Origin of the sequence: Mesorhizobium sp. LSHC412B00 (assembly GCF_000503035.1) — a bacterium.
Lineage (GTDB): Bacteria > Pseudomonadota > Alphaproteobacteria > Rhizobiales > Rhizobiaceae > Mesorhizobium.
In genome coordinates, this window is the sequence record NZ_AYWB01000029.1 from 1 (window position 1) to 42214 (window position 42214).

Genomic DNA, 42214 nt, shown 5'->3' on the forward strand with positions numbered 1-42214 from the left:
CCCTCTGGCCTGCCGGCCATCTCCCCCACAAGGGGGGAGATCAGCCAATCGTCAGGCGAGCGCACCTTCGCTTCGCCGCTGGCTCGTCGCATCGCCAAGGATGCCGGCGTCGATGTGTCCGCTGTGAGTGGCACCGGCCCGCATGGCCGTGTCGTCAAGGCCGATGTCGAGGCGGCGATTGCCGGCGGTGGCGCCAAGGCTGCACCGGCCGCGAAAGCCGCACCTGCCGGCGCTCCGGCACCTGCGGCTCCGGCTGCGGCACCCAAGGCGATGTCGGACGAACAGGTGCTGAAGCTGTTTGCCGAAGGGTCCTATGAGCTCGTCCCGCACGACAATATGCGCAAGACCATTGCGCGCCGCCTGGTCGAGGCCAAGACAACCATCCCGCATTTCTACCTGACGCTCGACTGCGAGCTCGATGCGCTGCTGGCGCTGCGCACACAGATCAATGCGGCGGCTCCGATGAAGAAGACCGACAAGGGCGAAGTGCCCGTCTACAAGCTGTCGGTCAACGACATGGTGATCAAGGCGATGGCGATGGCGCTGATGGCGGTGCCGGATGCCAATGCGTCGTGGACCGAAAGCGCCATGGTCAAGCACAAGCACGCCGATGTCGGCGTTGCCGTGTCGATCCCCGGCGGCCTGATCACGCCGATCATCCGCCACGCCGACGAAAAGACACTGTCCACTATCTCCAACGAGATGAAGGATCTGGCGAGCCGTGCCCGCAGCCGCAAGCTGAAGCCTGAGGAATATCAGGGCGGCACGACGGCTGTCTCCAATCTCGGCATGTTCGGCATCAAGGACTTTGCCGCCGTCATCAACCCGCCGCATGCGACGATCCTGGCGGTGGGTGCCGGCGAGCAGCGGCCGGTGGTCAAGAATGGCGAGATCAGAATCGCCAATATCATGTCGGTGACGCTGTCGACCGATCACCGCGCCGTCGACGGTGCGCTCGGCGCCGAACTTCTGGTCGCCTTCAAGCGCATGATCGAAAATCCGATGGGCATGCTGGTCTAGGAAGGAAAAAGGCTGTGCGGAAATTCGTCACCAGCCTTTTCGCCCTGATCCTTTCCGGCCTGGCCGGCGGGCTGGTGGCGCTGTGGCTGGCAATCGTCACCAATGCGAATTCCGAATACATCCTGGTCTTCATGGTTTCGGCGCTGGTCACCATCGTTGCGACGGTGGCGTTTTTCATCGCGCAGTTCGTGCCAAACCCGCAAAGGGCGATAAACCTGACGGGGCTTGTTGGGGTTTCGTTGTTCGTGCTGGCCGGAATCGGGCTGATTGCCTGGACCTTCTCGCAGCCGCCTGGCAAAGCCCAGTGGTCGGGCGATCTCCCCGTTGTCGCCGGTCTGTTTTTGCCAAGCATCGCCACGGTTATCGTGCAGTGGCTGTTCGTGGGATGGCGCGTGCGGCGCGGGCTTAGGGCGGAGGCGGGTGCGGGTGCATGAAGACGATCCTCTGCTACGGCGATTCCCTGACCTGGGGCTATGACGCGGCGAGCCTCGGGCGTCATGCGCTGGAAGATCGCTGGCCGAGCGTGCTCAAGGCGGCGTTGGGCGACGATGATATCGAAGTCATTGCCGAAGGTCTGAACGGCCGCACCACGGCTTTCGACGATCACCTGGCTGGTGCCGACCGCAATGGCGCCAAGGTGCTGCCGACGATCCTGACCAGCCATGCGCCGCTCGACCTGATCATCATCATGCTCGGCGCCAACGACATGAAGCCCTGGATCCACGGCAATCCGGTCGCGGCCAAGCAGGGCGTGCAGCGGCTGATCGACATCGTGCGCGGCCACGATTATCCGTTCGACTGGGCCGCGCCGCAAATCCTGATCGTCGCGCCACCAGCGGTCAGCCGCACCGACAATGCCGAATTCAAGGAAATGTTTGCCGGCGGCGACGAGGCCTCGAAGCGGCTGGCGCCGCAATATTCCGCGCTCGCCGACGAGGCCGGCTGCGGCTTTTTCGATGCCGGCACGGTGGCCGAGACCACACCGATCGACGGGGTCCATCTCGATGCCGAAAACACGCGCAATATAGGTGACGCATTGGCGCCATTGGTGCGTGTGATGCTGGAACTCTAGAGAAAATCAGGGAGAAACCCCGTGGCTGAATCCTACGACGTCATAATCATCGGCTCAGGCCCCGGCGGCTATGTCACGGCGGTGCGCTCCGCCCAGCTCGGCTTCAAGACGGCGATCGTCGAGCGCGAGCATCTCGGCGGAATCTGCCTCAACTGGGGCTGCATCCCGACCAAGGCGCTGCTGCGCTCGGCCGAGATCATGCACTATTCCGATCATCTGAAGGACTACGGCCTGAAGCTCGAAGGCGGCAAGGTCAGCGCCGACACGGCCGCTGTCGTCGACCGCTCGCGCAAAGTGTCGTTGAGGCTCAATGGCGGCGTCGCCTTCCTGATGAAGAAGAACAAGGTCGACGTCATCTGGGGCGAGGCGAAGCTCTCCAAGCCCGGTGAGATCGTCGTTTCCAAGACGGCCAAGAAACCGATGGAGCCGCAGCCGCCGGTGCCCAAGGGCGTCAAGGGCGAGGGGACCTACACCGCCAAGCACATCATTCTCGCCACCGGCGCCCGGCCGCGCGCGCTGCCCGGCATCGAGCCGGACGGCAAACTGATCTGGACCTATTTTGAAGCGATGGTGCCGAAGGAGATGCCGAAATCGCTGCTGGTCATGGGTTCGGGCGCCATTGGCATCGAGTTCGCCTCCTTCTATCGCACCATGGGCGCCGAGGTGACGGTGGTCGAGCTTTTGCCGGCGGTGATGCCGGTCGAGGATGCCGAGGTCTCGAAATTCGCGCAGAAGCAGTTCGAGAAGCAGGGCATGAAAATCATCCTCGAGGCCAAGGTGACCAAGGTCGAGAAGGGTGCCAACTCGATCACCGCCCATGTCGAGATGAAGGACGGCAAGGTCGAGAAGATCACCGCCGACCGCATGATCTCGGCCGTCGGCGTGCAGGGCAACATCGATAATCTCGGCCTCGAGACGCTCGGCGTGAAGACCGATCGCGGCTGCGTCGTCATTGACGGCTATGGCAAGACCAACGTTCCCGGCATCTACGCTATCGGCGATGTAGCCGGACCGCCTATGCTTGCCCACAAGGCCGAGCATGAAGGCGTGGTGTGTATCGAAAAGATCGCCAATTTCCCCGGCGTGCATGCGACAGACAAGCTGAAGATCCCGGGCTGCACCTATTGCAACCCCCAGGTCGCATCGGTCGGGCTCACCGAAGCCAAGGCCAAGGCCGAAGGCAAGGACATTCGTGTCGGCCGCTTCCAGTTCGGCGCCAACGGCAAGGCGATCGCGCTTGGCGAGGACCAGGGCTTCATCAAGACCGTCTTCGACAAGAAGACCGGCCAGCTGCTCGGCGCGCATATGGTCGGCGCCGAGGTGACGGAGCTGATCCAGGGCTTTGTCGTGGCGATGAACCTGGAGACCACCGAGGAAGAACTGATGCACACCATCTTCCCGCATCCGACGCTGTCGGAGATGATGAAGGAAAGCGTGCTTGATGCCTATGGCCGTGCGCTCAACGCGTGATAAATTGCTGCCGCGAGACTCAGACGCATGCGCCGGAGGAACCTTACGGCAAGACAGTTCGTTTCCGGATGCATTTTCACCTGACACTGGAGGAGTTGGCATATGGACGTGAATGGCGTGGGCTGGATTGCGGCCATCATCATCGGCGGTTTGGCCGGGTGGCTGGCCGAGATGGTCATGAAGAGCAATACCGGCGTCTTGATGAACATCATTATGGGCATTGTCGGCGCGGTGGTGCTGAACGCAATTCTCAGGGCGCTCAACATCGAACCCTTCGGTGTCGGCTGGCTCGCCTACCTGATCACCGGCTTCATCGGCGCCTGCCTGCTGATCTTTGCCGGGCGGCTGATACGCCGCTAGACTACCGCTATGCGAAAAAGGCTGTGGCGGCATGCGCCGCCGCGGCCTTTTTCTTTGCACCGAAAAGTCCTAGATGACGTCAGAAGGGCGAATGCCGACGGGCAGACGCCAACAAGTCAGGTTTGAGATGGTCACCGTCCTCGACACGATCGCCAACGCGCCGCGCCTGCGGCACCCCGAGAAGGCGCACAAGCCTGATCAGGACGTGCTGCGCAAACCCGACTGGATCCGCGTCAAGGCGCCGATGTCCAAGGGCTATGCCGAAACCCGCGAGATCGTGAAGTCGCACAAGCTGGTCACGGTGTGCGAAGAGGCCGGCTGCCCCAATATCGGCGAGTGCTGGGAAAAGAAGCACGCCACCTTCATGATCATGGGCGAGATCTGCACGCGCGCCTGCGCGTTCTGCAATGTTGCCACCGGCATTCCGACCGCGCTCGATGCCGATGAGCCGGCGCGTGTCGCGCATGCCGTAAAGCAGATGGGGCTGACCCATGTCGTCATCACCTCGGTCGACCGCGACGATCTCGCCGATGGCGGCGCGCAGCATTTCGCCGAGGTTATCCGGGCGATCCGGGCAGCGACACCTCTGACCACGATCGAAATCCTGACGCCCGATTTCCTGCGCAAGGAAGGCGCGCTGGAGATCGTCGTGGCGGCCAAGCCCGATGTCTTCAACCACAATCTCGAAACCGTGCCGTCGAACTACCTGACGGTGCGGCCGGGTGCCCGCTATTTCCACTCGATCCGGCTGTTGCAGCGGGTCAAGGAGCTCGATCCGTCGATCTTCACCAAGTCCGGCATCATGGTCGGCCTCGGCGAAGAGCGCAACGAGATCCTGCAGCTGATGGATGACCTGCGCTCGGCCAATGTCGACTTCATGACCATTGGCCAGTATCTGCAGCCGTCGAAGAAGCACCACCCGGTGATCCGCTTCGTCACGCCGGAGGAATTCAGCTCCTTCGCGACGATCGGCAAGACCAAGGGTTTCCTGCTGGTGGCGTCGAGCCCGCTGACGCGCTCCTCGCATCATGCCGGTGACGATTTCGCCAGGCTGCGGGCGGCGCGTGAGGCGCAGCTCAAAAAAGCCAGTTAAATCCTGCTTCAATGCCGAAATTCGAAGCCACACGCCGCGTTGCCCACACGCCGGAGCAGATGTTTGCGCTGGTCGCCGATATCGAGACCTATCCGCAATTTCTGCCGCTGTGCGAGGCGCTGACGGTGCGCTCTCGCAAGGAGCGTGATCGCCGCACCATTCTCCTCGCCGATATGAGCATCGGCTACAAGGCGATCCGCGAGACCTTTACGACGCAGGTGCTGCTGAAGCCGGACGAGAACACAATCGACGTCAAATACATCGATGGGCCGTTCAAATATCTCAGCAATATCTGGCGCTTCGAGCCGGCCGACGGCGGCGGCTGCAACGTTCGCTTCTTCATCGACTACGAGTTCAAGAGCCGTATCCTCGGCGTGTTGATGGGCACCATGTTCGATCGCGCCTTCCGCATGTTTTCCGAAGCCTTCGAAAAACGTGCGGACGTCATCTACGGAACGACGCCCATCTCATGAGTGTCGCCGAGCGCGCACAGGCCGATCTCCAGCGCATGCTTGACCGTCTCGCGGCGGATGAAGTCGCGGCCATTGTCGGCAAACATATTGAGCTCGGCAGCCACCGGCCCACCTCTTAGGGCAACTCCGAACCAGACGAGGCCGACCGGTTTTTCCGGCGAGCCGCCGCCTGGGCCGGCAATGCCGGTGACGGCAAGCGCAAGCCCGGCGCGCGAGCGGGCCAGAGCGCCCTCCGCCATCTCCAGAACCGTTTCGCGCGAGACGGCGCCATGCGCCTCGAGTGTGGCGGGCGAGACGCCGAGCATCTCCATCTTTGCTTCATCGGAATAGGTGATGAGGCCGCGATCGACGACAGCGGACGAGCCGGCAATGTCGGTCAGTGCCGAGATGATCATGCCGCCGGTGCAGCTCTCGGCCGTCGCCAGCATGATGCCGCGTTGCTGGCAGACCTGGAGCAGGGCGTTGGCAAGATCGCTGTTGTTCATGCGGGAACCTCCCCGGGGAAGACGACACTGGCGGTGGCGATGGCGGCGATGCCTTCCTCGCGGCCGACAAAGCCGAGTTTCTCGTTCGTCGTCGCCTTGATCGAGATGCGATCGCTGGAAATGCCCAGCATCGCCGACAGCGCATTGGTCATGGCCCCGCGATGCGGGCCGACGCGCGGCGCCTCGCAGATCAGCGTGATGTCGGCATTGGCGATGCGGCCGCCGCGTTCGCGCACCAACCTGGCCGCATGCTCGACGAAGATCTTTGACGCCGCGCCCTTCCATTGCGGATCGGAAGGCGGGAAATGCGTGCCGATGTCGCCGGCGCCGCAAGTGGCGAGCAGCGCATCGGTCAGCGCGTGCAGGCCGACATCGGCATCCGAATGGCCGGAAAGCTTCTTGCCGTGCGGAATGGCGACGCCGCACAGGGTGACATGGTCGCCGGCCTCGAAGGCGTGCACGTCATAGCCATTGCCGGTGCGAATGTCTGGAAAACGCTCGCCAGTAAGCCGTTGATCCGCCATCGCGATATCCCTTGCCCAGGTCAATTTGACATTGTCCGGCGACCCCTCGACGATTTTTACCGGAATATGCGCCCATTCGGCGATCGCGGCATCGTCGGTGAAATCCGTCTTGCCGAGATGATGGGCTTTTTCGTGCGCGGCGAGCAACGGCCAGAACGGAAAGCCTTGCGGCGTCTGCGCGGCATGAAGGCCGGCCCTTGGCACCGTCTCCTCGATCATGCCGGTGGCCGACTCGCGCTTCAGCGTATCGGCGACGGGCAAAGCGGGCAGCGCGCCCTGGCGCTCGCCAATGGCGGCGATGATACGGTCGATCAGGGCCGTGTCGACAAACGGCCGCACCGCGTCATGGACAAGGACACGGCCGGGCGTACGTTCCCTCAGCGCCAGCAGGCCGAGCCGGACCGAGGCCTGGCGCGACTCGCCACCGACCACGGCGGTAACCCGCTCGGCATACACGCCGGCTGCCTTGTCGAAAAGCGCGCGGTCATCGGCATGGATGGCGACGACGACGGGGCCAATTTTGGGATGCGCCAGGAACGTCTCCAGCGTGCGCGCGATGACGGCACGGCCACCGATGCGTTGATATTGCTTCGGCCCGTCGGCCTGTCCGGCACGCGCGCCGCGGCCGGCTGCAACGATGACCACGCCGACCTTGTCGGTCGTCGCCTCGGCCGGTTTTTCGCTTGCGTCTGTCATGCCGAGAGGCTTAGTCGCGGCTTATGGCGAAGGCCAGCATTTTCCCAAATGCGCCGCAATGTGACGTCATTGCGCGTTGCAGAATGCCTTTCTTATGGCTAGAGAATGTGCAGCAATCCGATATGCTTGGTTTTTGTGCATGCTTGAAGTGACAAAATTGGCTTCGCCGCTCGACGTTGGCGGCGTGACAATCCGCAACCGCGTCTTCCTCGCGCCCATGTCGGGAATAACGGACGAGCCGTTCCGGCAGCGCGCCGACGCGCATGGCGCGGGCCTGGTCGTGTCGGAAATGGTGGCGAGCGGCGAGCTTGCCAAGGGCAGGGCCGGATGCGACCTGCGCATCCGTCATTCCGGGCTGCCCGTCCATATGGTTCAGCTTGCCGGCCGCGAGGCCGAGCACATGGCCGAGGGCGCGCGCATCGCTGCCGGCGAGGGCGCCGACATCATCGACATCAATATGGGCTGCCCGGCCAAGAAGGTGACCGGCGGCTATGCCGGCTCGGCGCTGATGCGCGATCTCGACCATGCGCTGTCGCTGATCGAAGCGGTGATCGGCGCGGTCCAGGTGCCGGTCACGGTCAAGATGCGGCTCGGCTGGGACGACAATGCGCTCAATGCACCCGTTTTGGCGCGCCGCGCCGAAGAGGCCGGTGTTAAAATGGTGACCGTGCATGGGCGCACGCGCTGCCAGTTTTATCAAGGCAAGGCCGATTGGGGCGCCATCGCCCGCATCAAGGACGCCGTCTCGATCCCGGTCGTCGCCAACGGCGATGTGGGCTCGCCCGCGGAGGCCGCCGAAATCCTTGAACAGTCGGGCGCCGACGCGGTGATGATCGGTCGTGCCCATTATGGCGCGCCATGGACGGCGGGCCGCATTGCGGCGAAGGCTGCGGGCGACGCGCTCTCCGGCGTGCCGGAAAGCCCGCAAGCCATGGCCGACTACATCGTTTCCCACTACGAGGACATGCTGACGCTTTACGGCGTCGAAAGCGGCTTGCGCCAGGCGCGCAAGCATCTCGGCTGGTATCTCGACCGCCACTCTGCTGGCGTTTCCGATGAGCGGCGGAAAGCCATCCTCACCTCTTTCGAACCCGCCCGCGTCATTGCCTTGCTGCATGAGGTGTTTTCCGGCGAAGCCACGCCCTTGCGGAGCGCCGCATGAACGCCACCGTCACACCGAGCTCCGACATGGCGGATGCCGCCAGTATCGTGCTGAACACCATCCGCCGTCCGGTCATCATGGTCGATCCGGACGGGTTCATCACCTACGCCAATGCCGATGCGGAAGACTTCTTCCGTTCAAGTGCCAACATGCTTGCCCGCAACACACTGTCCAAGCTGATCCCGTTCGGCAGCCCGTTGCTGCAGCTGGTCGATCAGGTGCGCGAGCGCCGTGCGCCGGTCAACGAATACCGTGTCGACGTGTCGTCGCCGCGTCTCGGCATCGAGAAGGTCGTCGATCTCTATGTCGCGCCGGTGCCGGAATTCCCAGGCTCGATCGTGGTGATGTTCCAGGAACGCTCGATGGCCGACAAGATCGACCGGCAGATGACACACAGGGGTGCCGCGCGTTCGGTCACCGGCCTTGCCGCCATGCTGGCGCATGAGATCAAGAACCCGCTGTCCGGCATTCGTGGCGCCGCACAGCTGCTCGAACTCTCGGCGTCCGACGAGGATCGCGCCCTGACCCGCCTCATCACTGACGAGACTGATCGCATAGTCTCCCTGGTCGACCGCATGGAGGTGTTTTCCGACGAGCGGCCGATTGACCGCTATCCCGTCAACATCCATGTCGTGCTGGACCATGTGAAGGCAATCGCGAAGAACGGTTTTGCCAAGAGGATCAGGATAATGGAGGACTATGATCCATCATTGCCTCCGGTTTTCGCCAACCGCGACCAACTGATCCAGGTGTTCCTCAACCTGGTCAAGAACGCCGCCGAGGCCATCGGCGGCGACCCACAGGGGGAGATCGTGCTGTCGACCGCGTTCAGGCCGGGCATCCGCGTTTCCGTTCCCGGAACCCAGGACCGCGTGTCGCTGCCGCTTGAATTCTGCGTGCGCGACAATGGTTCGGGCGTTTCGGAAGACATTCTGCCGATCCTGTTCGATCCGTTCATCACCACCAAGCCGAACGGGTCGGGGCTCGGCCTGGCGCTGGTGGCGAAAATCGTCGGCGAGCATGGCGGCATCATCGAATGCGATTCGACGCCGCGCGGCACCACCTTCCGAATCCTGATGCCGGCCTGGAAAGAAACACCCATCGACACTGCCGATGATGAAGGCGAAGGAGACCGCAAATGACGGTTCGCGGCAATATTCTCGTCGCCGACGACGATGCGGCCATCCGCACCGTGCTCAATCAGGCGCTGTCGCGCGTCGGCCATGAGGTGCGCGTGACCTCCAACGCCTCGACGCTGTGGCGCTGGGTGGCGGCGGGCGAGGGCGATCTGGTGATCACCGACGTTGTCATGCCGGACGAGAACGCCTTCGACATGCTGCCCCGCATCAAGAAGGCCCGGCCGGAGCTGCCGGTCATCGTGATGAGCGCGCAAAACACTTTCATGACGGCGATTCGTGCTTCCGAAACAGGTGCTTATGAATATCTGCCGAAGCCGTTCGACCTGACCGAGCTGCTCAACATCGTCAATCGTGCGCTGTCAGAGCCGCGCCGACCGAAGATCGATACGCGACCGGAAGAACAGCCTGACGCCATGCCGCTGGTCGGCCGCTCGGCCGCCATGCAGGACATCTACCGCATGCTGGCGCGCATGATGCAGACCGATCTGACGGTGATGATCTCGGGCGAGTCCGGCACCGGCAAGGAATTGGTGGCGCGCGCGCTGCACGAATATGGCCGCCGCCGAGGCGGTCCGTTCGTCGCCATCAACATGGCGGCAATCCCGCGCGACCTCATCGAATCGGAACTGTTCGGTCATGAGAAGGGTGCCTTCACCGGCGCACAGAACCGCTCGACAGGCCGCTTCGAGCAGGCCGAGGGCGGCACGCTGTTCCTCGACGAGATCGGCGACATGCCGATGGAGGCGCAGACGCGGCTGCTGCGCGTGCTGCAGCAGGGCGAATACACCACGGTCGGCGGGCGCACGCCGATCAAGACCGATGTGCGCATCGTCGCCGCCACCAACAAGGATCTGCGCACGCTGATCAACCAGGGGCTTTTCCGCGAGGATCTGTTCTATCGCCTGAACGTCGTGCCGCTTCGGCTGCCGGGTTTGCGTGAGAGGTCGGAAGACATTCCCGATCTGGTGCGGCATTTCTTCAAGATCGGCGCCAGCGAAGGCTTGCAGACCAAGCGCATTTCGACCGGCGGTATCGAATTGATGAAGCGCTATCCGTGGCCGGGAAACGTGCGCGAGCTGGAAAACCTGGTGCGCCGGCTTGCGGCGCTCTATTCGCAGGACGAAATATCAGCCGAAATCATCGAAGCCGAACTGAAGACAGGCGAAAGGCCGGTCGTTCCCGGCGGCGGCAATTTGATCCCGGACGATCTGTCCATCGGCCAGGCGGTGGAGCACTTCCTGCAGCGCTATTTCGCCTCTTTCGCCGGTGATTTGCCGCCGGCAGGTCTCTATCAACGCATCTTGTCGGAGGTCGAATATCCGCTGGTGCTCGCTTCCATGACGGCAACGCGCGGCAACCAGATCAAGGCGGCCGAATTGCTCGGCTTGAATCGCAACACGTTGCGCAAGAAGATTCGCGAGCTGGGCGTCAACGTCTACAAATCGTCGAGACCATGAGCGCCTGCTGCCCGAAGTGACGCGAGGTCATCCCCTTTTCAGGGGATCGGCGGCCGAAAGATTTCCGTCACGGCCACACTTGTTGCATAATCGCCACAATGCGTTGCATACATCCAACGCAATCACTGGCTCTTAGACGGCGACATGGCTTCGCAAGCTCTGACATCAAACGAACCGCTTTTCAGCAGATCCGGCCAGAGGGATGGACGGCGGCTGCTTGCGTTGCCTGGCGTTGTGGCAATTGCCGGCGCGCTGGTTACGGCGGCAATCTCGTTTGCGATTCTTGTCGGCGCCACGCCGATCACGCCAGACGCAAACACAACGCTGACGCTGATTGCGGCCAATGCCTTATTTGTGCTGGCGCTGATTGCCCTCGTCGGCCGCGAGGTGCATCGCATCACCATGGCGCGCCGGCACGGCAAGGCGGCGTCGCGGCTGCATGTGCGCATCGTGACGATGTTTGCGCTGGTCGCGGCCATCCCCGCCATCATGGTGGCCATCATCGCCTCGATCACGCTCGATATCGGCCTCGACCGCTGGTTCGAGATCCGCACCAAGGCGATCGTCAACTCGTCGCTGTCGATCGCCGACGCCTATGTGCAGGAAAACGCTCGCAATCTTCAGGGCACGACGCTGTCGATGGCCTACGATCTCGATGCGTCGCGCACGCTTTACGGCCTCGATCGAACCGGCTTTCTCGACCTGATGAACAAGGAAGCCGTCGGCAGAAGCCTGGTGCATGCGGCGCTGGTCAGGGAAGACGGCTCCTTTGTCGTGAGTGCCCAGACCGATGCGGACTTCGCCATGCCGGCACCGCCTGAGGGCGCGGTGGCAAGTGCGGCCGACGGCAAGCCGGTGCTGATCGAGCCGAAGACGCGCAACATCATGGGCGCCATCATCAAGCTGCGGGAGATCGAAGGCCTCTACCTCTACACCAATCGCCTGGTCGACCCCGAAGTGATCAAGGCGAGGGCGATCGTCCAGTCCAACACCGCCGAATATCGCGGCCTGGAAGACAACAGGCGGACGTCGCAGGTGGCGTTCGCGCTGCCCTATCTGTCGCTGACGCTGATCATCATCCTGTCGGCCATCTGGACCGGCATAGCGGTCGCCGACCGTCTGGTGCGGCCCATCCGTCAGCTCATCGGCGCGGCTGACGAGGTTGCGACCGGCAATCTCGATGTCGCCGTTCCGGTACGGCCTTCCGACGGCGATGTCGCCTCGCTTGGCGATACGTTCAACAAGATGCTGCTGGAGCTTAAATCGCAGCGCAACGAGATCCTGTCGGCCAAGGATTTGATCGACGAACGGCGTCGTTTCTCGGAAGCGGTGCTGGCCGGCGTCACCGCCGGCGTCATCGGCGTCGATCCCTACGGCATCGTCTCCATCGTCAACAAATCGGCCGAAACGATGCTGGCCATATCGGCCACGGCGGCGCTGGGGCAGAACCTGTCCGCCGTGCTGCCGCATGTCGGCCGTGTCTTCGAGATCGGCCGCAAATCCGGCAAGCCGGTCTATCGCGAGCAGGTCACCTTCTATCGCACCGGCGCCGAGCGTACCTTCAACGTGCAGATCACCATCGAGGCCGGCGACGACGGCGAGGAGGAGAAATCCTACGTCGTGACTGTCGACGACATCACCGATCTGGTCCAGGCACAGCGCTCGTCGGCCTGGGCGGATGTGGCGCGGCGTATCGCACATGAAATCAAGAACCCGCTGACGCCGATCCAGCTCTCGGCCGAGCGCATCAAGCGACGCTTCGGCAAGGTCATCACCGAGGACCGCGAGATTTTCGACCAGTGCACCGACACGATCATCCGGCAGGTCGAGGATATCGGCCGCATGGTCGACGAGTTCTCGGCTTTCGCCCGCATGCCCAAGCCCGAGATGAAAGCCATCGATCTGCGTGAATCGCTGCGCGAGGCGTCGTTCCTGGTCGAAGTCAGCCGCGCCGACATTGCTTTCGAACGCGTGTTCGGCAACGAGCCGCTCAAGGGCACGTTCGATAGCCGATTGATGGCGCAGGCTTTCGGCAACGTCATCAAGAACGCGGCCGAGGCGATTGACGGGCTGGAACAAAAGGACGGTTCGCACGGCATAATCCGGATTCAAGCTGCCCGGCAGAATGGCGCGATCAGAATCGACGTCATCGACAATGGCAAAGGCTTGCCGCGCGAGAACCGCCAAAGGCTGCTCGAGCCCTATATGACGACGCGCGAGAAGGGCACCGGGCTTGGTCTCGCCATCGTCAAGAAGATCGTGGAGGACCATGGCGGGCGGCTCGAATTGCACGATGCGCCCGCGGATTTCCACGGTGGACGCGGCGCGATGATCTCGATCATCCTGCCGCCAGCTGCCGCAACCGCGCCGCCACGCGGTCAAGGCGAAACGGAACACGAACGAGAAACTGAAAAGGTCGGTAATGGCGTCTGATATTCTCATCGTCGATGACGAGGAAGACATCCGTGAACTCGTCGCGGGCATATTGAGCGACGAAGGGCATGAAACCCGCACGGCATTCGATGCCGACAGCGCGCTCGCGGCAATCGCCGACCGGGCGCCGCGGCTGATTTTCCTCGACATCTGGTTGCAGGGCTCGCGCCTCGACGGGCTGGCGCTGCTCGACGAGATCAAGACGATGCATCCGAGCCTGCCGGTGGTGATGATCTCCGGCCACGGCAATATCGAGACAGCGGTGTCGGCCATCCGCCGCGGCGCCTATGATTTCATCGAGAAGCCGTTCAAGGCCGACAGGCTGATCCTGATCGCCGAGCGGGCGCTCGAAACCTCGAAATTACGGCGCGAGGTCTCCGACCTCAAGCAGCGCAGCGGCGAAACTTTCGACTTGATCGGCATGTCGTCGGCGATGAGCCAGCTGCGCCAGACCATCGAGCGCGTTGCGCCGACCAACAGCCGCGTCATGATCATCGGTCCGTCCGGTTCGGGCAAGGAGCTCGCCGCGCGCGCCATCCACACGCTGTCGACGCGCAAGGGCGCGCCGTTCGTGACGCTGAGCGCGGCCAACATCACGCCCGAGCGCATGGAGATCGAGCTGTTCGGCACCGAATCGAACGGCACCGAGCGCAAGGTCGGCGCGCTTGAAGAGGCGCACCGCGGCATTCTCTACATCGACGAAGTGGCCGACATGCCGCGCGAGACGCAGAACAAGATTTTGCGCGTGCTGGTCGAACAGCAGTTCGAGCGGGTCGGCGGCACCAAGCGGGTCAAGGTCGACGTCCGCATCATCTCCTCGACCTCGCAGAACCTGGAGGCGATGATCGCCGACGGCCGTTTTCGCGAAGACCTCTATCATCGCCTGGCGGTGGTTCCGGTCATGGTGCCGGGCCTGGCCGAGCGGCGAGAGGACATTCCCTATCTCGTCGACAATTTCATGAAGCAGATCGCTCGCCAGGCCGGCATCAAGCCGCGCCGCATCGGCGACGATGCGCTTGCCGTGCTGCAGGCGCACAACTGGCCGGGCAATGTCCGCCAGCTGCGCAACAATGTCGAACGGCTGATGATCCTGGCGCGTGGCGACGATATCGATGCGCCGATCACCGCCGACCTGTTGCCGTCGGAGATCGGCGATGTCATGCCGCGCACGCCGAACCAGTCCGACCAGCACATCATGGCGCTGCCGCTGCGCGAGGCGCGCGAACAGTTCGAGAAGGACTATCTGATCGCCCAGATCAACCGTTTCGGCGGCAACATCTCGAAGACGGCCGAATTCATCGGCATGGAGCGCTCGGCGCTGCACCGGAAACTGAAGTCGCTGGGGGTCTGACCCCCGTTGTTGTTGGTCCAGCGGGCTGTGGCCCATTCAATTGCCGGTTACGGCAGCGGCGGAATCGCATAGAAAAACCGGGACTTTTCTGAGGGATCACCCATGCCGCGCATTACCTATGTGAACGGGCGCTATGTCGCCCATGCCGACGCTGCCGTGCATATCGAGGATCGCGGCTATCAATTCGCCGACGGCGTCTACGAGGTCTGCGAGGTGGCGCAGGGCTTTATCGTCGACATGCCGCGCCATCTTGCCCGGCTGAGCCGCTCCCTTAGCGAATTGTCGATCGACTGGCCGGTCACCAAGGGTGTGCTGCCGCTTCTTCTGCGCGAAATCGTCCGGCGCAACCACGTCGTCAACGGCCTGGTCTATGTCCAGGTTACGCGCGGTGTTGCCAGCCGCGACTTCGTTTTCCCCGCCGATACACCGTCATCGCTAGTGATTACGGCCAGAAAGGCCGACCCGGCGGCGGCCGCCAAGCGAGCCGAGGCGGGCATCAAGGTCATCACCGTGCCGGAAAACCGTTGGGACCGGGTCGACATCAAGAGCACCGGCCTGCTGCCCAACGTACTGGCCAAGCAGAAGGCCAAGGAGGCCGGCGCCCAGGAGGCCTGGTTCGTCGACACCGATGGCAACGTCAAGGAGGGCGGCTCGTCCAACGCCTGGATCGTTACAAGGGACGGCGTTCTGGTCACCCGGCCGGCGGAGCATGGCATCCTGCGCGGCATCACCCGCACGACCATGTTCGAAGTGGCGGCAAAGCTCGGGTTGACGATCGAGGAGCGCGGTTTTTCAGTCACTGAAGCCAAGGCTGCGCGAGAAGCTTTCATCAGTTCGGCAACGACAATCGCCATGCCGGTCGTGGCAATCGACGGTGCCGCGGTCGCCAATGGGCACCCCGGTTCGATAACACTTTCATTGCGGCAAGCCTTTTTTGACGTTGCGGAAAAAAGTCCAGCCTGATAACCGCACAGACGGACTGCACATCAATATATCTCGTTCTGCTTGTCGTTACTGACGGCAAGGGGGTGTTTGCAAGCTTGACATGTGCCCGCTAATTTGGCGCATTAGCCTGCAAACCGAAGGGGATCGGCGAAAGACAAGAACAATGGCGGAACGATCGCAAAACCTTCAGGACCTGTTCCTGAATTCTGTTCGCAAGAGCAAAAATCCACTCACCATCTTTCTCATCAACGGCGTCAAGCTGACCGGCGTGGTCACTTCCTTCGACAATTTTTGTGTTCTGCTGCGCCGTGACGGCCACTCCCAGCTCGTCTACAAGCATGCCATTTCCACGATCATGCCGAGCCAGCCGGTTCAGATGTTCGATGGCGAGGAAAGCCAGGGCGCCTGATTGGCACGTGAAAAAGACGCGGACCGCGGCGTCCGCGGGAAACCAGCACATAATTCCGGGACGGAAGCCACAGGTCCGACCCGGGCGGTTGTCATTGTGCCGGTGCTTACCCGGCATCAGCGCAACGATGACGAAACGAACCGTCCACGGCTGACGCGTTCGGCGGATGCGCGCCACGACGAAGCGGTCGGCCTTGCCCGCGCCATCAACCTGGATCTGATCCACACGGCGGTGGTCACCGTCAACGATCCACGCCCGGCAACCTTGCTCGGCAGCGGCAAGGTCGCGGAATTCGCCGAGATCGTCAAAGAGGGTCACGCGGAGGTGGTCATCGTCGACCATCCGCTGACGCCGGTGCAGCAGCGCAATCTCGAAAAAGAAATGAATGCCAAGGTGCTCGACCGCACCGGATTGATCCTGGAGATTTTTGGCGAGCGCGCGCGGACCAAGGAGGGCACGCTGCAGGTCGAACTTGCCCATCTCAACTACCAGAAGGGCCGCCTGGTGCGGAGCTGGACCCACCTTGAACGCCAGCGCGGCGGAGCCGGCTTCCTCGGCGGCCCCGGCGAAACCCAGATCGAGTCGGACCGGCGGCAGCTGCAGGAAAAAATCATCAAGCTCAAGCATGAGCTGGAAACGGTGCGCCGCACCCGCGACCTGCACCGCGCCAAGCGCAAGAAGGTGCCGTTCCCGGTGGTGGCGATTGTCGGCTACACCAATGCCGGAAAGTCGACGCTGTTCAACCGGCTGACCGGGGCCGACGTGCTGGCCGAAGACATGCTGTTTGCAACGCTCGACCCGACGCTGCGCCGCGTGCGCCTGCCGCACGGCACGCCGATCATCCTGTCGGACACAGTCGGCTTCATTTCGGACCTGCCGACGCATCTGGTCGCCGCCTTCCGCGCCACGCTGGAAGAGGTCGTCGAGGCCGATCTGGTCATCCACCTGCGCGATATTTCGGATCCGGATACCGCAGCGCAAGCCGAGGACGTCGAGCGCATTCTCGCCGATCTCGGCGTCGATGCCGGCGATGCCAAGCGCGTCGTCGAAGTGTGGAACAAGGTCGACCTTCTCGACGACGGCAACCGGGAGCGCCTGCTCGCCGACGGCACTGACGCCAACAACGCGCCGCCGATCGCCATCTCGGCGGTCACCGGCGAAGGCATCGATGCGCTGAAGGCGCTGATCGAGACCAGGATGTCGGGCGAACTCGAGGAATTGACGGTGACGATCGAACCGCCGCAGTTCGGCCTTGTCGACTGGCTATACCGCAATGGCGACGTCGTTTCGCGGGTAGACAATGAGGATGGCAGCGCAACCATTGCACTCAAGGCCACGCACAGCGCGCGGCATGAGATCGAAAGCCGATTGCACCGCAAAAAGAGGCAGTAAGCCTGATTATTTCGCGCTCTTGGCCTGCTGCCAGAGCGCTTCCATCTCGTCCAGCGTGGCTTTTTCGAGCGTGCTTCCCGATGCATCGATCGCGCGCTCGACATAGTGGAAGCGCGAGCGGAACTTTTCGTTGGTGCCGCTGAGCGCCGCTTCCGAATCGAGGTTGAGGTGACGGCCCAGGTTGACGACGGCAAACAGCATGTCGCCGAATTCGTCCTTGATCTCAGCCGTTTCGCCCTTGGCCAGCGCCTCGCGCAATTCGCCGATCTCTTCCTCGATCTTGTCGAGGATGGGTGCTGCCTCGCTCCAGTCGAAACCGACACGGGCAGCCTTTTCCTGCAGCTTTAGCGCTCGCGTCAAAGCGGGCAGGGCGACGGGCACGCTGTCCAGGAACCCCTTGCCATGGTCTTCGGGGTCGAGGCCGCGGGCGAGGCGCGCACTTCGCTTTTCGGCTTTTTCCTCAGCCTTGATCTTTTCCCACATGCCCTTTGCCATGCCGGCGCTGCGCGCCTTCTCGTCGCCGAAGACATGCGGATGGCGCCGGATCATCTTGGTGGTGATGGCCTCGACCACATCACCGAAGGCAAAATCGCCGGCTTCCTCAGCCATCTGCGCGTGGTAGACGACCTGCAGCAGGAGATCGCCGAGTTCGTCGCGCAGATCGTCGAGATCGCCGCGCGCAATGGCGTCGGCCACCTCATAGGCTTCCTCGATCGTATAGGGCGCGATGGTCGAGAAATCCTGCTCGATGTCCCAGGGACAACCGGTCTTCGGCGCCCTGAGCGCCGCCATGATCTCGATCAGCCGGGAAATGTCGCGCGAAGGTTTCATGCGGCGAATGCTATCCCGCTGCCTGTCGTGCGGCCAACGGCGTCAGCCGGAGAGGGGAGATTGTCCACAGCGAGCTTCAGCCGAGTACCGACACAACCGCCTTGGCGAGGTCATCCATGCCGTCCTCGGGCAGGCCGGCGACGTTGATGCGGCTGTCGCCGACCATGTAGACGCCATACTCGGCACGCAGCCGCTCGACTTGCGCCTCGGTCAGGCCAAGCCTGGAAAACATGCCGCGATGGCTGGCGATGAAGTCGAAGCGGTCGGAGTTGGACTGCCGGCGCAGCGCGTCGGCGAACTGGACGCGCAGCCTCAGCATGCGCAGCCGCATCTCCTCCAGCTCCGCCTCCCAGTCGGCGCGAAGGCCATCATCTTCCAGCACCATGCGCACGGCGGCGGCGCCATGGTCCGGCGGCATCGAATACATGGCGCGCGCCGCCGCCAGCATCTGGCTCATCGCCACATCGGCTTGCGCACCATCCTTCGCCAGGATCATCGCCGCGCCGACGCGGTCGCGGTAGACGGCAAAGTTCTTCGAGCAGCTCGAGGCAACGACCATTTCAGGCACCTTGCCCGCGAGAAGGCGCAAGCCGGCCGCATCGGCGTCCAGGCCTTCGCCAAAGCCCTGATAGGCAATGTCGACAAAGGGCAACAGCCCGCGCTCGACGACAAGATCGGCGACGCTGGCCCATTGCGCGATATCGAGATTGGCGCCGGTCGGGTTATGGCAGCAGCCATGCAGCAGCACGATATCGCCGGGCTCGGCTGCGCCAAGCGTTGCCAGCATCTCGTCGAAGCGCACCGCGCCGGAAACGGCATCGAAATAGGGATAATCGCGCACCTTGAGGCCGGCCCCGCGCATCACCGGCGGGTGGTTCGGCCATGTCGGGTCCGACAGCCAGACGGTTGCGTCGGGGCGGGTCCGCTTCAACAGCTCCGCCACCAGCCGCAGCGCGCCGGAACCGCCAGGCGCTTGCGCGGCGCGGATGCGCGTCATGTCGGCAGCGGGGCCGAAGGCCAGCTTGACCATCGCCGTGTTGAAGCCGGTGTCGCCGGCAAGGCCGAGATAGGTCTTGGTGTCCTGGTCCTGCAGCAACCGCTTCTCGGCCTCGCGCAGGGCACGCATGACCGGCGTCCTGCCGTCGCGGTCCTTGTAGACGCCGACGCCGAGATCGATCTTGCCGGGGCGCGGATCGGCGCGATAGAGGCCGATCAAGGCGATGATCTTGTCAGCCGGGGCAGGTTGCAGGGTCTCGAACATCATACGGCTCCAATGGCGGCGGAGTAATACGCAAAGCGGCCGCGTTTCGCCAGTGCTTCCATCTGCGCCAGTCCGCTAGCGTACTGGACCGTTACGCCAAGCTTTGTCTGTACGGCAGGGGTCGGCGGCTATGGCGACGGGTTCATTCCAATCCGCCGGATAAGCACCCGTCCAATCACGGCGAGACCGATGCCGGTCAGCAGGGAGAAACCGCCGAGCATGCCGGCCAGCCCGGCAAGGAACCAGCGTCCGGCGAAGCTGTCGACGGAGGCATTTTGCGGATTGGTTGGGTCGTAAGCGACAGGGACGCTGTCGCCATCACCCCAGAACGAGCTGTGGACGGCATTGTTGAAGCGGATGACGGTGCCGTCGGCGGTCGAGAACTCGATGCGGGGATTGTATTCGGCGGCGACAATCCTGCCTGTCGCCGAAGCGGTACGAGGGCCGTACATCTCGACGATGGCCAGCACGCCGGAAGCGATCAGTCCGACAATGCCAAAGATGATGAACACCCTGCCGACGATCGGCAACGCTGCAAAACCCGTTACACGACTACCATTGGCCATCTTTTGCTCCTGGGACAGACGGATAAGGCTAGACTTCATCCATAAAGCAAACATCTGCCGCACGGGAGATGGGTAAGTGCGCAGCGGACTTCTGATTGCATGATGCCTATTGTGGCGACGCAAAAAAGTTTTGGTGGCGATGGATTAAGATCCCCGCCTGTTTCGTAAACGGGGCATGAAACGGTCGATGCCACGCTTCGATATTGTCGGACAGCTGGGTTCGCTCAGGCGCTACGCACGCTCGCTGACGCGCGACGGCACTGACGCCGAGGATCTGGTGCACGATGCGCTGGTGCGCGCCTACGAGCGGCGCGACACATTCCGCTCGGGCGGCAATCTGCGGGCATGGTTGCTGTCGATCGTCCACAACGCTTTCATCGACAAGATGCGCTCGCGCCGGTCGGAAGCAGCGCGTGTCGAGCAGGCCGGCTATCTCACCGATGCCAGCACGCCGGCGCCTCAGGAACATTCCGTGCGACTGGCGCAGGTGCGCGAGGCCTTTTTCAGTCTGCCGGAGGAGCAGCGTTCGGCGCTGCATCTGGTCGCCATCGAGGGCCTTTCCTACCAGCAGGCCGCCGACGCCAGCGGGGTGCCGCTGGGCACGCTGATGTCGCGCATCGGCAGGGCGCGCGCAGCACTGCGCGAGATGGAAAACGCTGCACCTTCGCCGGCCAAAAGCCATCTGAGGATCGTGGGAGACCCGTCATGACCGACCTGTTGCGGGACCCGGTGACCGATACCGATCTCGATTCTTATGTCGACGACCAGCTGGATGTCGCGCGCCGCATCGAGGTCGAGGCGTTCCTCTCGGTTCGTCCGGAGGCTGCGGCGCGGGTGATGTCCGACTTGAGGACGCGCGACGAACTGCGCCTGGCGCTGGCTGCTTCCACAGGCATGGCGCGGCCGGCGACGACTGAAGTCGCGCGCCGGCTGGGCAGGGGACTGGCCAGTCGCCGCGTCTTCGCCGTTCTGCAGCGGGCGGCCGCGGTCGCCGTCTTTGTCGCTGCCGGCTGGCTGGCGAACGGCCTCTTCGGGCCGCTGCTGGTGACCAAGGTCGTGGCTTCGCCGCCGCCGCCCGCCTATGTCGAAGAAGCGATCCGGGCGCACAAGACGACGCTCATGCGCGAGGCGATGCCCTCGCAGCTGGAGGCGCCCAACTACAATGGCGACGAAATCCGCGCCGCCACCGCAATCGTCATGCCATCGCTGCCCAAGGACTGGAAGGTCCGCGACGTGCAGATCTATCCGTCGCGCTTCGGGCCGAGCGTCGAGGTGGCGCTGGAGACGAAGGATATGGGGCTGGTCTCGCTGTTTGCGATCCGGCCCGGAACCTTCGACGTGGTCAAGCCTGCCATCGCGCCCTCCGGCGACATCTCCTCTGCCTATTTCCAGATCGGCGAGGTCGCGTACGCGGTCGTCGCGCGCAGCGATGTCCACGACCTCGACCGCGCCGCCGAGACGCTTGCCAAGACACTTTACTGATCCAGACGCTTTACTGAGACCACATAAGGAGAACCCGCATGAATACCCCTGACCTCGGATACCGCATGGGCACTGGCGCGCGCGCCGGCACCGTCTATGACGAGGGCCTGCGCAGCCACATGCTGCGTGTCTATAACTATATGGGCATCGGCCTCGTCGTCACCGGCATCGTCGCCATGGTGGTCGCTTCGACGCCGGCCCTCTACGTGCCGATCTTTTCCAGCCCGCTGAAATGGGTGGTAATGCTGGCGCCGCTCGCCTTCGTGCTGCTGTTCTCGTTCAAGATGCAGACGATGTCGGCGGCGAGTGCCCAGGCGATGTTCTGGGCCTTCTGCGCGGTGATGGGCCTGTCGCTGGCTTCGGTGTTCCTGGTCTTTACCGGCACCAGCATCGCGCGCACCTTCTTCATCACCGCCACCATGTTCGGCGCCACCAGCCTCTACGGCTACACGACCAAGCGCGACCTGACCCAGTTCTCGTCCTTCCTGATCATGGGCCTGATCGGCGTGGTGATCGCCAGCGTCGTCAACATCTTCCTTGGCTCGACCGCGCTGCAGTTCGCCATCTCGGTGATCGGCATTGCCGTCTTTGTCGGCCTGACCGCCTGGGACACGCAGACGATCAAGGAACAGTATGCGGAGAATTTCGACGCGGAATCGCAGCAGAAGCTCGCCGTCTTCGGCGCGCTGTCGCTGTACCTGAACTTCGTCAACATCTTCCAGCTGTTGCTGAATTTCACCGGCGAGCGCGAATAGTCGAACCGTAGCAGGACAACAATCTCGATCTCGCAGTGGCCGGAGGAGAATCTCCGGCCACTGTCGTTTTGCCGTGGAGACATCGCTCCGCTATCAGCGCGATGTCGCTGCGCCCTTGAGTCCATGCGGGCTTTTGCTAACCTGCCGCTCGCACGCAGCTTTCCGCGAGAACGCATGGAACAAGTGACGCTTCACGGCGACGGCATCTCGGCAACCATTGTCGGGCAGGGGGCCGAGCTCGTCTCCTTGCGCAATGCCGAGGGTCTGGAGTTTTTGTGGCAGGCCGGGCCGGAATGGCGGCGGCATTCGCCGGTGCTGTTTCCGATCGTCGGCCGGCTGAAGGGCGACCAGCTCCGCCATGAGGGCCAGGTCTATCCCCTGACGCAGCACGGATTTGCGCGCGACAAGCCATTTGTGTGGGCTGACGCGAGCCCCCGATCCTGCACGCTGGTGTTGACCGACGATGCCGATACACGCACGCGCTATCCGTTCGCCTTTCGCCTTGCCATCACCTATACGCTCGAGCGTCGCGAACTTGGTGTGAGCTTCGAGATTGCCAACACCGGCGACGAGACGCTGCCAGCCTCCATCGGTGCACATCCGGCTTTCAATTGGCCATTGCAGCCGGGGCTCGCCAAGACCGACCACCACCTGACCTTTGCCCAGGACGAGCCGGCGCCGATCCGCCGGCTGAAGGATGGCCTGGTGCTGGCTGCACCGCGGCCGACGCCTATCGAAGGCAAAACGCTGGCGCTTTCCGAACAGCTGTTCGAGGCAGACGCCGTGATCCTCGACCGGCCGGCCAGCACCAGCGTGCGCTATGCCGCCGCGAACGGTGCGGCGATCGAGATGTCGTGGCAGGGTTTTAAGGAATTGGGCATCTGGTCGAAGCCGGGCGGCGCTCCGTCCCTGTGCATCGAACCCTGGCACGGGCTTGCCAGCCCCGTGGATTTCGATGGCGAGTTCGCGGACAAGCCGGGCGTGATGCTGATCGCGCCCGGTGAAAAGCGCGTGCTGAGCTATCAGGTACGGCTCGAGCATGCGCCGCTGTGACCGATGAACCAGAGACAGGCGCGATGAAACTTGGCTTCATCGGCACGGGTGCCCTTACAGCGGCCATTGTCAGCGGGCTCAAATCCGTCGCGGATAACTCCGTCTCCGTGCTGCTGTCGCCGCGCAATGAAGAGATCGCCGCAGAGCTGGCAGCCCGTTATCCGGATGTGCGTATCGCTGATGACAATCAGGCGGTTCTCGATCAATGCGACCTGGTCATGCTGGCTGTCCGGCCGCAAATTGCGCATGACGTCCTGCCGGGTTTGCGGTTTCGGCGCGAGCATCACCTCATCAGCTTGATCGCCACGCTGCCGCGCGAGGAGATTGCCCGCTTGACCGCACCCGCGCACCAGGTGACGAAAGCGCTGCCCATGCCGATGATCGCCCACCGGCTGGGGGCAACGATCATCTGCCCGCCGGATGCCACTGTCGCTGCCTTGTTCGGCAATCTGGGGAAAGTGATCGAGGTCGAGAACCCAGCCGAATTCAACGCGTTGAGCGTGGCCACCGCAACCTATGCCAGCTACTTTAGATATCTCGATACGATTAACAGCTGGCTCAAGAGGAATGGCGTGGAGGAAGGGAAGGGGCGCGATTACATCGCCTCGCTTTTCAAAGCCTTGGGATGCGCTCCTGATATGTCGCCGGATGCCGACTTCATGCATCTGGCGCAGGACTATGCGACGCGCGGCGGCATCAACGAACAGGTTCTTCGCGAACTCACGGCGCGAAACGTGTTCGAGGCGCTCACCGAGAGCCTGGACGGCGTACACCGGCGCATCGTCGGCGATACGCCTTGATGGGCGGTACCTTGAAATTCCCTGATGATCAGGAGTATGGCTCCAACGGATGTTCCGGACCGTTCGGGAGGGTCGGCGGGTGCCTGGATGCTTGAAATTGGGCTTTGTGGCAGCGGCGCTGGCTGTGCTGATTGTCTTTCCGGTCGCTGCCGCCGACATCGACCGCGCCAGCCTCTACCGCGCGCAATCGGTGACCAGCGGCACTGGCGAGGAGAACCGGGCCTGGGGCCTGGCGCCGTGCCTTGAAGAGGTGCTGGTCAAGGTTTCCGGCGACCCCCGGCTGATCGGCGACCCGCGTGTTGCGGACATGAGCCGGCACGCGGCCGACTATGTCACTGGTGTCGGCTACCGCGACCTGCTCAACAACCGCCCGCCGCATGACGAGCAGGGCACCCACGACCGGCCGCATTACATCACCGCCGATTTCGACCCGGACAAGATCGATGCCTTGCTGGCGTCGCTCGGGCGCAAACCGTGGGCGGTGCCGCGGCCAAAAATGGTCGCACTGCTGGATGTAAGGCCGATGAAAGGCGACGGCTTCACGCTGGTGCGCGATGGCGGCGGCGAGCTTGCGGCGGATATGCGCGTTGCGCTGGCGGACGCGGCGCACCGGACCGGTTTGCCGCTGGAGTTGCCTCGGCCGTCCGACGTCGCGCTCGCCGACGTGGCCAACACGCTGGATGGGGACGCCCTGCTTGCCGGCACTTTGGTATGGCGCCAGGAAGCGCTGGGCTGGGTCGGCGACTGGCGGCTCAGCTTCAAGGATAAGGAGTATCGCTGGCAGGTACGTGGCGTCAGTTTCGACGATGCGTTCCGCAACGCCACGCGCGGAACGCTGCAGATCCTGTCGGGCAATGGACAGCCGGAAGCCGTCACGCCCTGACTTCAAAGGAACCTTCTTGCCGGAGCACCGTAAACAAAGTGGCAGGCAAGCTTTGAGCAAGGAGGTAGAATTGCAACATCGCCGGATCGACATTGACGGAAACAGCATCTTCTATCGCGAAGACGGCCCGCCTGATGCTCCCGTCCTTCTCCTGCCGCACGGCTATCCGTGCTCGTCCTATCAATTCCGAAGGTTGATGCCGGCACTTGCCGATCGCTGGCATACATTCGCGCCGGACTTTCCCGGCTTTGGCTACAGCGGCACGCCCGAAATGTCGGACTTTGGCTATGATTTCGATGCATATGCCGGGTTTCTGACAGCTTTCGCCGATGCGCTCGGCACGTCGCGCTATGCGCTCTGGCTGCACGATTATGGCTCTCAGATCGGACTGCGCCACGCCATCGCACATCCCGAGCGCATCGCCGCACTCATTATCCAGAACGGTGACATCTACGAGGACGTTCTCGGGCCGAAATACGCCGCCATAAAAGCCTATTGGAATGAGAAGACGCCCGAAAAGCATCGGCCGTTGGAAGAGGCGGTAAGCGAGGAGGGCTTCCGGCACGAGTTTGTCGGAGAGGTGGATGACGCTGTAGCCGAGCGCGTGCCTCCCGATCTTTGGAAACTCCACTGGCCTTTGATGGACACGCCGATCCGCCGGCGGGTCGCGGTCGGCCTGATGGAGAAGCTGGAGGCGAACCTCGGCTGGTTCCCGCGCTATCAGAGCTATCTGCGCGAGCACCAACCGCAAACGCTCATCGTCTGGGGCCCCGAGGATGGTTACATGCCGGCACAATCGGCGCATGCCTACCAGCGCGATTTGCGGGAAGCGGAGCTTCATCTGATCGATGGCGCCGGCCACTGGTTGCTCGAAACGCATTTCGATGAGGCACTTCCGCTGGTGCGCGATTTCCTGGCGCGCGTCCACAGTCAGGAAGCGAAAGGGACGGGCAGGGCGGCCGGCCGGGCGTAGACCCCTCCGTTGCGGTCATCGGATCGATCTGCAACCATGGCGTCATGATGGAAAAGTCTGCCGCGCCCTGGCCTCTGCTGCAAATCGCGATCGAGCCGAAGTCGCGGGCCGATCAGGAGAAGCTGCTTGTCACTTCGTCCAAGCTCGCGCCTGACGACCGCGACCCGTCCGCTGCCATGGCCATGGCCAGATGACGTCGCCAAAATTCTCCTCGCGGGCAGGGTTCCTTGTCGGCCTCGGCATCACGCCCGTCGCCTTTTTCCTGGCGCTCTATTCGGCCGGAGCCGGGCATGGCGACTATGGGCTGGCGCGACTTCTCTATCCGGTCCCCATGCTGGCAACGCTGTTGACCAACACAACGATCACCGGCCTTTCCATCGGATTGGCTGCGCTGCAGTTTCCCGCCTATGGGGCATTTGTTGCGGGCGCCGGCGGCTCCAGATGGCTGGCCCTTGGCGTCTTCCATCTTGTTGCAATCGCAGCAGCCTTCAGCGGCCTCCTGGAAAGCTTTTCGGGATGACGCTCCTGTTCGTTATCCCGGCGCGGGCCGGTCGAGCAGGAAGTCGAGGCCTTTGCGAAAGGCGCCATCCCTTGAGAAATGAAGACCACGCCAACTCATTTCGCCACTGCTTCGTCAACGTTCCTCCCGCCAAGCAATCAGAGCCGCCAGCCCGCATCTCAGTCAGCAGGGCGTATATTGGCACGCCCCTAATGGAAGCAGCAGCCACATATGAAAGTCGCATAAGATAGATTATGGAACTTGTGCATTAGACTGAAGCTGGAAATTGCTGCGATTTTCACGGGTTTGGCATGATCGACGCGTGTTGCCTTGAGCCGATGGCCAACGCTACGCTGTGTCGATGACGACAGCAACGCGTGACATCGAAGCGGCGATCGAAGTGTTCGTGCACGGCTTCAGTACCGATAAGAGCCGTTCCTTTCCCTACGAGGCCAGCCGCGTCGGACCCTTGTGGCTGATGCGCGATGCCGAGCGCAAGATTGCACGCGACTACCGTGGCGAAGAATGGATCGTCCATGACGTCGCCGCCGAGGAAGCCGATGCCATCGTGCGGCAGCCTGCGCGGCCAAGCTTTGCCGTTTCGGTCGTGATCGCGAATGACGGCCCGGACGAACCGACGCGAACTGCCTACAAGGCGCTCGGCTACCGGCTGCTGCGGACGGAAGGCTTTTTCGTCCAGTCGCTGCGCCAAATTCCAGACCCGCCAGTAATCGTCTCTATCGAACGCGTGAGGACGGCTGAACGCGCTGCACAACTGGGAAAGGTCATACGCAGGCGGACACTTCCAGACGATCAACTCGGCGACGATGCGCCGTTTCGCCAGTATGTGGCGCTCGATGGCGACGCCATCGTCGGGCGTGTGCGCAGCATAGACGCCGTCGGCGCCACATGGTGCTCGGCAATGTTTGTCGAGCCTTCGCACCGGCGTCGAGGCATCGGCCAGGCGCTGATGGCCAAAAATGCTGCATGACGACAAAGCGCATGGGTCGCGGTGCTCGATGCTGTTGGCGACGCGTGCCGGAGCGCTGCTTTATCCCCGCATGGGCTATGAGCGGATTGGAACGCTGCTGATCTTCGCGCTGAAGAACCGAACGTCCTTATAAAAGATCTGCTCGTATCATGCTGTCTCATAAAGGAATTTCGATCACCATGCCGTCATAGGCCGGAGTGACGTTGGCCGGCACCTCGGCCTTCACCGTGGCATAGTCGAGCGGCACATGCATATGCGTCAGCACGGCCTGTTTCGACGCCAGTTTTTCAATCCAGCCAAGCGCCTGACCGAGCGACAGATGACTGGGATGGGTATGGTACTGCAAGGCATCGATGACCAGCATTTCCAGGCCGCGCAGCCGCTCGGCGGTGGTATCCGGGAAGTCGCTTATATCGGGGCAGTAGGCCAGCCCGCCGATGCGGAAGCCGAGCGAAATGATGTCGCCATGGATCTGCGGCAGCGGCTCGAGGGTGAGGGCACCGCCCTCGCCTTCGATCGTCACCGCGCTTGCGTGATCGATGATGTGCGGCCTGACGATCGGCGGATAGGAACTGCCAAGCGGCGTCTCGAAGCAATAGCCGAACGCTTCGCGCAGCCTGAGCATGGTCGGCTGGTCGGCATGGACATCGATCAAATGGCGCTGCTCCAGCACGTAGCCGCGCAGATCGTCGATGCCGTGGATGTGGTCGGCGTGCGGATGCGTATAGACGACGGCGTCGATGCGCCGGACGGCCGCCATCAGCATCTGCTCACGGAAATCAGGCCCGGTGTCGATGACGACCGTGGTTCTGGCGCCGTTGGCTGCTATCCGCTCGACGAGCGCGGCTGAGCGTGTACGCCGGTTTTTCGGATTGGCCGGGTCGCAATTGCCCCAATCGCCGGTGATGCGCGGCGTGCCAGGTGACGAGCCGCAGCCGAGGATGGTGAGGCGCAGCCGGTCGCTCATGCGTCAGAGCCCGGCGGGCCGCGGCATCTTGCCGAACAGCCGGAAGAAGTTCGCCGTCGTCAGCGTCGCGATCTCGGCTTCGCCAACGCCGACCGTCTCCGCCAGCACCTTGGCTGTATGCGCGACATAGGCCGGCTCGTTGCGTTTGCCGCGGAACGGCACCGGCGCCAGATACGGCGCGTCGGTCTCGACCAGCAGCCGGTCATGCGGCACATCGGCTGCGATGGCGCGTAAATCGGCGGAGTTCTTGAAGGTCAGTATGCCCGAGAAGGACACATAGCCGCCAAGCGCCACGCCGACCTCTGCCAGCCGTCGCCCCGACGAAAAACAATGCAGGATGAAGGGGAAGGCGCCCTTCCCTGTTTCGTCTTCGAGGATGGCAGCCATATCGTCGTCGGCATCGCGCGAATGGATCACCAGCGGCAGCCCGGACTCGCGCGCGGCCGATATGTGAGTGCGAAAGCCCTGCGCCTGCGCGTGGCGTGGCGCCTTGTCGTAGAAATAATCCAGCCCGGCCTCACCGATCGCCACCACCTTCGGGTGCGCGGACAGGCGCACAAGGTCCTCAGCCGTCACATCCAGCTCTTCGCCGGCATTGTGAGGATGGGTGCCGACCGAGCAATAGATTTCGTCGAAACTCTCGGCAATCTCAAGCACTTGCGCAAACCGCTTCACGCGTGTCGAGATGGTCACCATGCGACCTATACCGGCAGCCTTTGCGCGGGCGACGATGGCCGCCCGCTCCTCGGCGAAATCCGGAAAGTCGAGATGACAATGGCTGTCGACGAGCATCAGGCGCTCGCCTCAGGCTTTTCGACGTAACGCGGAAACACGCCCTCCGGCGCGGGCAGCGCCGTGCCGGGCACCAGCGCATAGTCGGCATGGACATGCGCGAAGTCACGCTTGTCCGCCGGCACCGCCAGCAGGTCCAGCAGCTTGCCGGCCGACCCCGGAATGTAGGGCTGGCACAGCAATGCCACGCGCCGCACCAGTTCGGCGGTCGTCCACAGCACCGTTTCCATACGCGCCGGATCGGTCTTCTTCAGCGCCCAGGGCGCCTGCGAGGCGAAGTAGCGATCCGCTTCCGCCACAACGCCGAAGATCGCCGCCAACGCGAGATGGATGCCCTGTTCCGCCATCGCCTGGCGCGCGGTACCCAGCGCTTCCACCGCCTGGTCGAGGATCGCGCTGTCGGCTTCGGTCAGCTCGCCGCGATGCGGCACCACGCCGCCGCAGTTCTTGGCGATCATCGACAGCGAGCGCTGCGCCAGATTGCCGAGACCGTTGGCGAGATCGGCATTTGTGCGGTTGACGATCGCGTCATGGCTGTAGCTGCCGTCCTGGCCGAATGGCACCTCACGCAAGAAGAAATAGCGCACCTGGTCGAGGCCGTAGTGCTCGACCATGGTGAAGGGGTCTACGACATTGCCGACCGACTTCGACATTTTCTCGCCGCGGTTGAACAGGAAGCCATGCGCGAAAACGCGCTTCGGCAGTTCGATGCCGGCCGACATCAGGAAAGCCGGCCAGTAGACGGCATGGAAGCGAACGATGTCCTTGCCGATAATGTGCGTGGCCGGCCAGTAGCGCCATTGCTCGGCCTTGGTGTCGGGATAGCCGGCAGCGGTGATGTAGTTGGTCAAGGCATCGACCCAGACATACATCACATGCTTGTCGTCGCCGGGCACCGGCACGCCCCAATTGAAGGTCGTGCGCGAGACCGAGATATCCTTGAGGCCGGATCTGACGAAGCTCATCACCTCATTTCGGCGCTCGGCCGGACCGACGAAATCGGGCTGGCTTTCGTACAGCGCAAGCAATTTGTCCTGATAGGCGGAAAGCCTGAAGAAGTAGCTTTCCTCCTCGTTCCACTCGACCGGCGAGCCAAGCGGCTCGCGCCGCACGCCGTCGTCGCCGAGCGTGGTTTCGCTCTCTTCGAAATAGGCTTCCTGGCGGACCGAATACCAGCCGCTATAGCGGTCAAGATAGATGTCGCCATTGGCCGCCATAGCCTTCCAGATCGCCTGGCACGACTCGTAGTGGCGTGGTTCCGTCGTGCGGATATAGTCATCATTCGAGCCGCCCAGGACCTCTGTCATCGAACGGAAGATCGCCGAGTTGCGGTCAGCAAGCGCGAGTGGCGTTATGCCTTCCTTCTCGGCCGTCTGCTGCATCTTGAGGCCATGTTCGTCGGTGCCGGTGAGGAAGAGCACGTCCTTGCCGTCCAGGCGCTGGAAGCGGGCCAGCGCGTCGGTCGCAATGACCGTATAGGCGTGGCCGATATGCGGCTTGCCGTTCGGATAGAAAATCGGTGTCGTGATGTAGAATGTGTCGCGTGACATGAATGAACCGTCATGAATGTCCGAATTGAGTGTGAGCGGTGGATATCGCATCGAGACGGCGATTGCCATCCCGACCCGAGGCCGGATCCGGTCACATTTGCATTGCGGAATTCAGGCGGTCGATCATGGTCAAGGCGTGCTGCTTCTTGTCGAGATTGTAGGTATCGGTCTCAGATATGGCGTTCAGCGCCTCGTGCCAAGTGTCGGACAGCGTTTTCGCCCGCGCGAGATCCCCGGCCAGCGCGGCTTCACTGGCGCCGGTGGAGAGCAGATCGAGCGCGCGGCGGTTGAAGATGTCGAACTGGATCGCCTGGTCGCGGCCGGCGACGGCCTCGGCAAGGCGATAGGCGCCGGCGATGTCGCTCTTGCCCGACGTGACCAGGGCGTCGAGCGTGCCGGCAATCTCCAGCCCGCCATATTGGGTCAGAAGGATCGCGTTGCGGGCGCTGCCCCCTGCCCGCTCGGCCAGCGCCGCGCGCGCGGCAGGATCGGAAGGTGGCGGCGGCTCGACGGTTTCCAGAACGCTCATCAGGCTGACGGCATCGAGCGGCGTCAGCCGCACCATCTGGCAGCGCGAACGGATGGTCGGCAAAAGGCTGCCCGGCGCATGCACGATGAGGATGAACAGCGTGCGGCTCGGCGGCTCCTCGAGGTTCTTCAGCAAGGCATTGGCGGCGTTGGTGTTCATGTCGTCGGCCGGATCGACGATCACCACCCGGTAGCTGCCGTCATGCGAGGTCAGCGACAGGAAGCGGTTGACCTTGCGGATCTCGTCGACGGTGACGACGGTCTTGAAACTCTTGGTCTTGTCGTTCAGCGGCCGGGTCAGGTGCAGCACGCCGGGATGCGCCCCGGTGGCGATCTGGCGAAACAGCGGTGAGGCCGGATCGGGAACGGCAAACACATCCGGCGCCTGGTCGAAGGCCGGATGCTTCAACAGATGGTGCGCCAGGTGAAAGGCAAGCGTCGCCTTGCCGATGCCGACCGGCCCGGCAAAGATCAACGCATGCGGCAGTTTTCCCGAGCGATAGGCGGCAGCGAGCATCGCGGCCGCCTGCTCATGGCCGACCAGGCGCAGCGTCTCGGACGGCTCCGGTACACCGTCCAGCGTGTCGTGCTGCTCGGGAGCGATGCGTTCGAAGATCATGCGGGCGCCGCCTGTCGGTTGCGCGCGGGCGCCCTCGCCTCAAGTGCGGCGAACACCACCGCGGTGATGACATCCTCCACCGCAGCGGGAGGCGCCGACGCGTCGATCACGATGCAGCGGTCCGGCTCGGCGGCTGCGATCGCCAGGAAGGCGTCACGGCGGCGCTGGTGGATGTCCAGCGTCTCCTTTTCGAAGCGGTCCGGACCGTCCTCGGCGCCACGCCGCGCGGCGGCGCGCCGCAAGCCCTCGGCGGGGTCAATGTCAAGGATCAGCGTCATGTCCGGCATCATGCCGTTGATGGCGACCTCCTCCAGAGCTTCCATGAAAGCCGGATCGAGGCCGCCGGTGACGCCCTGATAGACGCGCGACGAATCCAGGAAACGGTCGCAAAGCACGATGGAGCCGCGCTCCACCGCCGGCCGGATGACCTGCTCGACATGGTCGGAGCGTGCGGCGGCAAACAGCAGCGCCTCCATCTTCGGCCCGAAAGGCTCGGCGGCGCCGGACAGGAGCACGTGCCTGACCGCCTCGGCGCCGGGTGACCCCCCGGGTTCGCGGGTGAGGAGGACATCGTATTTCTTGGCGCGCATCTTCTGGGCCAGCCGCTCGATCTGCGTCGACTTGCCGGCGCCCTCGCCGCCTTCGAAGGTGATGAAAAATCCGCTTGCCAATCGAAAGGCCTTTGTCCTGCTTTGCGCTGGTGTCTTAGTCCGCGCCCGAGAAAAGGTCCACGCCGCAGGAACTCAACGCAGCCAGCCTACGGCCAGTTCCCTGGCGGCATCAAACGCTCGTTGCGGCAGTGTGCCGACGCCAACCGATTCGGCGGCGAAAAGCGGGGTTTCCTGGCTCAGCGTGTCGCCGATCCAGACGCGCAGCGCGCCGACGGGCTGTCCCTCCTCCACCGGCGCCGATACCGGCCCCTGATAGACGATCCTGGCGGTCAGCTTGTCGCGGTTGGCGATCGGCAGCAGGACGTCGATGGGCGCCTTTGCCTTCAGCGCTACGCTGGATTTGGCGCCGCCGAACACCTGGGCCTCGCCGACCACTTCGTTGCTGGCGAAAATCTCGGTCTGCTCGAAGGAGCGGACGCCCCATTCAAGCAGCTTGCGCGCTTCCTCGGCGCGCTCGCGGTCGTTGGCCAATCCGCTCATCGCCGCGATCACCCGCGTCCCGTCATGGCTGACCGAGCCGACGATGCCGAAACCGCCCGCCTCACTCGACCCGACCGCCAGCCCATCGGCACCGATGCCCATGGCCAGCAACGGGTTGCGGTTCTTTTGCGAGATCTTGTTCCAGGTGAAATCGGCCCGGCCGTAATAGAGATAGAGATCCGGATATTCGCGCCATATATGCAGGCCAAGCTGCGCCAGTTCGCGCACCGTCGTCTGCTGGCCGTCGGCCGGCAGGCCGGTCGAATTGACGAATGTCGATTTCGCGAGCCCGATCTGGCGGGCGCGATCGTTCATCTGCGCCGCGAAATTCTCTTCCGAACCGGCCATGCCTTCGGCCAGCACCATGCAGCCGTCATTGGCGGCCTGTATGGTGACCCCCTGGATCAGATCCTCGACCCGGATCGCCGATTTGAGCTTGGCAAACATGGTCGACGTTCCCGAAGGCGCACCGCCCTTGCGCCAGGCATTTTCCGAAACCACGAAGGTGTCGTCGAGGCTCATGCGCTTCGACTTGATGGCGTTGAAGACCATCTCCATCGTCATCAGCTTGGCCATCGAGGCCGGCGGGATCGGTTGGTCGGCATCCTTGGAAAACAGCACCGTGCCGGTTTCGGCATCGATCATGAAAGCCTGCGTGGCCTTGGTCTCAAAAAGCTGCGCGTTGGCCGGAACCAACGCGGCAAGCAAGAAGCCAAGGCCAAAAAGCCCGGCAAAAGGGTGGAAAAGGCGAAATCGCATGAAGAGGCTCGACTGTTAGCCGGCAGAAACTTGCCGCAACGCTATCAGGCTTCTTCCCGGCGGATCAACCGCGCAATGACAAAACCGGCGTGCCTTTGTTGGTCAGTTGCGCACAGCCAGCGCGTCCGGCGCGCCATGCGACCATGCCGCGCGCAAGAGGTCGTCGACATTGCCATGGCCATCCGGATAGAGATTGACCGCGTACCAGTCATTGCCGTCGAGTTCGGTGCTCTGGATTTCGGTCCTGCCGAACGGTTCGAGAGCCGCAGCCACCCGCTTTGCCTCGGCAGCATCGTCGAAGGATCCGGCGGCGACATAGTCGGAAACGGCAGGCGATGCCTGCGGGTTGGATTTCTTCCACGATTGCAGGATGTCGGCTGGCGACATGCCCTGGTCGTCAAGCGCTGCAAAGACGTCGGCGCGCTGTACGCGCTCATCCGCATAGGAGAGCGAAGCCACGGCAAAGGACGATTCCGGGCGCTGAGGCACGATCGGCCCGAATTCAGGCAGCGTCACATCGCTTGAGGCCGGTGCCTGCATCGACATCACTGGCTGTGTGTCGGAATTCGTCAACTGACCAGGAAACGGCACTACGGCAGGGGGTGCGCCAACAGATAGGCTCGGCGAAGGTCCGTTCATCGCCACCATGACGCCGGTCGGCAAGCCATCGGACGGGTCCGGGCGGTTGTTGCCCGGGCGATAGGAGGCGACCAGATATTGGTCGTCGTCGCCGTCGAGCGGCGCGCGGCCGATATATTCCACTTTGACCCTGGCCGTGCCGACCTTGGCATAGTCGAGCATTTGCGCGGCGCGTTCCGAGACATCGATGATGCGTCCCTCATGATAGGGGCCGCGGTCGTTGACGCGCACGATGACCGAGCTTCCGGTCTCGGTGTTGGTGACACGGGCATAGCTCGGCAGCGGCATGGTCGGATGCGCCGCGGTCAGATGGGTCATGTCGTAGACTTCGCCATTGGCTGTGAGACGACCGTGGAAGGCATCGCCATACCAGGAGGCGAGACCGACCTTGGCGTAGCGCTTGTCTTCCTTGGGGTAATACCACTTGCCGCGCACCTGATAGGGCTTGCCCAACTGGTCGCGGCCGCCGCCGCGCCGCATGTACTGAACGCGCGGGCTGGCCTTCACGCCGTACTCGGTCTCGGCAAAATATTCCTTCGAGCGAGGCTTCTTGTAGACCATGGCTTTCGGCTCGGACTGCGGCGACGCGCACGCGGCCAGCAACGCAGCCGAAAGAGCGCACAACACCAAAGCAGGAGCGCGACGAAGACGCCGATGCGTCGTGGTCTGCATGTTTTCCGATGTCCCCTACCGTCTCGACACAGGCGCCGCTTCTAGAATTTCGGCGGAGCCAGATGAGCAATGCCTGCGACGCGCCAATCCCCATCCCTTGTGCGCAGGAATTGTTTATCAGCGTATTAATCGATTGTGTCCGGAACCGGGCAGGAATGTGGCGGCCAGGTCCCGGGCTGGCCGGGCGCCGGAGGAGGCATCCGAGACCTCTGTCCTTTGGAGTCTGGAAGTGAACCTGTGGCATGAAGCGCGGCTGCCTGGAACCGACCGACCCGAGATACGTTCTGCGCCTCATGGATGAATTCATTGAACGTTTCGGGCAACAGACGTGGCTGCCCTTTTCCGTAATTTCAGCCAGGCTTTTGCTCGCGGCCGTCCTTGGCTCCATCGTTGGGATCGAACGCGAATGGCGTAACCGACCGGCCGGATTGAGGACACACATCCTGGTCTGTGTTGCGACGGCTCTAATTGCCATCCTCACGATCGAGATTACTCATCTTCACGTCTTCGATGGTCAGGAAATCGCCATTGATCCTATCCGCTTGATCGAAGCCACGACTGCCGGCGTGGCATTTCTGGCCGCGGGCTTGATCTTCTTCTCCAAGGGCGAGGTTCAAGGGCTTACCACTGGGGCGGGCATGTGGCTGGCAGGCGCCATAGGCCTGGCGGTTGGGCTCGGGTTCTGGCAGATCGCGGCTTTGGCTACCTTGCTCGCACTTGTCGTGCTGGGTCTTCTGCAACTTGTGCAGGTCGGCAGCAAGGATCGCAATTAGATCCCGGCTCCTTCGAAAACGGGTTCGCAGCTCCGTTCGGGTAACGAACGCCACCCCCTATTATCCATGGCAGCGCCGATGGTTGACTTGGCGATGGGCAACGCTCTAGAGAAATGAACCGCAAGCTGGTCCGGAAGGATAGGTATCATTCGATACCAACTGTCGTTCACTGGGTCGGTTGATGTTCCTAGATGATTGAAAAGTCACGTTGGAGGGATGGCCGAGCGGTTTAAGGCACCGGTCTTGAAATTCGGTTGCTGCCGTCCCTGCCCCTCCCCTTTGGTGCTATGAAATCCTTGCCTGTAATGGCGTTGAGCCGCTCCCAAATGGCGATCCTGCTACGCTGTCCCGTTGCATACCGTAGCGTTGCGTTGCAAAAACCGTAGCAGTGTGTTCGCAACCTGTTCTGTATCGAACTGCTAGTCTTTCTAGGCACCCATCTGCTCACCGACATATGCGGCGGGCGAGCGGATTTATCACATGCCAGGCCAACGCTATTACAGCGAAACGGTCGTCAATCCGGCCAATGGCGAGCGTTTCATAGACTTGAATTTTCGACCGTCCTCGAGGCTGATGATGTGATCCGGGAACACGGGCTCTTTCGGATTTGAGGCGGGAGCCTTCTGGTCGGCCGGCCGCGCAATCTGCTGGCTTAAGGCCGCGCCCGTTAGATGTCTACCAGGCGCAAGGCGAAGGCTTGAATCACGCGCCTAAGGACGTTGGAAGAATGGCCAGCTGCCGGCTTAGTGAGAGCCACGGCAACGGGCCAAGCTGGGTATGGCTAGAGCGGACGCTCTAACCGTCAGTCAGACTGAGTGCTAATGAACGCGGCATATGAGAGACGACTTAATTAAGCCCGTTCAATTTTAGGTGCCCTTCGAGAGGTAACGGTCTTACAGCGGCTGCGAGTCGCGCAATATCCTCGGGTGTCAACGATAGTCCGCCCTGAAGCGTCGTTCACCTCCAGGCGGCCATCCTCAATCTCTTCCTTCGTGCCGTCGGGGTGGGTGACTTCGGTCTTGTCGTCTAAGATCTCAACCTTGTCACCTAACGCATTCACATGCTCCTGCCCATGTTGGCCGTTGTCGTCACCGGCATCGTGGCCTGCACCATCGTCACCGGCATCGTAGCTAGCTTTGCCGCCGTGACCTCCATCGCTACCAGATCCGGAGTTGCCACCATGGCCTTACCACCGCCGTCACCACTCCCGCGGCTGCCACCCTCGCTCTTGGCGTACGCTTAGGCCATCTGGATCTTGCCCCAGCTGCCAAAGCTGAGCTGATAGGGCGCCGCCACCAAAGCCAGTACAGTTGAAGCCCGCAGAGCAAGCAGCAAGGATCGGGTCAAGGTTGATTTCTGCATGATTGGTCTCCTCCTCGATACACTGTGACAACGCCGACGAGGCTGAGATATTCCCGCCATATTTCAGAAACCGGCAGCAGGCCAGGTCGACTGCAATCGAGCCAGTGAACTCTTGGATCATTAGGACAGCGTAGTCACGCCATCGATCTTCGGGGACGCTCACTTCGAGGACCGCTGCGCGAAATGCGTTTCGTGGGTGGTTCTCCATCTGTCCCGAAGCGACGTAGTCGCGTGTCAACGGGCGGTTGCCGACGCTGCACGCGCGACGCTGCGCATTTTTTTGCATACGATAGGACCGTTTTATGAGGCCGGTGTGAAACACCCGAGCACTAGTATGCAGAACAAATTTGAGCCAGCTCGGCGTCATCACACGCGTCAATCTCCTTTGCCGCATTTTGATCATGGCTTTGCCCGTCTTTATAATTACTAATAAGCACAGAAGAGCCCGAGCCAAATCCTTTGTTCAGCATATGACAGCCATTAACAACCCGATCGTATGCCCCAGCATTGTTGGTTCGGAGCCATTCGATGTTCGTTCTGACTGATTTCATGCTGCAGGCGGACGCCGGCCACCGATAGTCCAAGACCAAATCCTTCGAGAAACTGATCAGCGACACCCGGTCATCGATATTGCCCACAATAAGCGTGACGGTGGTATTGTTTGCAGTGTACAGAAAGCCCGCTACAGCAGAGATAGCTTCGGGCGCTGCAGGATTCCGCCTTAGCACAGTGATTGCTCCTGGCGAGGGTTCGGTTAAGGCTTTCCCAAAATTGCTGTAGTCAATACAACGAGCGCTGTGTGGATTGCCTTGAATGTCAGCCTCCTGGAGCACCCAACTAACGAAGGAGCATCCCCAAGGAACACTTTGGGACTGGCGCCCCTGCTGTCCTAAAGCGGTTGAAGCGTGGTATTCCTCAATTCGGGGATTGCTGCCAGATGGACTCTCGCCCACGCCAAGTTCTCCTTCTGCAATCTCTAGCCACCGTGGAATGGGAATCACTGGTCCAACAAGCGCACGACCGATTTCCGTACACGCTACATCTCTTGTGCTGAAACGTACTGAACTATGATCAACATCGGCGTTGAACCCGCGCAGACAAGTGACGGCCGCCCCCGCCTCTTTGTACGCCACCCGAATGTAAAACGACTTTTCTGCTACCCTCAAGGCCGCCGTTCCATCACCATCAGTTACTTGCTCGGCGAGGTTTTCGTCAGGGCCACTCGGTCTGGGTGAGAGAGCAGTAACCCGCGCGTGTGCAACTGGGGTAAACCCATCTTCAGCAAGCACAGTGACGTAAAGGGTCGTCTTCCAAGTCATCCATACATAGACAGCGACAGCGAGGCCAGCAGCACCCAAAACCGCGAGAACGAGTCTTTTCCAGTCGACAGGCCTCGTGGGGGATATTGGGGGCGTCGTTGGCGAGGACTGCGGTGGCCCAGTTGGCGGTGGTGGCTTGTTCTCCTCAAGGTCCGGTGGAGGATCTACGGGGAGCTGAGCGAACAAAGTTGTCTTGACGGCCCGATCCAGCGTCGGGTTTTTTCTAATATGATCCACGATCCATTCAACGGGAACGCCCTGATTGAATTCAGCGTCCCGCGAACGATCAGGGTCACCACCATGATGAAGGGCAACCAGTTCTAGACTGAAATTGAAGCACGGAGACCCGGACGAACCCCCCTCGGTATTCGTGCTATAACGGAGCCGCGTCTCGTTTTGGTTGATCTGCAGAACGGTTCCGATTGCAAGCTTTAGGGGAGACCCCTGGGGATGCTGGAGAATGATCAAGGTGTCCGGCGGTGCTGGCCGAGGAACCATATTTGAGAGCGGGCTCCACTTGCGCTTGCCTTCTTCGCCGATCCTCTCGCTGATGCGTAACAGCGCATAGTCTGCTTCCTCTGGAGTCGGAAGTCCTCCCCTGTCACCGGGGTCAAAGCGGCTAAAACGTGCGAAAGATAGAAAAGGCGATTCCGTCACGACGGGAACGACAGTTCCATCAAGTTGAGGTTGCTCAGTTGAGAAATCGAAGCGGCAGGCCAGCTGACTGGTATCTGATTTCGGGGCGCGGCCATCTGGTCCAGGCAAGTAGTCCATAACAACATGATAGTTGGTTAGGACCAGATCGGGACCGACGAGGAAGCCGGTTCCCAAGGCCTTCCGAGAGTCTCGAGGATCTTCAATCCGGCACACCCAGCCGCTACGTTCCGTGATCTTCCTGAGCCAACTTTCGAAGTTCGCGAACCCCGCCGCCTTGCTTACAGTCCGCTCCAGCGAGTCCCCGCGCAGGCTTGGCAAGTCCTGTACAAGAGCCAAGTCTGCCCTTAGATTCCTTATCCGGGCGTTCGCCGACGCTTCCTCCGCCTCGCGAATCAGGTCTGACAACCACCCCTCTTCGTCCGCGATCTCGATGAGCTCGTCGACCTGATCTCTGAGGCCAGCAGGTTCGACCAACACGTCCAGGTCCTGCCGGTCGTTGTCNCTCGATGAGCTCGTCGACCTGATCTCTGAGGCCAGCAGGTTCGACCAACACGTCCAGGTCCTGCCGGTCGTTGTCCCGCAGTAACCTGTCAAGCGATTTCCGATTGAAAGCCGCGAGTAGAGCGAGGCGAAGAATTTTCTTTTGCGGTCCGTCCAGATCCATCAGTCACCCCCACCCCCTAGCGTACGGCAGATATTCTTATCTCGCGCAGATCGACGCAAGAGATATGAGGCCCCCCGCGCTGCCTAGGATATAGGCATTAGCAAGCGAGCAAATTATCTCGCAATGCCATCTTGAAGGCTCAACCGCGAAGCCAACTTAATTCCGAGAGGCGGACGGAATTGGTGAGGCGATGTTGAACCCCGGTAGCAGTGAGCATCTTTGGGCTTTGGACCTTGCCGACCTGCGCAAGGAGTTTGGAAAGTTCGTTCAAGAGCGCGGGACAGCGCCTCTTGAGTGGAACGAGCACACCAAGCTGTTCCTTGAAGAACGAAGGGAACGCCGCCGGGGACCAAATTCTTCCCAGCCGTTGGGGCATAGCTAGGTAAGCGGCCCGCGCTACCCCACGAGGAAAGCGCGGGCCCGACCATTGCCGTCGGTCGGCAGCGAGAAGGCATCCACACCGAGCGCTGCGATAGACCAACTTTTCCAATTACGCGTCAGTTCAATAACAAATGCTTGTCCGGATCGGACGGGCCATCCTGGATGGGCAGTACCAGTCTAGTTAAATGGCTAACTTGTCATGCCACCTCAGTCAGACGAACCCTCCGGGGAACCTCCCGTGAGATAGCCTCTGCTTTAGGTCGTTGGCATTCAGGATGGCTGCCAGCTCTTCGGCATACCCCATGTCGGGAAGGTCGACAGATGGGTGGCCCGCTACAATAGCCGGCAGCCCGGTGAACACGTCGAACACCGTCCACCTCCCATCCGGTTCCCGCTTTGCCTCGTACCGCAGAGTTGCCATTAGGGGATCATATAGGTCCGCGTTAGGGGTTGGGAATATTTGGTCCACGGTGGCGCCGGGCCGCCTGAAAGCACCGAGACAGTCGGCGCTCAGCAGCGAGCCCGCGCCGGTATTGAAGTTGCTTGCGTCCGAGCACAGCCAGGCCACCATGTCTTGCGCCTGCGCTGCATCGAGTCGGACAGCCTCGAGCGGGCTGGACGAGGGAAGCGCGGGTGCATGACCGTGGTGCCTACATTCGTCGTGACCAGGCGCCCACCTCATATCGGCCGACCACCACGCTTCCGCTTGCATANCCCATCTGCTCCATGACCGGAGCCATGGTCGCTGCGAGATCGGAGATCAGATCAATGCCGCTCATACTGTCTGAACCACCTCCGGCGAGAGCACTTACCGCCATGCTCGGGGCCGGCAGCCCTGCTTTTACGAAGGTCGAATGGAGCTGCAGGCCCATGTTGGGGTTGGTCCCTACCCGACGAAATGTCTCCACAATACACCGAAAGCAGTTGTCGTACGTTGGGACGGAGGGAAACGAGGCAGCGCCGGTCCAATCGACTTCGTGGAATACCATCACGCCCCCGGGACCAAGATGCCGCGCAACCCCCCTCAACATCTCGACCGGATCGGGCGCGAACATTAGGACGTATCGGCCAACGGCAGCGTCGAACGCTATATCGAAAGTAAAGGTGGCAGGATCACACTGGTGGAAGGTTACATTCTCCAAACCACGTTGCGCGGCTCTCGCCCGAGCAGCGTCAAGAGCCTCCGCCGACCTGTCAGAGCCGATAACAAGACCTGTGGGTCCGACAATATCAGCCGCGAGAAAGGCGACATCGCCAGCGCCGCTCCCCACGTCAAGGACATGCATTCCCGCTCGAAGGCCAGCTCGCCGCAGGTAATCCCGGGTCATCGGGTCAACCAAAGCCGCCTGCGTCGCCAGCCTTCTCAGTTCTCTTTCCGAATGTCCCAGCTCGTATTCGTGCTGACGTTCGCTTGTCATACTGGCGTCCCCCGGGGTGAAAAAGCACAACAAATCAGAGCTTGAACTTAGGCCTTGGCGCAATCTGAAGCCGAGCGCGGCTCATGCCTACTTTAGAGATGTCTAACATAAATACCTGAAAGGGCGCCGTCTAGGCGCATCCTCAAACGAGAGAAGTCCTTCAGAGAGGGCGTGACGGCTTGGCCACCAGCACGGCAGACGACAAAGCGCGTTTTTGTCCGGCAGGGGCCTTCTGGCTTCTGGTCAGGCACGGATGGGCTCAACTCGTTGTCAGTCCGATTCGAGCACGACTCTGGAAAGAAGCTCAAGATGCCGTGGAGCACGGGCGGCCTGTTGAACAGCGTAACAACTCAGCATAACGTCTTGAACACCGCAGCCGGGTGGCAAA

Annotated in this window: 43 protein-coding genes and 1 pseudogene; 25 read left to right on the forward strand and 19 right to left on the reverse strand. The window is 62.2% G+C overall.

All coding sequences use genetic code 11. From position 1 onward, the window contains the following. From X757_RS136510 to X757_RS136480, 7 genes are all read left to right on the forward strand, one after another. The coding region (locus X757_RS136510) for a 2-oxo acid dehydrogenase subunit E2 (RefSeq protein ID WP_023728014.1) at positions 1-1020 on the forward strand (1020 nt) is incomplete at its 5' end. 14 nt (positions 1021-1034) lie between these two features. Continuing rightward, positions 1035-1454: a hypothetical protein gene (locus X757_RS136505; RefSeq protein ID WP_023668917.1), complete on the forward strand. Its 420-nt coding sequence runs from the start codon at positions 1035-1037 to the stop codon at positions 1452-1454. Further along, complete coding sequence (locus X757_RS136500) at positions 1451-2092, forward strand: SGNH/GDSL hydrolase family protein (RefSeq protein WP_023682555.1); 642 nt, start codon at positions 1451-1453, stop codon at positions 2090-2092. The genes X757_RS136505 and X757_RS136500 overlap by 4 nt, the downstream gene beginning before the upstream one ends. Before the next feature lie 21 nt (positions 2093-2113). Then, positions 2114-3562, forward strand: a complete 1449-nt coding sequence (lpdA, locus tag X757_RS136495; RefSeq protein ID WP_023728015.1) for a dihydrolipoyl dehydrogenase — start codon at positions 2114-2116, stop codon at positions 3560-3562. Between the two features lie 102 nt (positions 3563-3664). Continuing rightward, the gene (locus tag X757_RS136490; RefSeq protein WP_023668920.1) at positions 3665-3922 is read left to right on the forward strand and encodes a GlsB/YeaQ/YmgE family stress response membrane protein; all 258 of its coding nucleotides are present in this window, start codon (positions 3665-3667) and stop codon (positions 3920-3922) included. 127 nt (positions 3923-4049) lie between these two features. Then, positions 4050-5015 carry a lipoyl synthase gene (gene lipA / locus X757_RS136485; protein WP_023668921.1) on the forward strand — a complete coding sequence of 322 codons (966 nt, stop codon included), beginning with the start codon at positions 4050-4052 and terminating at the stop codon, positions 5013-5015. Positions 5016-5026: 11 nt separating this feature from the next. Further along, positions 5027-5488, forward strand: a complete 462-nt coding sequence (locus X757_RS136480; protein ID WP_023668922.1) for a type II toxin-antitoxin system RatA family toxin — start codon at positions 5027-5029, stop codon at positions 5486-5488. Here the strand turns inward: X757_RS136480 and X757_RS136475 are convergent. Beyond that, positions 5464-5973 carry a CinA family protein gene (locus X757_RS136475; protein ID WP_023728016.1) on the reverse strand — a complete coding sequence of 170 codons (510 nt, stop codon included), beginning with the start codon at positions 5971-5973 and terminating at the stop codon, positions 5464-5466. The genes X757_RS136480 and X757_RS136475 overlap by 25 nt on opposite strands. Next, positions 5970-7193, reverse strand: coding sequence for a bifunctional 2-C-methyl-D-erythritol 4-phosphate cytidylyltransferase/2-C-methyl-D-erythritol 2,4-cyclodiphosphate synthase (locus X757_RS136470; RefSeq protein WP_023728017.1), 1224 nt, complete (start codon positions 7191-7193; stop codon positions 5970-5972). Before X757_RS136470 ends, X757_RS136475 begins: the two co-directional genes overlap by 4 nt. Before the next feature lie 139 nt (positions 7194-7332). Here X757_RS136470 and dusB point away from each other — a divergent pair, with 139 nt between their 5' ends. From dusB to hflX, 8 genes are all read left to right on the forward strand, one after another. Beyond that, a complete protein-coding gene (gene dusB / locus X757_RS136465) occupies positions 7333-8355 on the forward strand; it encodes a tRNA dihydrouridine synthase DusB (RefSeq protein ID WP_023728018.1) in 1023 nt (340 codons plus the stop codon). After that, positions 8352-9497 carry a nitrogen regulation protein NR(II) gene (locus X757_RS136460; RefSeq protein WP_023668926.1) on the forward strand — a complete coding sequence of 382 codons (1146 nt, stop codon included), beginning with the start codon at positions 8352-8354 and terminating at the stop codon, positions 9495-9497. The genes dusB and X757_RS136460 overlap by 4 nt, the downstream gene beginning before the upstream one ends. Next, positions 9494-10951 (forward strand): nitrogen regulation protein NR(I), encoded by a 1458-nt coding sequence (gene ntrC / locus X757_RS136455; RefSeq protein WP_023701735.1) that lies wholly within the window; start codon positions 9494-9496, stop codon positions 10949-10951. Before X757_RS136460 ends, ntrC begins: the two co-directional genes overlap by 4 nt. Positions 10952-11095: 144 nt before the next feature. Next, positions 11096-13384 carry a PAS domain-containing sensor histidine kinase gene (locus X757_RS136450; RefSeq protein ID WP_023706551.1) on the forward strand — a complete coding sequence of 763 codons (2289 nt, stop codon included), beginning with the start codon at positions 11096-11098 and terminating at the stop codon, positions 13382-13384. Then, entirely contained in the window at positions 13374-14735 is a 1362-nt protein-coding gene (locus X757_RS136445) for a sigma-54 dependent transcriptional regulator (RefSeq protein WP_023668929.1), read from the forward strand. The genes X757_RS136450 and X757_RS136445 overlap by 11 nt, the downstream gene beginning before the upstream one ends. Before the next feature lie 102 nt (positions 14736-14837). Next, complete coding sequence (locus X757_RS136440) at positions 14838-15698, forward strand: D-amino-acid transaminase (RefSeq protein ID WP_023701734.1); 861 nt, start codon at positions 14838-14840, stop codon at positions 15696-15698. Positions 15699-15843: 145 nt separating this feature from the next. Then, positions 15844-16089: an RNA chaperone Hfq gene (gene hfq, locus X757_RS136435; protein WP_006202172.1), complete on the forward strand. Its 246-nt coding sequence runs from the start codon at positions 15844-15846 to the stop codon at positions 16087-16089. Then, positions 16090-17481 (forward strand): GTPase HflX, encoded by a 1392-nt coding sequence (gene hflX, locus X757_RS136430; protein WP_023728019.1) that lies wholly within the window; start codon positions 16090-16092, stop codon positions 17479-17481. It begins immediately after the preceding gene. A gap of 6 nt (positions 17482-17487) precedes the next feature. Here hflX and mazG read toward each other — a convergent pair whose 3' ends face one another. The 3 genes from mazG to X757_RS136415 all read right to left on the reverse strand — a co-directional run bounded on the left by mazG (position 17488) and on the right by X757_RS136415 (position 20139). After that, the gene (mazG, locus tag X757_RS136425; RefSeq protein ID WP_023728020.1) at positions 17488-18312 is read right to left on the reverse strand and encodes a nucleoside triphosphate pyrophosphohydrolase; all 825 of its coding nucleotides are present in this window, start codon (positions 18310-18312) and stop codon (positions 17488-17490) included. A 76-nt stretch (positions 18313-18388) separates the two neighbouring features. Then, a complete protein-coding gene (locus X757_RS136420; RefSeq protein ID WP_023728021.1) occupies positions 18389-19573 on the reverse strand; it encodes an amino acid aminotransferase in 1185 nt (394 codons plus the stop codon). A 128-nt stretch (positions 19574-19701) separates the two neighbouring features. Next, a complete protein-coding gene (locus tag X757_RS136415) occupies positions 19702-20139 on the reverse strand; it encodes a DUF3592 domain-containing protein (RefSeq protein WP_023706554.1) in 438 nt (145 codons plus the stop codon). A 175-nt stretch (positions 20140-20314) separates the two neighbouring features. On the opposite strand from X757_RS136415, the gene X757_RS136410 reads away from it, so the two are divergent. From X757_RS136410 to X757_RS00880, 9 genes are all read left to right on the forward strand, one after another. After that, positions 20315-20848 (forward strand): sigma-70 family RNA polymerase sigma factor, encoded by a 534-nt coding sequence (locus tag X757_RS136410; RefSeq protein WP_023688465.1) that lies wholly within the window; start codon positions 20315-20317, stop codon positions 20846-20848. Continuing rightward, entirely contained in the window at positions 20845-21621 is a 777-nt protein-coding gene (locus X757_RS136405) for an anti-sigma factor (RefSeq protein ID WP_023696103.1), read from the forward strand. The genes X757_RS136410 and X757_RS136405 overlap by 4 nt, the downstream gene beginning before the upstream one ends. A 38-nt stretch (positions 21622-21659) precedes the next feature. Continuing rightward, entirely contained in the window at positions 21660-22376 is a 717-nt protein-coding gene (locus tag X757_RS136400; RefSeq protein WP_023741239.1) for a Bax inhibitor-1/YccA family protein, read from the forward strand. A 174-nt stretch (positions 22377-22550) separates the two neighbouring features. Then, positions 22551-23429, forward strand: coding sequence for an aldose 1-epimerase family protein (locus X757_RS136395; protein ID WP_023728024.1), 879 nt, complete (start codon positions 22551-22553; stop codon positions 23427-23429). Between the two features lie 23 nt (positions 23430-23452). Continuing rightward, complete coding sequence (locus X757_RS136390) at positions 23453-24229, forward strand: pyrroline-5-carboxylate reductase (protein ID WP_023728025.1); 777 nt, start codon at positions 23453-23455, stop codon at positions 24227-24229. Positions 24230-24335: 106 nt separating this feature from the next. After that, positions 24336-25112, forward strand: a complete 777-nt coding sequence (locus X757_RS136385; protein ID WP_050593994.1) for a DUF2066 domain-containing protein — start codon at positions 24336-24338, stop codon at positions 25110-25112. Between the two features lie 70 nt (positions 25113-25182). Further along, a complete protein-coding gene (locus X757_RS136380) occupies positions 25183-26085 on the forward strand; it encodes an alpha/beta fold hydrolase (RefSeq protein WP_050485921.1) in 903 nt (300 codons plus the stop codon). Between the two features lie 190 nt (positions 26086-26275). After that, on the forward strand, positions 26276-26605 hold the full coding sequence (locus X757_RS136375; RefSeq protein WP_023696110.1) for a hypothetical protein: 330 nt from the start codon (positions 26276-26278) through the stop codon (positions 26603-26605). Between the two features lie 340 nt (positions 26606-26945). Further along, the gene (locus tag X757_RS00880; RefSeq protein ID WP_023728028.1) at positions 26946-27575 is read left to right on the forward strand and encodes a GNAT family N-acetyltransferase; all 630 of its coding nucleotides are present in this window, start codon (positions 26946-26948) and stop codon (positions 27573-27575) included. Between the two features lie 157 nt (positions 27576-27732). Here the strand turns inward: X757_RS00880 and X757_RS136370 are convergent, their stop codons facing one another. The 7 genes from X757_RS136370 to X757_RS136340 form a co-directional block, all read right to left on the reverse strand. Then, positions 27733-28542, reverse strand: a complete 810-nt coding sequence (locus tag X757_RS136370) for an MBL fold metallo-hydrolase (protein ID WP_023728030.1) — start codon at positions 28540-28542, stop codon at positions 27733-27735. 3 nt (positions 28543-28545) lie between these two features. Then, on the reverse strand, positions 28546-29334 hold the full coding sequence (locus tag X757_RS136365; RefSeq protein WP_023728031.1) for a TatD family hydrolase: 789 nt from the start codon (positions 29332-29334) through the stop codon (positions 28546-28548). Next, a complete protein-coding gene (gene metG, locus X757_RS136360; RefSeq protein WP_031251724.1) occupies positions 29334-30884 on the reverse strand; it encodes a methionine--tRNA ligase in 1551 nt (516 codons plus the stop codon). The genes X757_RS136365 and metG overlap by 1 nt, the downstream gene beginning before the upstream one ends. A gap of 91 nt (positions 30885-30975) precedes the next feature. Beyond that, positions 30976-32031: a DNA polymerase III subunit delta' gene (locus X757_RS136355; protein WP_023728033.1), complete on the reverse strand. Its 1056-nt coding sequence runs from the start codon at positions 32029-32031 to the stop codon at positions 30976-30978. Beyond that, the gene (gene tmk, locus X757_RS136350; RefSeq protein WP_023668949.1) at positions 32028-32702 is read right to left on the reverse strand and encodes a dTMP kinase; all 675 of its coding nucleotides are present in this window, start codon (positions 32700-32702) and stop codon (positions 32028-32030) included. Before tmk ends, X757_RS136355 begins: the two co-directional genes overlap by 4 nt. Before the next feature lie 72 nt (positions 32703-32774). Beyond that, the gene (locus X757_RS136345; RefSeq protein ID WP_023728034.1) at positions 32775-33941 is read right to left on the reverse strand and encodes a D-alanyl-D-alanine carboxypeptidase family protein; all 1167 of its coding nucleotides are present in this window, start codon (positions 33939-33941) and stop codon (positions 32775-32777) included. A gap of 102 nt (positions 33942-34043) precedes the next feature. Continuing rightward, positions 34044-35252 carry a septal ring lytic transglycosylase RlpA family protein gene (locus tag X757_RS136340; RefSeq protein WP_023830024.1) on the reverse strand — a complete coding sequence of 403 codons (1209 nt, stop codon included), beginning with the start codon at positions 35250-35252 and terminating at the stop codon, positions 34044-34046. A 242-nt stretch (positions 35253-35494) separates the two neighbouring features. Here X757_RS136340 and X757_RS136335 point away from each other — a divergent pair, with 242 nt between their 5' ends. Then, positions 35495-36025 (forward strand): MgtC/SapB family protein, encoded by a 531-nt coding sequence (locus X757_RS136335; protein ID WP_023728036.1) that lies wholly within the window; start codon positions 35495-35497, stop codon positions 36023-36025. Positions 36026-36522: 497 nt separating this feature from the next. Here the strand turns inward: X757_RS136335 and X757_RS1000000169600 are convergent, their stop codons facing one another. The 7 genes and pseudogenes from X757_RS1000000169600 to X757_RS136330 form a co-directional block, all read right to left on the reverse strand. After that, positions 36523-36669 carry a MucR family transcriptional regulator gene (locus tag X757_RS1000000169600; RefSeq protein ID WP_084629773.1) on the reverse strand — a complete coding sequence of 49 codons (147 nt, stop codon included), beginning with the start codon at positions 36667-36669 and terminating at the stop codon, positions 36523-36525. Between the two features lie 412 nt (positions 36670-37081). Beyond that, complete coding sequence (locus X757_RS1000000169490) at positions 37082-37207, reverse strand: hypothetical protein (protein WP_023728038.1); 126 nt, start codon at positions 37205-37207, stop codon at positions 37082-37084. A gap of 57 nt (positions 37208-37264) precedes the next feature. Beyond that, positions 37265-37387: a hypothetical protein gene (locus tag X757_RS1000000169495; RefSeq protein WP_023728039.1), complete on the reverse strand. Its 123-nt coding sequence runs from the start codon at positions 37385-37387 to the stop codon at positions 37265-37267. Between the two features lie 329 nt (positions 37388-37716). Further along, positions 37717-39840, reverse strand: a complete 2124-nt coding sequence (locus X757_RS1000000165960) for a trypsin-like peptidase domain-containing protein (protein ID WP_198024439.1) — start codon at positions 39838-39840, stop codon at positions 37717-37719. Between the two features lie 19 nt (positions 39841-39859). Next, positions 39860-40027: pseudogene (locus X757_RS1000000169900) on the reverse strand (effector-associated domain EAD1-containing protein); the annotation flags it as partial. Between the two features lie 592 nt (positions 40028-40619). Beyond that, positions 40620-40979 carry a hypothetical protein gene (locus X757_RS1000000169255; protein WP_023728041.1) on the reverse strand — a complete coding sequence of 120 codons (360 nt, stop codon included), beginning with the start codon at positions 40977-40979 and terminating at the stop codon, positions 40620-40622. Positions 40980-41058: 79 nt separating this feature from the next. Then, positions 41059-41826 (reverse strand): methyltransferase domain-containing protein, encoded by a 768-nt coding sequence (locus X757_RS136330; protein ID WP_031251732.1) that lies wholly within the window; start codon positions 41824-41826, stop codon positions 41059-41061. Positions 41827-42214 lie beyond the last annotated feature (388 nt).

Bases quoted from the DNA above. Each gene is read 5' to 3' on its own strand.
- hfq (WP_006202172.1), top strand. From the start codon at position 15,844: ATGGCGGAACGATCGCAAAACCTTCAGGACCTGTTCCTGAATTCTGTT.
- X757_RS1000000169255 (WP_023728041.1), bottom strand. From the start codon at position 40,979: ATGGTGGCCTGGCTGTGCTCGGACGCAAGCAACTTCAATACCGGCGCG.
- X757_RS136470 (WP_023728017.1), bottom strand. From the start codon at position 7,193: ATGACAGACGCAAGCGAAAAACCGGCCGAGGCGACGACCGACAAGGTC.
- X757_RS136405 (WP_023696103.1), top strand. From the start codon at position 20,845: ATGACCGACCTGTTGCGGGACCCGGTGACCGATACCGATCTCGATTCT.
- X757_RS1000000169495 (WP_023728039.1), bottom strand. From the start codon at position 37,387: ATGCAGAAATCAACCTTGACCCGATCCTTGCTGCTTGCTCTGCGGGCT.
- X757_RS136415 (WP_023706554.1), bottom strand. From the start codon at position 20,139: ATGGCCAATGGTAGTCGTGTAACGGGTTTTGCAGCGTTGCCGATCGTC.
- X757_RS1000000169490 (WP_023728038.1), bottom strand. From the start codon at position 37,207: ATGGTGGCAACTCCGGATCTGGTAGCGATGGAGGTCACGGCGGCAAAG.
- X757_RS136370 (WP_023728030.1), bottom strand. From the start codon at position 28,542: ATGAGCGACCGGCTGCGCCTCACCATCCTCGGCTGCGGCTCGTCACCT.
- dusB (WP_023728018.1), top strand. From the start codon at position 7,333: ATGCTTGAAGTGACAAAATTGGCTTCGCCGCTCGACGTTGGCGGCGTG.
- X757_RS136440 (WP_023701734.1), top strand. From the start codon at position 14,838: ATGCCGCGCATTACCTATGTGAACGGGCGCTATGTCGCCCATGCCGAC.
- X757_RS136400 (WP_023741239.1), top strand. From the start codon at position 21,660: ATGAATACCCCTGACCTCGGATACCGCATGGGCACTGGCGCGCGCGCC.
- X757_RS136355 (WP_023728033.1), bottom strand. From the start codon at position 32,031: ATGATCTTCGAACGCATCGCTCCCGAGCAGCACGACACGCTGGACGGT.
- X757_RS136335 (WP_023728036.1), top strand. From the start codon at position 35,495: ATGAAGCGCGGCTGCCTGGAACCGACCGACCCGAGATACGTTCTGCGC.
- mazG (WP_023728020.1), bottom strand. From the start codon at position 18,312: ATGAAACCTTCGCGCGACATTTCCCGGCTGATCGAGATCATGGCGGCG.
- X757_RS136500 (WP_023682555.1), top strand. From the start codon at position 1,451: ATGAAGACGATCCTCTGCTACGGCGATTCCCTGACCTGGGGCTATGAC.
- X757_RS136390 (WP_023728025.1), top strand. From the start codon at position 23,453: ATGAAACTTGGCTTCATCGGCACGGGTGCCCTTACAGCGGCCATTGTC.
- X757_RS136340 (WP_023830024.1), bottom strand. From the start codon at position 35,252: ATGCAGACCACGACGCATCGGCGTCTTCGTCGCGCTCCTGCTTTGGTG.
- X757_RS136420 (WP_023728021.1), bottom strand. From the start codon at position 19,573: ATGTTCGAGACCCTGCAACCTGCCCCGGCTGACAAGATCATCGCCTTG.
- X757_RS00880 (WP_023728028.1), top strand. From the start codon at position 26,946: ATGACGACAGCAACGCGTGACATCGAAGCGGCGATCGAAGTGTTCGTG.
- lipA (WP_023668921.1), top strand. From the start codon at position 4,050: ATGGTCACCGTCCTCGACACGATCGCCAACGCGCCGCGCCTGCGGCAC.
- X757_RS136375 (WP_023696110.1), top strand. From the start codon at position 26,276: ATGACGTCGCCAAAATTCTCCTCGCGGGCAGGGTTCCTTGTCGGCCTC.
- X757_RS136450 (WP_023706551.1), top strand. From the start codon at position 11,096: ATGGCTTCGCAAGCTCTGACATCAAACGAACCGCTTTTCAGCAGATCC.
- ntrC (WP_023701735.1), top strand. From the start codon at position 9,494: ATGACGGTTCGCGGCAATATTCTCGTCGCCGACGACGATGCGGCCATC.
- X757_RS136490 (WP_023668920.1), top strand. From the start codon at position 3,665: ATGGACGTGAATGGCGTGGGCTGGATTGCGGCCATCATCATCGGCGGT.
- X757_RS136475 (WP_023728016.1), bottom strand. From the start codon at position 5,973: ATGAACAACAGCGATCTTGCCAACGCCCTGCTCCAGGTCTGCCAGCAA.
- X757_RS136395 (WP_023728024.1), top strand. From the start codon at position 22,551: ATGGAACAAGTGACGCTTCACGGCGACGGCATCTCGGCAACCATTGTC.
- metG (WP_031251724.1), bottom strand. From the start codon at position 30,884: ATGTCACGCGACACATTCTACATCACGACACCGATTTTCTATCCGAAC.
- X757_RS136345 (WP_023728034.1), bottom strand. From the start codon at position 33,941: ATGCGATTTCGCCTTTTCCACCCTTTTGCCGGGCTTTTTGGCCTTGGC.
- X757_RS136365 (WP_023728031.1), bottom strand. From the start codon at position 29,334: ATGCTCGTCGACAGCCATTGTCATCTCGACTTTCCGGATTTCGCCGAG.
- X757_RS136480 (WP_023668922.1), top strand. From the start codon at position 5,027: ATGCCGAAATTCGAAGCCACACGCCGCGTTGCCCACACGCCGGAGCAG.
- X757_RS136460 (WP_023668926.1), top strand. From the start codon at position 8,352: ATGAACGCCACCGTCACACCGAGCTCCGACATGGCGGATGCCGCCAGT.
- X757_RS136410 (WP_023688465.1), top strand. From the start codon at position 20,315: ATGAAACGGTCGATGCCACGCTTCGATATTGTCGGACAGCTGGGTTCG.
- X757_RS136445 (WP_023668929.1), top strand. From the start codon at position 13,374: ATGGCGTCTGATATTCTCATCGTCGATGACGAGGAAGACATCCGTGAA.